Consider the following 56,525-nt stretch of genomic DNA (forward strand, 5'->3'; position numbering starts at 1 on the left):
CCAGGTCTCGCCCCTGGCCCGGCAGGCGTTCATGGCGTTCGGCACCGGCGCCCGCAAGTGCATCGGCGACCTCTACGCCCGTACGGAGGCGACCCTCGCGCTCGCCACCATCCTCAGCAAGTGGCGGGTCACCTGCGAGCCCGGCGTCGACGTGCGGCCCATCCCACTGGCCACCGTCTACCAGCCGCGCCGACTCCGCCTGCGCCTGACCGCCCGTACGCCCGGTCAGTAGGAGGAGGCTTCGGGGCGGCGGGCCCAGCGGCCACGCGGTGACGGATCGTTCCCTCATCCACGTACGAGTGATAAAGGGCGTATCCGGTGCGATGGCTGGGGAGTCACGGAGCGGCCCGGCATGAAAGGCCGGACCACTGGCAACTCCGCCGAAGCGAAGGAGACTTCACATGCGCCGTTACGCCGCCGTCGTCCTCGGGGCCGTCACTCTGCTGGGAATCCTCGCCGTGCCCGCCAACGCCGTCCCGGACCCGGCCGCGACCGTAGAGTGCCTGGCACAGGCGCCCGGTGACATCGCGGGGATCATCGATCCGACGTCCCCCGGGGTCCCCAGTGAGGTCCCGGGCGTGAACTGCCTCGCCCCGTGACCTGAACACCGCCGCGTCACTGCGGGCTTGCGCGGATACCGGGTTCCGCACAAGCCCGTGACGGCTACGGACGGCGCGCGGCCGCGCCGGTCAGTTCCACTGGTACCCGTCCCCGAAGTTCAGGGTGTGCTCCAGCACGTCCTCCATCGGGTCGTCGATCTGGCCGGTGCTGATCAGCGCGACCCTGGGGCCGTTGTGCGAGTTCTTGTTCGTCTCGTCGGCGTGTGCCGTACCGGAGCACAGAACGGCCGGCGCCGCCGTGACCGCCGCGACCACCGCCCAACGGGAGACTGTCCGCACCCAACGTGCCTGCACCCAACTGCCGTCCATCGCGACCTCCTTGGACCATGGGCGCGGGCCGCCATGCACGGCCCGCTCGCCGTGTGTAACCCCCGCCGAGCCCGAGAAGTCACCGACGATCATACGAACGGGTCGCCTGACGAACCGTCACCAGCGCATCACAGCTCCGTCCAGCACCGTCCAGCCGCGACAGAGAAGGCAGCCATATGCGTCACCGTCACGCCCTGACCGCCATGCTCCTTGGACTCCTCACCCTTTTCGTTGTCGCGGTGGAGGGCCCCGGCCCGCTGCCCGTGATCACCGAGTCGCTGATCACGGAAGGAGTCACGGTCGAGGGCCCGTTGGTCAACAGCGTCGCGATTCCCCACCTTCTGTGAGTTCCGGCGGGAACCCGGTCCAGCGCAGCTCCGCGGGCAGATGCCGCATGTCGTTGTAGAAGACCAGCGAGGCGGGGCGGCCGGGTGTGTAGCGGATGAGGGTCAGGGCCGCGTTGCAGTGGTTGAGACCGAGCCAGCGCCACGGAGGGGCGTCGAGGGCGTCCCGGACGAGCCAGCCGATCAGGAAGTTGTGCGTGACGACCAGCTCATGGCGCGGCTCGTCCCCGGGCACCGGTCCGGTGAACCGCGCCAGAGCCTCGCGGGCCAGCGCGGGCCCGCCCTCGCGCTCCTCCGCGGGGAACCGCGCCAGGCGCTGAAGCGTCGACTCGGCACTCTCCTCGGGCAGTTCCTCCCTTAGCGGCATGTACGGGAGGTAATCCCCCGCGGCGTCGGAGCCGTGCAGGGGCACGCCGTCGAGCTGCTCCCCGACCAGCCGGGCGGTCTGCGTGGCCCGGGGCAGCGGCCCGTGATGGACCGCGGAGAGCGGCACACCCCGAAGCCGCTCCCCGAGAAGAGCGGCCTGCCGGCGCCCCCCTTCCGTCAGCCCGCTCTCATCGTCCGTGGCCTCGCCGTGCCGGGCGAGATAGAGGTACCGCACGGCGCTGCCGGTCACGATTCGGCACCGTCCTCCAGATTGCCCTCGGTCTCCAGGTAGGCCTGCCGCAGCGCTTCGAGCAGCGCCGGGTCGGGCTTGGCCCACATGCCGCGGGACTCCGCTTCCAGGAGGCGTTCGGCGATGCCGTGCAGGGCCCAGGGGTTGGCCTCCTGGAGGAACTGCCGGTTGGTGGGGTCGAGGACGTACGTCTCCGTGAGCTTGTCGTACATCCAGTCGGCGACGACGCCCGTCGTGGCGTCGTACCCGAACAAGTAGTCCACGGTGGCGGCGAGTTCGAAGGCGCCCTTGTAGCCGTGGCGGCGCATCGCCTCGATCCACTTGGGGTTGACGACGCGCGCGCGGAACACGCGCGAGGTCTCCTCCACCAGCGTGCGCGTGCGGACCGTCTCGGGGCGCGTCGAGTCGCCGATGTACGCCTCAGGCGCCGTGCCCCGCAGCGCGCGCACGGTCGCGACCATGCCGCCGTGGTACTGGAAGTAGTCGTCGGAGTCGGCGATGTCGTGCTCGCGGGTGTCCGTGTTCTTCGCGGCGACCGCGATGCGCTTGTACGCCGTCTCCATCTCGGCGCGGGCCGGACGGCCTTCGAGGCCGCGGCCGTACGCGTAGCCGCCCCACACCGTGTAGACCTCGGCGAGATCCGCGTCGGTGCGCCAGTCGCGGGAGTCGATGAGCTGGAGCAGCCCGGCGCCGTACGTGCCGGGACGCGAGCCGAAGATACGGGTGGTGGCCCGGCGCTCGTCGCCGTGCTCGGCCAGGTCGGCCTGGGCGTGGGCGCGTACGTAGTTCTGGTCCGCGGGCTCGTCGAGCGAGGCGGCCAGGCGTACCGCGTCGTCGAGCAGGCCGATCGTGTGCGGGAACGCGTCGCGGAAGAAGCCCGAGATGCGCAGCGTCACGTCGATGCGCGGGCGGCCGAGATCCTCGTACGGGATCGCCTCCAGGCCCGTGACGCGGCGCGAGGCGTCGTCCCAGACGGGGCGGACGCCGAGCAGTGCGAGGGCCTCCGCGACGTCGTCGCCCGCCGTGCGCATCGCGCTCGTGCCCCACAGGGACAGGCCCACGGAAGTGGGGTAGTCGCCGTTGTCGTTCCTGTACCGCTCGATGAGCGAGTCGGCGAGGGCCTCGCCGGTCTCCCAGGCGAGGCGGGACGGGACGGCCTTGGGGTCGACCGAGTAGAAGTTGCGGCCGGTCGGCAGCACGTTGACCAGGCCGCGCAGCGGGGAGCCCGAGGGGCCCGCCGGGACGAAGCCGCCGTTCAGGGCGTGCACGGAGTGGTCGAGCTCGGCGGTGGTGGCCGCAAGGCGCGGGACGACCTCGCGGGCCGCGAACTCCAGTACGGCGGCGACCTGTTCACCCTGGTCGCGGGGGACGGCGGCGAGGTCCCAGCCCGCGTCGTCCATCGCCTGGACCAGCGCGCGGGCCTGCTCCTCCGCCGCGTCGGCGGTGGTGCGCGTCGCCGCGGACTCGTCGAGACCGAGGGCTTCGCGCAGGCCGGGCAGGGCGGTCGTGCCGCCCCAGATCTGGCGGGCCCGCAGGATCGCGAGGACGAGGTTGACGCGGTCGGCGCCCGCCGGGGCGGTACCGAGCACGTGCAGTCCGTCGCGGATCTGCATGTCCTTGATCTCGCAGAGCCAGCCGTCGACGTGCAGCAGGAAGTCGTCGAAGCCGTCGTCGTCCGGACGGTCCTCAAGGCCCAGGTCGTGGTCGAGCTTCGCGGCCTGGATGAGCGTCCAGATCTGCGCGCGGATCGCCGGCAGCTTCGCCGGGTCCATGGAGCTGATCTGCGCGTACTCGTCGAGGAGCTGCTCCAGGCGCGCGATGTCGCCGTAGGAGTCGGCGCGGGCCATCGGCGGCACGAGGTGGTCGATGAGGGTGGCGTGCACGCGGCGCTTGGCCTGCGTGCCCTCGCCCGGGTCGTTGACCAGGAACGGGTAGATCAGCGGGAGGTCGCCGAGCGCGGCGTCGGGGCCGCAGGCCGCCGAAAGGCCCGCGTTCTTGCCGGGCAGCCACTCCAGGTTGCCGTGCTTGCCGAGGTGGACCATCGCGTCGGCGCCGAACCCGCCGTCGTCGGCGGACGCGGCGATCCAGCGGTACGCCGCCAAGTAGTGGTGCGACGGCGGCAGATCGGGGTCGTGGTAGATCGCGATGGGGTTCTCGCCGAAGCCGCGCGGCGGCTGGATGAGGATGAGCAGGTTCCCGCGCCGCAGCGCCGCGAGCACGATGTCGCCCTCGGGGTCACCCCCCTGGCCCACGCGCGAGCGGTCCAGGAACATCTCGCCGGGCGGCGGCCCCCAGTGCCGCTCGACCGAGTCGCGCAGCTCCCGCGGCAGCGTCGCGTACCAGCGCTTGTAGGCGGCGGCCGGGATGCGGACGGGATTGGCGGCCAGCTGCTCCTCTGTGAGCCACTCCTGGTCGTGTCCGCCCGCGTCGATCAGCGCGCGGATGAGTTCGTCGCCGTCACCGGAGACGAGCCCCGGAATGTCTTCCGTGGGCCCGAAGTCGTAGCCCTCCCCGATGAGCCTGCGCAGCAGCGCGACGGCGGACGCGGGGGTGTCCAGGCCCACGGCGTTGCCGATCCGCGAGTGCTTGGTCGGGTACGCGGAGAGCACCAGCGCGAGGCGCTTGTCGGCGGCCGGGATGTGCCTCAGACGTGCGTGGCGTACGGCGATCCCGGCGACCCGGGCCGCGCGCTCGGCGTCCGCGACGTACGCGGGGAGCCCGTCCTCGTCGATCTCCTTGAACGAGAACGGCACGGTGATGAGCCGGCCGTCGAACTCCGGCACCGCGATCTGGCTCGCGGCGTCCAGCGGCGAGACGCCCTCGTCGTTCTCCTCCCAGGCCGAACGCGACCCGGTCAGGCAGAGCGCCTGGAGGATCGGCACGTCGAGGCCGGTCAGCGCGCCCGCGTCCCACGACTCGTCGTCGCCGCCCGCGGAGGCCTCGGCGGGCTTGGTGCCACCGGCGGCGAGGACGGTGGTGACGATGGCGTCGGCGGCGCGCAGCTCGTCGATCAGCTCCGGCTCGGGGGCGCGCAGCGAGGCCACGTACAGCGGCATCGGGCGGGCGCCCGCGTCCTCGATGGCGCCGCACAGGGCGTCCACGAAGGCGGTGTTGCCGCTCATGTGGTGGGCGCGGTAGTAGAGCACCGCGATGGTCGGGCCCTCGACCGCGCGAGCGGTGCGCTCCAGCGGACCCCAGGACGGGGCGGGCGCCGGCGGGTCGAAGCCGTGGCCGGTGAGGAGCACGGTGTCGGAGAGGAAGCGGGCGAGCTGCTCCAGGTTCGCGGGGCCGCCGTGCGCGAGATAGGCGTGCGCCTCGGCGGCGATGCCGATCGGCACGGTCGAGGAGGCCATGAGCTGGGCGTCGGGCGCCTGTTCACCGGTGAGTACGACCACCGGCAGGCCGCTGGCGGTGAGCTGGTCCAGGCCGTCCTGCCAGGCGCGGACGCCGCCGAGGAGGCGTACGACGACGAGGTCGGCGCCGTCGAGGAGTGAGGGCAGCTCGGTGAGGTCCAGGCGGGAGGGGTTGGCGAACCGGTAGTCGACCGGACCCCCCGCCGCGCGGGCGCTGAGCAGATCGGTGTCGGAGGTCGACAGCAGCAGAAGCATGCGGGCGCAGGCCTTCCTCGGGGTGTCCGCGCCCCGGGTGGTCGTATGGACGGCAGGAGTTCCTGGCTCACCCCACGTCGGTGGGGCTCACAGTGGCGGGACCGCGCCGGATTCGCACCGGCCTTCCTCCCCAGGGTCCTGGTGGACCCACGCCGTCGCTGGCGTCGGCGGACCTGGCGGCCCGCCGCCTGCATAGTAAGTCCTGCCCACCTCCGGTGGGGCGGCCGCCTGCCGGGATGGCCCGCCTCGGGAGGCGACCCGCCGGATCGGCGTGGGTATGCTCGCCGCCATGCCGCCCATCCGAGCAACTCCCACAAAACAGGGCGAACCCCCCATACGTGGCCGGATGCGCGACCGGGGTGACGCCTGCCCCGGAGCCCTCCGCCTGCACCGCGCCGACGACGGCGCGCTGGCCCGACTCCGCGTACCCGCAGGCGTTTTGACCCCCCGCCAGGCGGCGGCGCTGGCCGACGCGGCGGAGCGCTTCGCGGACGGGAATCTCAGCGTCACCTCACGCGGCAACGTCGAGCTGCGCGGCCTCGGCGACGACTGCGGCGGGGCGCTCGCCGCGCTGCTCCGGGACGCGGGCCTGCTGCCCTCCGCACGCCATGAACGCGTCCGGAACGTGGTGGCCTCCCCGCTGGCAGGACTCGACCGACTCGGCCACGCCGACGTGCAGTTGTGGGCCCGTGAGCTGGACCGGCTCCTGTGCGCCGAGGAGTGGACGACAGCACTTTCCGGCCGCTTCCTGTTCATCCTGGACGACGGGCGCGGGGACGTGGCCGGGCTCGGCGGCGATGTGACCTTGATCGCAGAATCGGGCGGCACGGTGCTGGTGCGCGTCGGGGACGGTGCCCAGCGGCTGCGGGGCCCCGACGCCCCGCGCGCCGCCCTCGCCGCGGCCGGCGCCTTCCTCACCGCGGCCCACGAGGCGGGCAACGGCGCCTGGCGGGTGAGGGAACTGCCCGAGGGGCGGAGCGTGGACTTGGCGGGAGCGCTCGCCAGGGCGGGCGTGCGGGCTGTGCCCGCGCCCCCGGACGCCGCGGAGGCCGTGCTCGCGGCGCCGGGTGCCGTTCAGGCCGCGCCGGATGCCGTGGCGGTCGCGGACGGCTCTCCGGGTGCCTCGCCGAGTGACCCCGCTTCGATCGACGGTTCGGCGGCCCCGCCCGCCTCCGTGTCGCTCGCGCGCAGCGCCCCGCCCGCCCCCGGCGTCGTCGGGCGCGCCGTCGTGGTGAGCGCCCCCCTCGGTCGGGTGAGCGCCGCGCAGTGGCGTGCGCTGCTCCCCGCGCCCGGCGGGGAGATCCGGGTGACCCCCTGGCGCGGCTTCGTCATCCCGGGCTTCGCCGACGAGGCGGCGGCGCGTGAACGTCTGCGCGCGCTGGCCGACGTCGGCTACCTCACCGACCCCGCATCGCCCTGGCTCGGCGTCGGCGCCTGCGCCGGGCGGCCCGGCTGCGGCAAGTCCCTCGCCGACGTCCGCGCCGACGCCGTCCCCGGCGCCGGGGGCCTGCCCGTCCACTGGTCCGGCTGCGAGCGGCGGTGCGGGCATCCGCGCGGCGACTGGGTGGACGTACTCGCCACCGGGGAGGGCCGGTACGAGGTGACGGTGCGCACGGGCGACACGGCGGCGCCCGTGCGCGGCACCACCTTGATCGAGACGGTGACTACAGCACGTACGACGACATCCGTAATCACGACAACAACGGCCACGAGATGAGCGAGAGCACAGTGTTCGACTACGAGAAGGACGGCGCGGCGATCTACCGCGAGTCCTTTGCCACCATCCGCGCGGAGGCGGACCTCGCCGGTCTGCCCGCCGACGTCAGCCAGGTCGCGGTGCGGATGATCCACGCCTGCGGGATGGTCGACCTCGTCCGCGACCTCGCCTTCAGCCCGCGCCTGGTGGCCGACGCCCGCAAGGCGCTGCGCGACGGCGCGCCGATCCTCTGCGACGCGAACATGGTCGCCAGCGGCGTCACGCGCAAGCGGCTCCCCGCCGGCAACGACGTGATCTGCACCCTCGCCGACCCGTCCGTCCCGGACCTCGCGGCGAAGCTCGGCACCACCCGCAGCGCCGCCGCCATGGAGCTGTGGCGCGACCGCCTGGAAGGCTCCGTCGTCGCCATCGGCAACGCCCCCACCGCGCTCTTCCGCCTCCTGGAGATGATCGAGGAGGGCGCCCCGCGCCCGGCCGCCGTCCTCGGCATCCCGGTCGGCTTCGTCGGCGCCGCCGAGTCCAAGGACGCGCTCGCCGCACACCACGCCGGCCTGGAGTACCTGGTCGTACGGGGACGCCGTGGCGGCAGCGCCATGGCCGCGGCCGCGATCAACGCGATCGCTAGCGAGGCGGAGTGAACACCGAGAGCAACGCGCGAGGACGGCTGTACGGAGTCGGGCTCGGGCCCGGCGACCCCTCCCTGATGACCGTGCGCGCCGTCGAGGTCATCGCCGCCGCCGACGTGGTCGCCTACCACTCGGCCCGGCACGGCCGCTCCATCGCCCGCTCGATCGCGGCGAAGCACCTGCGCGGCGACCACATCGAGGAGCCGCTGGTCTACCCCGTCACGACGGAGACCACCGACCACCCCGGCGGCTACCGAGGCGCCCTCGACGACTTCTACGAGGAGGCCGCCGCCCGCCTCGCCGCGCACCTCGACGCCGGCCGCACGGTCGCCGTCCTCGCCGAAGGGGACCCGCTCTTCTACGGCTCCTACCAGCACATGCACAAGCGGCTCGCCCACCGCTACCCGACCGAGGTGATCCCCGGCGTCACCTCGGTGAGCGCCGCCGCCGCCCGCCTCGGCGAACCCCTCGTGGAGGCCGAGGAGGTCCTCACCATCCTGCCGGGCACCCTCCCCGAGGAGGAGCTGGCCGCGCGCCTCGCGGCGACGGACTCGGCGGTCGTCATGAAGCTGGGCCGTACGTTCGGCAAGGTGCGCGGCGCCCTGGAGCGCGCCGGCCGCCTCGACGAGGCGCGGTACGTGGAGCGCGCCACCATGGAGGGCGAGCGCACCGGCCGACTCGCCGACGTCGACCCGGACTCGGTGCCCTACTTCTCGGTGGCGGTGCTGCCGAGCCGGGTGGCGCCGCTGACGGGCGGCCCCGCGCCGGAGCCCGCCCCGGACCGCCGGGGCGAGGTCGTCGTGGTCGGCACCGGCCCGGCCGGCCCGCTCTGGCTCACCCCCGAGACGCGCGGCGCGCTCGCCGCCGCCGACGACCTGGTCGGCTACACCACGTACGTCGACCGCGTACCGCACCGCCCCGGACAGCGGCGCCACGGCTCCGACAACCGTGTGGAGTCCGAACGCGCCGAGTTCGCCCTGGAACTGGCGCGGCGCGGGCGGCGCGTCGCGGTCGTCTCGGGCGGCGACCCCGGTGTCTTCGCGATGGCCACGGCCGTCCTGGAGGCCGCCTCGCAGGACGCGTACGAGGACATCCCGGTCCGGGTGCTCCCGGGCGTGACCGCCGCCAACGCCGCCGCCGCCCGCGCGGGCGCCCCCCTCGGCCACGACTACGCCACCATCTCCCTCTCTGACCGCCTCAAGCCGTGGGAGGTCATCGCCGAACGCCTGGCCGCGGCGGCCGCCGCGGACCTGGTGCTCGCGCTCTACAACCCGGGCTCGCGCAGCCGCACCTGGCAGGTGGGCAAGGCGCGCGAACTGCTGCTCGAACACCGGACGCCGGACACGCCGGTCGTCCTCGGCCGGGACGTCGGCGGACCCGAGGAGAGCGTGCGGGTCGTGCGGCTCGGCGATCTCGACCCGGCGGACGTCGACATGCGGACGCTGCTGATCGTCGGCTCCTCGCAGACGAGGGTGGTGCGGCGGCGCGGGGGCGCGGAGCAGATCGTGTGGACGCCCCGCCGTTATCCGGAGGGCGGGGCCGGCGCCGGGGACGGGGCGCTCAGCGGCTGAACCGGCGTAGCCAGGTGGCCGCTTCCTCGGGGGTGGCCGCCACCGGGATCCCCTCCGGCACGGGGGGCCGCTCCACGACGACCACCGGGAGCCCCGCTTCGCGCGCGGCCGTCAGCTTCGGTGCTGTCGCCGCGCCACCACTGTCCTTCGTCACCACGACGTCGACGCGGTGGCGGCGCAGCAGCTCCCGCTCGCCGTCGAGAGTGAACGGGCCCCGGTCGAGGAGGACCTCCATGCGGGCCGGGAACGGCGGCTCGGGCGCGTCCACGGAACGTACGAGGAACCAGAGAGCGTCGAGTTCCGGGTCCCCGGCGAACGCGGCGAGGCCCATCCGCCCGGTGGTGAGGAAGACCCGCTCGCCCAGCGCGGGCAGGACCCGCGCCGCCCGCGCGAGGGAGTCGACCGGATGCCAGTCGTCGCCCTCACCCGGCACCCAGCCGGGCCTGCGCAGGGCGAGCAGGGGAACATGGGCGGTGGCGGCGGCCGACGCCGCGTTGAACGAGATCGTCCCGGCGAAAGGATGGGTGGCGTCGATGAGCGCGTCCACGCGGTGCTCCCGCAGCCACGCCGCCATCCCCTCCGCCCCGCCGAACCCGCCGACGCGGACCTCGCCGGGCGGCAGCCGGGGCGCCGCGACCCGCCCCGCCAGCGAACTGGTCACGCGCGGCCCCGCCTCGCCCGCGAGCAGCTCCGCCAGGCGGCGGGCCTCGGTCGTTCCCCCCAGAATCAGTACGTGCACGGAGTTCGGTTTCCTTCATGAGTGAGCCAAGCAAGTCAAGCGAGCCAGGCAAGTCAAGCGGGTCGGGCGGGGCAGAGGGCGGGCGCAGCGCTCAACTCAAGCACACCGGTCTGCGGCCCGGATGGACGACCGGCGCCTGCGCGACGGCGGCCACCACGGCCGCGTACACGGCGCTGCTGACCGGCGACTTCCCCGACCCGGTGACCATCACGCTCCCCAAGGGCCAGACGCCCGCCTTCGCGCTCGCCGCCGAGGAGCGTACGGACGCGTACGCCATGGCGGGCATCGTCAAGGACGCGGGTGACGATCCGGACGTCACGCACGGCGCGCTGGTGCGCTCCACGGTGCGGAGGCTGCCGCCCGGCTCGGGAGTCGTCTTCAAGGCGGGCATGGGCGTGGGCACGGTCACCCGCCCCGGCCTGCCGCTCGACGTCGGCGAGCCCGCGATCAACCCCGTGCCGCGACAGATGATGCGGGACCACGTGACGCTGGTGGCCGAGCGCGCCGGAACCGCGCCGGACGTGGAGATCACCCTCTCCGTCGACCACGGCGAGGAGATCGCCCGCTCCACCTGGAACCCCCGCCTCGGCATCCTCGGCGGCCTGTCGATCCTCGGCACCACCGGCATCGTCGTGCCCTACTCCTGCTCGGCGTGGATCGACTCGATCCGGCGGGGCGTGGACGTGGCGCGGGCGGCCGGGCGCACGCACGTCGCGGGCTGCACCGGCTCGACGTCGGAGAAGACGGTCGTCGCGGAGTACGGCCTCCCGGAGGACGCCCTCCTCGACATGGGCGACTTCGCGGGCGCGGTCCTGAAGTACGTACGCCGCCACCCGGTCGACCGCCTCACCATCTGCGGCGGCTTCGCGAAGCTGTCGAAACTGGCGGCGGGCCACCTCGACCTCCACTCCGCACGCTCCCAGGTCGACAAGAACTTCCTCGCGGAACTGGCCCGCGCGGGCGGCGCGAGCGAGGCACTGGCGGCGCGGGTGGCCGCCGCCAACACGGGCCTTGAGGCCCTGCGACTGTGCGAGGCGGCGGGCGTACCGCTGGGCGACCTGGTGGCGACGACGGCGCGGGACGAGGCACTGGGCGTACTGCGGGGCGCCCCGGTCGCGGTGGACGTCATCTGCATCGACCGGGCGGGCGCGGTGGTGGGGCGAAGTGCCCTCAAGTCAGTTGCTTGACCGAGCAGGTCCACCCAAGGCCGCTGCGGGGAATCCTGGTCGTAGCGGCAGCCAGGGAGCGGCGACGAGGATCAGCATGCCGGCCTAGGCGGAAACCGTGACCACGGTGGCCGTACCCCAGGGCCTGCCGCCGGGGACCCGGCCACTTGTGTGGCATAGAGGGAAGGGGGGTAGCAGCCCCAGCCCGATGACCGCGCAGGCGGTAGCGAGGCCGCGGCCATGGGTAGCCACGCCCGCGGTCCGTCCGCGATCAGGGCGCCGAGAGCGATCGCGCACAGGTTTCCCACGGCTCCGTAACGCAGATAGAAGGCGGCGAGCACCACGGGAGGCAGGGCGAGCAGTGCTCGGGAGCCCGGCCTTGGGTCGCCACCGTATGGAGCACGGCCAGAGTGAACAGAGCGAGGATCAAGCCGACGGCACGAAGCGCTCCGACGCTGCCGTGCGCCCGCAAGGCCATGGCGCCGAGCATCCCCAGCCGGAGCGCCGGTCCCGCGAACCGTTCCAGCCACCTTCGCGACGTCCCAGGTGTTCGCCGCGTACCTCTTCCCAACCACAGCAGCGGCGTCGCCACCAACAGTTAGGGCCATGGCTGCCACCCCGGCAGCCAGTCCCCGGCTCCGGCGATCGCCGACGTGTCGAGGCATGCACGCTGTTCCGTTCTCTGCCAGGTGCCCGTGACGGTGGTTGACGAGCGTCCTAAAATGAACGGGAGTGGCTTCCCGAAGGTCGAGTTCGGGAAGCCACTCCCTGTTTATCTGAGAGCGTCTATATCAGACACTGCGGATCAGCACTTGCGCAGTCCGTCAAATCCTGCAAGCCGATTCGGGCGCTCGCTGTGCCACTGCTCACCCTTCCTGATGGTGAAGCAGTCACTGTCCCTACCGGCCGACCAGACAAACTTGATGGTGTAGGCCGAATTGCAACTGCTTTTTGCGTAGGCGTAGTTCGTGGTGGTCCACGACTTGACGCAGCTCGGCGGGGCAGCCTGGGCGCCGATCCCGCCGGTCGAGGTAGCGGAGGCGGTACCCATGGAGCCCATGGTGAGTGCCGTCACCGTGCCGAACAGTGCTAATCCGCGTTTCAACGAGGACAATTCTTTCTCCGTTCCTGTGAGTTGACTCCTTTACGTTAGGTGTAGAGCAGATGTGCGAGCAAGACGATGCAGGCATGCAGAAAGGGCTGGAGGGGCGTATGTGGAACCGTGGAATTCACTCGATGATGTGGAACTCCATAACTCACTTCGCATCTGGAATGGTCATCCAGAATCGCGCTCACCCAGAGTCAGGCCCTCCCTGGAGAAGCGGAACCGTAAACGCCGCACACCCGGATGACCGCGATGTGTCTCAGATCACATGCAGGTCGCGAACCGGTCGCCGCCCGTCGTCCGACGACCAGGCGTGGAAGTGAGCATGGGGGAGGAGCCCTCTGACGCCGAGCTGCTGGATGCGCTGCGGGAGCGTGACCGGGCGGCCTTCGAGATGTTGTACCGGCGCTATGCGCCCTGGCTGAGCGCACGGCTTCGGTACCGGTGCGCGGATGCCGCGCAGCTCGACGACATCGTCCAGGACACGTTCCTCGCCGTATGGCACCGGTGCGAAGAGGGGCGGCAGCCCGAAGTACGGGACTTCGCGGGGTGGCTGTGGCGGATCGCCGCACGCCGGGTCGTGGACGCCGCCCGTGTCCACGGTGCGCAGAGTCGGCTACGGCAGGCGCTCGCGGCTCTACGGCACAGCCCGCGGCCGTCCGCAGAGGAACAGGCTCTGGAAACAGGCGAGTTCGGGGCACTGCAAGCGGCACTCGGACGGCTTGCGCCGGATCTGAGGGACGTCGTGCAGGCGACCGTCCTCGACGGCCTCACGACACGTCAGGCCGCACGGCTGCTCAGCCTGCCCACCGGGACGGTCAAGACCCGCGCCATGAGGGCCCGCAAGCACCTCCGCGAGGAGCTTGCGCGCGAAGAGCGACAAGAGAGGGAGCAGCGATGACCGACCGGCCGACCACCCCCGTGCACTTGCCCGGCGAAGTGCTGCGCCGATACGCGCTCGGTACGCTCGCCCCCGACTCCCGTCACCGTGCCGAGCCTCATCTGGACGTCTGCCCGCACTGTCGCTCACGCCTCGTCCCCTTCACGGACGCCGGCGCGCTGGATCGGGTGTGGCAGCGGCTCGACCTGGCCGTCGATCTGCCCAGAGCCGGCTTCTGGGAACGGGTGTTGCTCGCCCTGCGCGTCCCCGACCACGTCGCGCGAGTCCTGACGGCCACCCCGGCGCTGCGCCTCTCCTGGTTGTGCGGCACCGTGGTGACACTCCTCTTCGCGGCGCTCACCGCGCGCCTGGTCCAGCCGGACGGAACCCCGCTTCCCTTCCTGGCCGTGGCACCGCTGCTGCCTGCCGCCGGGGTCGCGGGGTCCCTGGGCCGCCGCTGGGACCCCGCACACGAACTGGGGCAGGTGGCCGCGCCCAGCGCCTTCCGGCTGGTGATGCTGCGTACCGTGGCGGTCCTCGCGGTCACCACGGCGCTGACGACCGCCGCCTCGCTCGTGCTGCCGCATCTGGGCATCGCCGCGTTCGGCTGGCTGTTGCCGTCCTGCCTGGTGACGGCTCTGAGCCTCGTGCTGTCGCCCCGCCTCGGCACCGTGCCCGCCGCCGTCACCGCGGGGCTCGCCTGGCTGGCATCGGTGGCGCTGACCCGCGAATCCGCAGTGCTGTTCTCCGTCGCCGGGCAGACGGTGCTCGCTGCGCTGCTGCTCGCTTCCGCGACTGTTCTGGTGCTGCTGCGCGCCGACTTCGACGTCGACTTCGAGAAAGGGATCCGCGCATGATGTCATCACCTGACACCGCTTCCGTACGCGAACTGACGGTCCGGTACGGCAAGTCGCTTGCTCTCGACAGGGTTTCCCTAAGCCTGTCCAAGGGGGTCACCGGGCTGCTCGGACCCAACGGCGCGGGCAAGACGACGCTGCTGCGGGCCCTCGCCACCGCCTTGGTGCCGACCGGAGGCGAGATCCGGGTCTTCGGAATGGACCCGCTGCTCCCACGAGAGCGGCAGGAGATCCGACGCCGCACGGGGTACCTGCCTCAGTCACCGGGCTTCCACCGGCACTTCACCGCGTTCGAGTTCGTCGACTACGTCGCCATCCTCAAGGAGCACACGGTGCGCGCCGCCCGGCACGAGGAGGTCCGCCGAGTCCTGGACGCGGTGGGGCTGGGCGCCGAACGCGGGAAGAAGATGAAGGCGCTCTCCGGCGGAATGCGTCAGCGGGTGGCCTTGGCCTCCGCGTTGATCGGCGAGCCCGAGTTGTTGATCCTGGACGAGCCTACCGTGGGCCTCGACCCCGAACAGCGTCTTCGCTTCCGTGAGTTGATCGCCGACATCGGAGCGGGGCGTGCCGTGCTGCTGTCCACCCATCAGACGGAGGACGTGGCGGCGCTGTGCGGACGTGTCGTCGTACTCGCGGGCGGGCAGATACGCCACGACGCGACGCCCCAGGGGCTCTGCGACGTCGCACGGGGCCGCGTCTGGTTCAGCCAGGACCGCGACCCGCGAGCCGCCGCGGGCTGGCGCACCGGTAACGGCACGTACCGCAACATCGGCACCCCGCCCGAGGGGGCGCAGCTCGTCGAACCGACGCTGGAGGACGGCTACTTGCTTCTCAACTCCTCCGCCGTGCCGAGCGCCTCGCAGTCGTCGGAAGGAGCCGTGGCGTGAACCGCGGCACGAGCGCAGTCACCAGGCCGGTTGCCGAAACCACCGTCGAGTCACCTTCTCCGGCTGCTTCCGTGCGGGCCCTCGCCCGGTCCGAGGCGCTGCGCCTCCTGCGCCACCCCGCGCTCCTCGGCTCGTCAGCACTCTGTGTGTGCCTGTGGGTCTACGAGACCGTGGTCGCGGGATCCTCTGACTATCCGGTACTGCACGACGAAGACCGTTACCTCCAGGCCGAGTTGCTTCTCGTGGCCGCCGGAACCTTCCTCGCCACGCACCTGGCCGTCCTGCGGCCCGCCAGGGACGGCACGGACGCCTGGTTCCAGGCGTTGGTCCTCGAACGGTGGCAGCGGGTGGCGGCCCACCTCCTCGCGTTTCTCCCGGCGGTGATCCTGGCCGCGGTGCTCGCCGGGTTCCGCACGCTCTGGTTGGCGCTGCTGCCCGGTGCCGTCGGCACCGCGTCCGCAGCCGAGCTCGCGACCGGTCCCGTGCTCGTGCTGTTCGCCGGTGCCTTGGCGGTGCTGAGTGGCACGGTCTCCCGGTCGGTCGCGCTCGGCCCGATCGCCGTCGGCGTCCTCGGCGTCGCCACGGTCACGGGCTCACTGGCCGTCCACTCCGGTGTGCGCTGGTGGGGGCTCATCGCCATCGAGGACGACACCCACGCCTCCCTCCCTTCCGAACTCCTCGCACGCCCGGCGGCACTACATCTGCTCTACATCGCCCTCGTAAGCGTCGTGCTCGCCGCTGCCACGCTGCTGCGTTCCGGCCTGCGGGGCGGCCGACGCCCGGTCCAGGCCGTGCTGGCCGTAGCGCTCGTCGGGACGCTCGGGGCAGGCACGGCGCAACTGCGGTCCATGCCGGAGTCGGTCACCGCGGCCCGCGAGCGCGCGGCGACGGCACCGTCCGGGGACCAGCGGTGCGTGCGGCGGGAAGAGGTCACGTACTGCGCCTTCCCCGAGTTCCTCGACCGGAGCAAGGAGTGGTCCGAGGTCGCGGACGGCATTCTGCGCCGCGTGCCGGAGTCGGCCCGCGATAGGCACTACACGGTACGCCAACACATCACACCCTTCGTGACCTCGGGCGGCTTCGGCCAGGACGATGTACCGGTGGAGCAGTGGGCCGCGGACGACCGCCGCGCGGGCACTCCGGGCGCTGTCGTGGTCGGCACCGACTGGGGCAACGGAGACGACGCGGCGAACGACGCCACCAGCGGCCTGGCCACCGCCTTCGCCCAGCGTGTCGTGCAGGGACGGACCCCTTCCACCGGTTCGCCCACCCTCGACCAACCGCTGGTCTGCGGGGCGCAGGGCATTGTCACGCTCTGGCTGGCGGCTCAGGCCACCCCGGAGACGGCACCCGCGATCCGCGACCGCATGGACCGCAACTTCGGCGGGCTCGTGACCTTCGGTTTCGGGCCCCTGACCACGATGGACGCGGAACTCGCAGATGCCGATACGGCCCTGCGCCTGCTCGATCGCCCCGCCGACGACGTGGCGGCGGCACTTGCCCGGCACTGGCAGGTGCTGACCGACCCGGACACCACCTCCACCCGCGCCGCCGACCTCCTGGGCATCCGCGGCCCGGTGACCGATCCGGCGACCGAGAAGGACAGCGCATGCGCCAACAGATGACGACACCCACCCTCGATCCAATGACCTGGGACGGCGCCACATGCGTACGCACTTGACCGTGATGCCGCTGCTGCGGCCGGAGTTCCGCGCGGCCCGTACCCTGCCGCTCTGGTGCGGTGCCGCTCTGGGGGTGACCGTCTGCGCCGTACCCGGCGTCTTCTCGATCACAGTCGGGTCCGGTCCGGCAGCCGCGCTGCTGCACCTCGCCGCCGTCCTCGGCAGTCTGGGTCTGGCCTTCGTTCTGGACGATCCGGCGGCCACCACCACCTCCCAGTGCCCATCCCCGTGGTGGTTGCGCCGTTCGCTGCGCGTCGCGGGAGGCCTCCTCGTGGTGGTCACCGCTTGGGCCATCGACACGGTGCTCGTCAGCGCTGCTCTCGACGACGAACTGCGTCCTGCCTTCCCACACCTGGACGTGGCCGTCGAGACCCTGGCCCTCGCCCTGCTCGCGGTGGCCCTCACCCTCGTCGGCCTGCGCTACACACAGGGGCGGGCCGGTGGCCCTGTGGCGGCCTCCGGTCTGATCGTCATCGTCCTGACGCTGCTTCTCCTCCCCGACGACCTGGCCTTCTTCGTCGACCCGTCCCAGGTCGAGCACTGGGAGAGCGCGACGACGCGGTGGTACGGGGCGGCCCTTGCGGCACTGGCGGCCACTCTGGTCCTGCTGCCGAGGCGACCGGCTGAGCGCCGATAGCCGTCAGCAGACGTGCCGGTCCCGCTCCGCCGAGTACAGATGGCTGTCACGGAACTGCGAGGCGCCAAGCGTGCGGCCCACCATGATCACGGCGGTTCGCACGATCCCCGCCTCCTTCACCTGCCCCGCGATATCGCCGAGAGCACCCCGCAGAATCACCTCGTCAGGACGGCTGGCCATCGCGACCACGGCGACAGGGCAGTCCGCCCCGTAATGAGGCAGCAACTCCTCGACCACCCGGTCGACATACCCGGCGGCCAGATGCAGCACGAGCAGCGCCCCGCTGCGCCCCAGCGTGGCGAGGTCCTCGCCCTCCGGCATCGCCGTGGCCCGCTGCGCGACCCGGGTGAGAATGACGGTCTGCCCGACGGTCGGAACCGTCAGCTCCCGCTTCAGTGCGGCGGCGGCGGCCGCGAACGCCGGGACACCGGGGACCACTTCGTACGGGACGCCCGCCGCGTCGAGCCGCCGCATCTGCTCGGCGATCGCGCTGAACACGGACGGGTCGCCCGAGTGCAGCCGCGCCACATCGAGCCCCTGCTCGTGCGCGGCCACCAACTCGGCGACGATCTCGTCCAGGTTGAGCTGCGCGGTGTCCACCAGGCGTGCGCCGTCCGGGCATTCGGCGAGCAGCTCGCGCGGCACCAGGCTGCCCGCGTACAGACAGACCTGGCAGGCGGCGAGCGTCCGCGCGCCCCGCACCGTGATCAGGTCGGCCGCGCCGGGCCCCGCGCCGATGAAGTACACGGTCATCTGCTGTCAACTCCTGTGTTTCTATGGGGTCTTGGTGATGGGCTTGGGTACGGGCCTGGCGACGGACCATTGGGTGACCGGCATGGCCTGCCGCCAACCGGTGAAGCCGCCCACGGGCACGGCCTGCGCGACCGCGAGGCGCACCAGCTCGCCTCCGTGGCGCCGGTACCAGTCGGTGAGCAGCGCCTCCGACTCCAGCGTGACGGTGTTGGCGACGAGCCGCCCGCCCGGTGGAAGGGCCGCCCAGCAGGCGTCGAGGAGGCCCGGCGCGGTGAGGCCGCCTCCGATGAACACGGCGTCCGGCGTGGGGAGTTCGGCGAGGGCGGCGGGTGCGGCGCCGGTGACGACGTGCAGCCCGGGGACGCCGAGGCGATCGGCGTTCCGTGTGATGCGGCCGGCCCGCACCGCGTTCTTCTCGACGGTGACGGCGCGGCACGACGGGTGCGCCCGCATCCACTCCACCGCGATCGATCCCGAGCCGCCGCCCACGTCCCACAGCAGCTCGCCGGGCGCGGGCGCCAGCGCCGCGAGCGTGGCGGCCCGGACATACCGCTTGGTGAGCTGCCCGTCGCTCTCGTACGCCGCGTCGGGCAGCCCCGGCACGGCGCCGAGCCGCAGGGCGTCGGGGGAGCGGCGGCACTCCACGGCGACGACGTTCAGCGCGGCGCCGGGCGCGTGCGACCAGGCGTCGGCGACACCTTCGTACGACGACTCGCGATCGGACCCCAGCTGTTCGAGTACGCGCAGCCGGCTCGGGCCGAAGCCGCGCTCGCGCAGCAGGGCGGCGACCTCGCCGGGGGTGTGCGCGTCGGCGCTGAGCACGAGGACGCGGCGCCCGTCGTACAGCGCGGCGGCCAGACGTGCGGCCGGGCGTCCGACGAGCGTGACGACCTCGGTCTCCTCGACGGGCCAGCCGAGGCGCGCGCAGGCGAGGGAGACGGAGGACGGGTGCGGCAGTACGCGCAGCGCGGGTGCGTGCGGTGTGCCTGCGGCGCCCAGCTCCTCGCTCAGGGCGCGGCCGATCCCGTAGAACATGGGGTCGCCGCTCGCGAGGACGGCGATCCGGCGTCCCGCGTGGGCGGCGAGCAGGCCGGGCACGGCGGGCCGCAGCGGCGAGGGCCAGGCGACGCGCTCGCCGGGGCATGGCCCAGGGGGCAGCAGACCCAGTTGGCGGGGGCCGCCGATGAGCACCTCGGCGTCGGAGAGCGCCGCGCGGGAGGCGGCGGGGAGGCCGTCCCAGCCGTCGGCCCCGATCCCGACGACGGTGACGGCCGGTATGCCTGGCGGGGATGCGGGGGTCACTGCTGGTACCTGACCTCGGGGTTCGGGAAGGGCTGCGCAGCCCGACTCTACTGGTGACCAGGCGGCGTGCCCTTATTGCGAGCACCTTGCAATAAGCCGGGCGACCTGATCGTCCACCTTGGGGACGCCGTCTCGATCGACCCCTCCGCACCCTTGGAGTCCGCGGTGCTCCGCCCGTGCGTCCGTGTCGCAGTTGGGCTGAACGGGTGACTTGGCGTAAGAATTGCCCGGTGCAGACAACGACTACGAGCCAGGACGGGGTGGGTCAGTGAGTAGCAGTCAGCGCCACGACGTCACCGATGAACAGTGGGAAGGGCTCGCCCAGGTCGTACCGCTGCGCAGCCGCAACGAATGGCCTTCATGGCCCGGACACAGCGCGCTGCCCGACGCGGAGACCGAGACGCGCAGGCGTTTCGTGGTGATGCGGGTCAACGTGTTCTCGGACGCCCGCGACGTCGCCGAGACCGTCATGTCGCAGATCCCGGTCCTGCTGGACCTGACGGGCGCCGAGACGGAAGTGGCCAAGAGGGTTCTGGACTTCAGCAGCGGTGTGGTGCTGGGGCTGGGCTGCGGCATGCACCGGGTCGACAAGAACGTCTTCCTGCTGGCGCCGCCGGGCACGGAAGTGCAGGGTCTGGTGGACGCGGTCGCGCAGCCTTAGGGCAGCCCGGCGTCCGCCCGTATCCCCTCCCCGGCCGACGTGGGAGATCTTGTGGGTGAATCCCCCGATCGTAGGAAGGTCGGCTGGGCGTAACGGTTCGCCTGGCGCGGCGCCGCTTAGCTTCCCGGCATGACGGTGCACACTCCGATGCCGGCCGCGCGGCCGGCGGCAGGCCAGGACCGACCGCAGGTCACCGAGCTGCGGCTGTCCGCCTTCGCGGGGCACCGCGGCACGGTGCTCCCACTCGACGCGCTGACGCTGATCACGGGTTCCAGCGGCAGCGGCAAGTCCAGCGCGCTCCGTGCGTACGAGGCACTGGCGCGACTCGGCGCCGGTGCCGAACTGGTCGACGTCTTCGACGACCCCGTGGCGTGCGTGCCCGAACGCGCCCGCGCCGACGGTCAGCGGCGGCGCGGGTTCCGCATCGGCTGCACGGTCGACGGGCCCGCCGGAAATGTCCGGCTCGACCTCGCGGTCCAGGCCGAACCCGAACTGCGCATCGTCGGAGAGCGGCTGACGCGCGGCGGCCTCGTCCTCCTGGAGACGGCGCTGCGCGACCCAGGCCGCCGCATGGTGCAGGCGGCCTGGCACACCGCGGGCGCGGCGCCCGTGACCCGCGCCCCGATGCCGGACGACCGGCTCGGCACGGCGCTCGTGCCGCTGCGCGTGGCGGGCAAGACGGACGGGCAGCGCCTGGTGCTCGCGGCGGCCGAGCAGGTCGTGGTCGCGCTGCGTTCGGCCTTCCCCTGCGACCCGCGGCCCGGCCGCATGCGCGCGCCGGTCCCGGCGGGGCTGATCGGTCCGGGCCGGCTGCTGGGCGGCTGCGACAACCTCGCCGAGGTCCTGTGGCGTACCCGGGCCGAGTGCGCGGTCCGCCACGCGATGCTCGTCTCGGCGGTGCGCGACGGATGTGCGGGGCCGGTCGTCGACGTGTTCGCCGAGGAGGCGGAGGACGGTTCGGTGCACGCCTTCGTCGACCGGGGGGACGGGGTGCGCACGCCTCTCACTCGGCTTGGGGACGGGGAGTTGAGGTATCTGGCCCTGGCGCTCGTCCTGCTCACCGGGCCCGGCGTTCTCGCCGTCGATCCGGTGGCGGAGGTTCCGGAGGCCTATCAGAGCCTTACCGTCCTCGCCGACGGCTTCGACCGCCGCCTGGACGCGCGGCAGTCGCGCGCGCTCGGCGAACTGGCGGCGCGGACCTGCGCGCGTGGTCACATCCGCCTGGTCGGGGCGGTGCGGGACGCCAGGTGGGCGGCCGGCGTCGCCGGCGCCTCGGTGGTAGACCTGGAGCCGTGACGGAACGATGTGATGTAGCGGGACTGCAGCGCAGGCTGGCCGAGTTCGCGGCGGCCCGCGACTGGGGGCGGTACCACACCCCGAAGAACCTGGCCGCCGCGCTGAGCGTGGAGGCGTCCGAACTGGTCGAGATCTTCCAGTGGTTGACGCCCGAGGAGTCGGAGCGGGTGATGAAGGACCCGGACTCCGCGCACCGGGTGACGGACGAGGTCGCTGATGTCCTCGCGTACCTGCTGCAGTTCTGTGAAGTCCTGGGTATCGACGCGCTGGCCGCGCTCGCGGCGAAGATCGAGCGGAACGAGCGGCGTTTTCCGGCGCCTGACGGCCCGTAGGACCCGGGTAGGACCCCGGGTTAGTCCCCCTTCCCGGCATTTTCGTCACTCTCCGGAGTGGACGGCTTGTCGAATTTCGATTACTTGTCCACAGATTTCCGGCTTCCCCTGGCTTTTCGACCGGATGAGTATCACTCTGGGTAGTGGATGTGGGAGTTCGGGCGAGCGTGCGGCGTGTGCGCGCGGGATGGACGGGGGGTTGCGCATGAACGCGATGCGGCTGATCGAGGCGAACCGGCGCGCCCTGGCGCTGAGCGAGGACCCGGTCGGCATCGTCATGGAGGTGTGGCAGTCGCAGGCGCTGGCGCAGGCGATCGGCAGCCGCCTCGCGGTCGCGGGCCCGCCGGAGTTACGGGGCGAGGCGCTGGGCCTGAGCGAAGTCGGCGGCAGAGCCTGCGGGGTGCTGGACGCTCCCCACTTCGGTACGGAGGACATCCGGGCCGCACGCCTGACGGAGACCGGCGACGCGCACGACGTCCTGCTCGCGCTGGACCAACTGCTCGGCGAGGTCGGCATCGCACTCGTGGGGGTCGCCATGGGCGCCGCCGACGAGGGGGTGTACTGGCAGTGCATGGAGGCGATAGACGCCGCCGACGAGTCGAGGGACCGCGTCCTGGAAATGCTGCGCAGGCTCGCGGTGCGGGAGCGGGCCCTGCCGGAGCGTGACTCGGCGGCGGGGTCGTCGTGAGGTGGCGGTGCTCTGACCGTGGCGGGCGTCTATGTGGCGCGGGGCGGGCTGGCGCGGGCGGGGGTGCCGGGAGGCGGCGGTGTTCCGGCCCCGACGGGGGCCTATGTGGCGCGGGCTCGGCTGGTGCGGGTGGGGCTGTCGGGAGGCGGCGGTGTTCCGGTTCTGCCGGGCGTCAATATGGTGTGGGTCCCGCCCGGGCGTCGGTGTGGGTGGTGGGTGGTTCGGTTCCGTCCGTGCGGATGGTCTTCCGGCGGGGCGAGCCGCCGGCGCGGGCCCGCGCCGGCCGTCCCGTGGACGGACTTTCACCCGACCGGGGCGGCCGAGGATCGGCGGGACCGGCGGGGTTGGTGGGCCTTCGAGCGTGCAGGATGGAGCCATGGATCTTCGAATCTTCACCGAGCCCCAGCAAGGGGCGACCTACGACACTCTGCTCACCGTCGCCAAGGCCACGGAGGATCTCGGCTTCGACGCGTTCTTCCGCTCGGACCACTATCTGCGCATGGGCTCCGTCGACGGGCTCCCCGGACCCACGGACGCGTGGATCACGCTGGCCGGGCTGGCGCGCGAGACCAAGCGGATCAGGCTGGGCACGCTCATGACCGCGGGCACCTTCCGGTTGCCCGGCGTGCTCGCGATCCAGGTGGCGCAGGTCGACCAGATGTCGGGCGGCCGCGTCGAACTGGGCCTCGGCGCGGGCTGGTTCGAAGAGGAGCACAGGGCGTACGGCATCCCCTTCCCGAAGGAGAAGTTCGCCCGCCTGGAGGAGCAGCTGGAGATCGTCACCGGCCTGTGGGCGACGGAGACCGGCCAGACCTTCGACTTCGACGGCAAGCACTACCAGCTGACGGACTCCCCGGCCCTGCCCAAGCCCGCGCAGCCCAAGGTGCCGATTCTCATCGGCGGCCACGGCGCGACGCGCACCCCGCGCCTGGCCGCGCAGTTCGCCGACGAGTTCAACATCCCCTTCGCCTCGATCGAGGACAGCGAGCGCCAGTTCGGCCGGGTCCGCGCCGCCGCCGAGCAGGCCGGGCGCAAGGGGAGCGACCTGGTGTACTCCAGTGCGCTGGTGGCCTGCGTCGGCAAGGACGACGCGGAGGTCGCCCGGCGCGCGGCGGTCATCGGCCGGGAGGTGGACGAACTCAAGGCCAACGGTCTGGCGGGTTCGCCGGCCGAGGTCGTCGACAAGATCGGGCGGTACGAGGCGATCGGCGCCGGCCGCGTCTACCTCCAGTTCCTCGACCTGGCCGACCTGGATCACCTGGAGCTCATCTCCTCACAGGTGCAGTCCCAACTGTCCTAGCAACCACAAGCGGCCCCCCACAAGCGGCCCCCCACAAGCGGCCCCCCACAACTGGCCCCCTCCGAGGTGGCCCCCAGACGTGGCCGCCGGGCGCACCCCTCCGGTGTCCGGCGGCCACTCCTCCTCCCCTTCCTCCCTGATGTCGATTCTGTGACGCGTCACAAGGGGCGCTCACTGACTCTGGAGTACGTTCCACCTCCGTTTCCGCGGCAGGACCGCAGGATGTGAGGCGCGGTACTTCGGACGGTCGAGGATGACGGAGGTCGGTATGAGGCTGCGTGGACGTTTCGGGGCGGGGTGTGCGGCGGTGGCCGCCGGGGCGGCGCTCGCCGCGGTGACCACACCGGCACAGGCCACCGAAGGGGTGCCCCGAGAGCCCCTGGAGTACGTGGCGATGGGGGACTCCGCGGCGGCGGGTCCGCTGATCCCGCAGCAGGACATCAACCTGCTGTGCCTGCGTTCGAACCGCAACTACCCCGCCGTGGCGGCGAAGGCGCTCGGCGCGCGGCTGACCGACGTGAGTTGTTCCGGCGCCACGACGAAGGACTTCGCGGGCCGCAGGCTCGGGCTGCTGCCGCCGCAGTTCGACGCGCTGAAGAAGAGCACCGATTTGGTATCGGTCACGGTCGGCGCCAATGACAGCGGCCTGTTCCAGCAGGCGCTCGGCTGTCTCAACTTCCTCCCCGAGCCGGTCGGCCTCTCCTGCGCGGACCGGCTCACGGCGGGCGGCAAGGACCGGCTGGGCGAGGCCGTCGAGAAGTGGGCGCCGACGTTCGGCGCCGCGCTGGGGGAGATCAAGCGGCGCGCCCCGCACGCGAGGATCGTCGTCACGGGGTACGGCACGTACATACGCGAGGGCGGCTGCCATCCGAAGCAGCCGGTCTGGGCCCGTGACGGGGACTATCTGCAGGGCGTCATGAACAAGATCAGCGCGGCGGTCCGGGACCAGGCGGAGGCGCGCGGCGCGCGGTTCGTCGACGTCGCCGCGCTCACGGTGGGGCACGACATCTGCGCCGCGCCGAAGGACCGCTACCTGGAGGGCCTGATCCCCGCGCACCCGGCAGCTCCGCTGCACCCGAACGAGCAGGGCATGGCCGTCTATGGCGACGCCGTCGCCGCCGCGGCCCGTTGAGGGGGAGCGCGGGTATGCGACCCGGAAGCGCGAGCATGCGATCCGGAAGCGCGGGCATGCGATCCGGCGCACGGAACGCCAGGCGGTCCGGCGACACAGCGAGGCGTTCCGTGCGCCGCACGGCGGCCCTCTTCGTCTCGGCGACCGCCCTGGTCGGAGCGGCCTTGTGTGCGACAGTCCGTGAGTTCCCCTGAGTCCCGCTGAGTCCCTGCCCCCGCGGCCAGGGGGTTGTTCCTCCTTCGTGTGCTCTGTGGTCTCGTGACGTAACTTCGGGATTTTTGAAGCGTTCTCATCCTGTCCGACCGATCCGCAGTCGGGCCGAAGGTGAGGGGGCCCGGGTTGGCGGCGCTGGCGGTCGTACGGGATTTGCGTGAGCACTGGGCGCCCGCGTCGGCGGAGGAGCTGGAGCGGTTCGAGACCGACGTGCTGTCCGGGTTCGTTCTCGCGCGGGCCTCGGCAGGGCTGGCGGACGGCACGATCCGCGGGGACGTCGGTCACCTGGATCAGATCAGGTCCTGGTTCGGCCGGCCGCTGTGGGACATGGAGCCCGCCGACGCGGACATGTACTTCGGGAAGGTGCTGCGGCACTCGCCCAGCGGCACTCGGCTGGGCCGGTCACAGGCGCTGAGCACGTACTTCATGTTCCTGGAGTTGCGGCACAAGGTCGAGCTGCACCGGATGACCGGCCGGGTGGTCGAGTGCCCGATCGACGAGATGAACCGGCCGCGCGGGGCCAAGGACGCTCAGCTGCGGATCCCGCCGAGTGAGCCGGAGATCGGGACGCTGTTCACGGGTTGGGGCGGCGGGCTGGCGACCTGCCGGAAGTTCGCCCCGACGGCCCGCAACTACACCGCCTCGAAGCTGATGTCCCAGGTCGGCCTGCGGGTGAGCGAGGCATGCGGGCTCGACCTGGACGACATCAAGTGGGACCTGGGCCGTTTCGGCAAGCTCCACGTCCGCCATGGCAAGGGGGCCCGCGGCTCGGGGCCGCGCGAGCGGATGGTGCCGCTGATCAACGGTGCCGACCGGACGCTGCGGTGGTTCATCGAGGACGTGTGGGGCCAGTTCGACGACGACCACACCCGGCCCGGCGCCCCGCTGTTCCCGAGCGAGCGGAAGAACACCGACGGTTCCGCCCGCCGGGTCGGTGACGACGCCCTGCGCAACGGTCTCGACAACGCGGTCGAGGCTCATCTGCCGGGCTGGACGGACAAGTTGACACCGCACGTCCTGCGACACTTCTGCGCGTCCCAACTCTATGGGAATGGGCTGGACTTGCTTGCAATCCAGGAGGTTTTGGGACATTCCTGGATCGCCACCACGATGCGGTATATCCACGTGCAGCAGACCCGGGTCGAGGACGCCTGGGTCGCCGGGATGGAACGGGCCGCGAAGCGGCTGGAAGGACTGGCCCGATGAGGTGGAACCTGCGGCTGACCGCCGCGAACAAGGGTATCTGGAAGGCGTCCGAGCTCCAGCGGAGCCTGGCCGAGCACGGCCTGGTTATCTCGGCCGGGAAGATGTCCGGGCTGTGGTCCGGCCAGCCGGTCTCCCTCAAGCTGGAGGACCTGGACGTCATCTGCGTCGCGCTCGGCTGCGAGATCGGCGACCTGCTGATCCCGGAACCGCAGAAGGTCACCCGCCCCGGCGAGGAGAGCGTCACCCAAACCGCTGTCGGCGCCGCCGGACCGGTTCCGGCGGTGGTGCCCAAGCGCCGCGACGGCCGGTCACTGCCGCCTACATGAGCCGATATCCGAAGGGCTACCGCAAGCCCACCGACTCCTGCGACAGCTGCCTGGCCTGGGGCGACTTCAGCGGACGGCTCTGCCCTGCCTGCTACATGTTCGGCCGCAGCCACGCGACGGCCGTCTGCGTCGGCTGCCGCCGCACCCAGCCACTGAAGTGGGATTACTGCCGTCTGTGCTGGTGCCAGGCCCGGCTTCACGCCAAGGCCATGGTCGGTCGGCCGCCGGCCGAAGCCGAGGTGACAGCCCGACTCAACGCCGTCCGGCACCACCAACTGTTCTTCATGGGCTTGCACTACCGCAGAGGATCTGCGGCTGTCGTCGCGCGACGCGGAGGAGGGCGGGGAGCCGTCCGGAAGCCGCCACCCGCGCCAGCCTGGCGGCCGATTGCCGACTGGAGACAGCTACCGCTGTTCGGACAGGTCCCGCGTGACTACGGCCGTCTCGACCCGACCGACTTCGACCTGGCCAGTCCCTGGCTGGCCTGGGCGAAGTACCTCGCCTACCAACTCGCCGAGGCCCGTGGCTGGGGACGCGGCATCCGCTTCGCCGTCAACCGCGGCCTCGCCCTTGTCCTCACTGGCTACGTCGAGGGCGACGTCATCCGGCACACGGAGACCTTCGCCCCGCTGCGGGCCCTGGACCTGCGGTTCGGCCACGTGGTCACGGTCCTGGAGGAGATGGGCATCTTCGAGGACGACAGCGAACCCTCCTTCGAGGGCTGGCTCACCGAGAGGCTGGAGGGACTCGCACCCGGCATCCGTTCGGGAGCCGAGCGCTGGACCCGCGTCCTGCACGACGGCGGCCCCCGCAGCCTCCCGCGACGGGAAGGCACGGTCTGGCTCTCCCTCAACCGAGTCCGTCCGGCCCTGCTGGAGTGGTCGAACCGCTACGACCACCTGCGGGAAGTGACCCGCGACGACGTCCTCACCTACGTCAAGACACTGCACGGCCGCCAGCGGCATAACGAACTCGTGGCCCTGCGTTCGCTGTTCACCTGGGCCAAACGGAACGGGCTGATCTTCCGCAACCCGACCAGCCGGATCAAGGTCGGCCAGTACGAGTACGCCGTGCTGCAACCGCTCGTCCCCGCCCAGGTCGACCGCTCCGTCGCGGTGGCCACCACCCCGGCGACGCGGCTCATCCTCGCCCTCGCCGCGGTCCACGCCGCCCGGGTCGCCCAGATCGCCACCCTCATGCTCGACGACGTCGACCTCGGCAACCGCCGACTGACCATCGCCGGACGCGTCCGCCCGCTCGATGACCTCACCCTGAAACTGCTGCTGGACTGGCTGGAGCACCGGCGAAGCCGGTGGCCGAACACCGCGAACCTCCACCTGCTGATCAACAACCAGACCGCCACCAAGACCAGCCGCGCCAGCAACCACTGGATCAGTGCCCCTCTGCGGGGACAGGACGCGACACTGGAGCGGCTCCGCGTCGACCGGCAACTCGAAGAGGCCCTGACCCACGGGCCCGACGCGCTCCATCTCGCCGAGGTCTTCGGACTCGACGAAAAGACCGCGATGCGCTACGCGGACTCTGCACGAGCCCTGCTGGAACAGGCCGCTGAACAGTACCTTCGATGAAATCTGCTCGACCCGGACGCACCGTGAAGGGAATCATGGACGAGTGACGTCGACCGAAGCAGCAGTAATCGCTCTACAGGACCATGCCGCCCTCTGGAGCATGGGGGAAATCCGCGCGAGCGATGTCGTCAATGCCGCCTGTGGTGCGCTCGTCGCCGGACTCGACACCCCCGGTCTTCGAATCCTCGCCGCCTGCACTCGCGGCGAGGCGGACTACGACGTCCACGACCTGCTTCCCGCGGCACTCGACGAACTCGGCCTCGCCTTCTATCCGGTCGGCAGCGAGGCCGGCCAGGAAGCCGCCGCCCGAGCCCTCGCAGGCCGCATGCTCGCCGGAGAGCTCACGCCTCGGGAGTTCACCTTCCGGATTCATCAGCGCTACGGACATGAGCTGCCCCTGACCGAGCGCCTTGCCGAACTCGACGACGAGTACGACATCCTCGAATACGGCGACAGAACCGTGGACCAGGTCGATGCCGAGGTCACGGCCGAAGCCCGCCGCCTCACAGCCCACCCCGCGGTTCCCGCCGAACCCACGGATTCGCCCAGCTGATGCACACGGACCGCCCCGCGAGTTCCCGCTGAACAGACTTCGGTTTCCCTGAACCCACGGGCCTCACCGGCCTCGGGGAACATCGGTACAGCCGTTGACGCTGAGAATGATCATGGGGTGTGAGTGCCTCTTGGACGGCGTGTCAGGACATTCGAGTCGGTCCTGCTCGGCACCGTGTCGAGCATGGACACCCCCTCGCTCCCTGACGGACCTGTCCTCGCCTACCTCCGCGCGGTGGTGACCGCGCTCGGCCCTCATGCCGGATCCAACCTGTGGGTTCAACTGGCCGGAGCGGTACCTGACGGCGGCTCGTTCCGACTTGGCCTCCGGCGTCAGGGCCCGAGGGCCTCGCGGGGCTGCGTACGGAGCCTCTTCGCCGAGCGGGCTGGGGGCACGGATCCGGCCGTGGCGGAACTGGTGCCCTTGCCAGGCGTCGCCGCCGAGTCGGACAGTGATCGGGATTCGGTCTGCTGATCTTCCCCAAGGAGGCGTCATGGCTTACGACCCGGGCCTGCGCAATGGCCGCTACTACGTCAGGATCCACACGGCGGACGTCGCCGACGCGGGCACCGACGCCGCGGTGTACGCCACGATCATCGGAGAGGAGGGCCAGACTCCCGAGACTGAACTCGATAACATCGGCAACGACTTCGAGCGGGGATCCACCAGTGGCTACAGCATCCCCAGCCCGCACATCGGACGCCCCCTCAAAATCCGCCTGCGCCACAACAATGGCGGCTTACGCCCCGGCTGGCGGGTCGGCAGCATCAGTGTCAGCCGCACTGTGTACGCCGCTGACGACGAGGCGTCCCTCGCCATTGAGCGCGACGAGTCCTCAGACAAGGACAAGCCGGCCTTCTCCTCGCTCTACGTGGGCTATCAGTCAGGCACCGTCGACACCTGGCTCGCCACCGACTCCGGCGGCATCGACAAGACCTTCGACCTGACACGCGTCGTCACTGAACCCAGCCCCGACGACTTCGCTATCCCCATCGGCAATCCCGCACGGAAGCACTGACCTCGGCCGCACCAGGGGGCAGGGGTAGGACACCGGGGCCGACCCCGACGGCTACGCATGGCGTCGCCTGCACAACCGATGGCACACCGTCCTGGACAGCGGACTGCAGCCCGAGTCCATCGGCGACATCGTCACCCGCGCCGGCGAACGCGCCGGGATCGAGATCCGCTTCACCGGCCACAGCCCCCGCCGCGGCCTCGCCACGTCCTCCCGCCTCAAGGGCCACGACCAGATCGTCGTTGCCAAGCAGGGCGGCTGGGCGCCGCACTCCAAAGTCCTCGCCGATCGCTCGGCATCTTGGCAAGGAGTTCGGCCAGCAACGCGTCGAGATCGGGCGGCAGGCCAGGACGATGGCTGGAGGGCGGTGCGGGCGGGGTGTTTACATGGGCGTACATCAGAGCTAGGGACTCGAGGCCGCCGAACGGGGTGCGGCCGGTCAGCAGCTCGTACAGCACGCAGCCCAGCGAGTACAGGTCCCCGCGGGCGTCGCCGACCTCGCCCCGGAGCCGCTCGGGCGGCATGTAGGCGACCGTGCCGACGACGCGGCTGGCAACGGTCAGGGTGGAGATGTAGCGGGCGATTCCGAAGTCGAGGATCTTCACGCTGCCCGCCGGGGTGAGCATCAGGTTCGCCGGTTTCAGGTCACGGTGCAGGATCCGGACGCTGTGCGCGGCGTGCAGCGCGGCGGCGGTCTGCGCGGTCCACGCCAGGACGTTCGCGACGGCGGCAGGCCGTCTTGCAGCACGATGCCCAGGTTCCGCCCGGGAACGTTCTCCATCACCAGGTAGAGAGTGCCGTCGCCGTCCCGTCCGAGATCGTGGACGGTGACGATGCCCGGATGACTCAGCGCCCCTGCCGTGCGGGCCTCCCGGAAGAACAGCTCCTCGCCCTCGGCCGTCCCGAGATGCGGCTGGAGCAACTTGACCGCCACGGAACGCTGCATCACGCCGTCGTGGGCCGCCCACCCCTCCCCCATCCCGCCCCGGCCCAGCAACTGCTGCAGCTCATACCTGCCCGCGATCACCCCCTGTGCCACGGCTCCCCCACTTCCTGCACGGTGCTCACCGTCGTCACTCGCACCGCCCTGAACCTCGCACGCGTCCGGGAGCAGACGTCGTATTGATCCAAGCGACGCCGCCCGGCAACTGGTCAGTTCCAAGACGCCTTGCGGCCACCGCTCACATGTCCGGAGTCCATGCACCCGAAGTCGGAGCGGTCACCACACGTCGTGCATGGTCGCTTCCCCCGGGGGCGCCGTGACGCGTGTCTCGAAGTCCATTTCTGTGCCGCAGTCCGAACATCTACGGACATCGGTCTCTCCGTCGTCCTCGAAGCGGACATGGATCATCTCCGTGGATGTGCGGCAGTCATCGCAGTGCTCTTTCCGTACACCACGCAACGGCTTTCCGTATTCAGTCGCCATACGAAACAGGGTCTCAGCCCTGCGTCTACAGACGGGCCAGAACGTCCGAGCCGAGGGTGGATGCGGCCCAGAGCGGCTAGTTGCTCACAGTTATGCCGGCTTTTGTGACGCGCACGGCTAGGTCAGGGCCGCCATCGCGGCTTCGGTGCGCTCGCTTCCCTGACATCTTCAGGGAGTGGGGCTTGTCGTACTTGGAGTGGACCCAGTGACGGGCGATGAGGTGGACATCGGCGGAGGAGCCGGACTTTCCTGGGCTGTTTGCCCGATGTGCCAGGAGCGACACCGAAAAGGAAGGCCAGCGCCACGAGCGTCACTGAGCCAGCAGTGAAGGCGAGACCCAGGTCTCCGGTCGGAGGCGTGGTGGCGCTGACCCTGAGCGTGTGCCGGTACACGGCGTAGCCAACGGCGCCGGATACAAGGAAGATCAGCCCTGCGGCTGCGTCGATCGGTATGGTCATTCCTGGCCTTTGTGCCTCGCGGGCCTGCCCGCCGCGACTCGACATCCCGCGGCAGGCCCTCATCCAAGGCCCGCCGCGGATGCGAGGGCCCTTCCCTCCTTCTCCGGAGAACAGGGCCTCTCGACAGCACAAAGGCCCAACTCGCCTTAAGGAGTTGGGCCAGGACTTGCAGAGCAAGCTGAAAAACGTTCCACCCCCACTGAATAGCTTGTCAAGCTGTGCAGGTCAGAGCGGTATATGCAGGTCAGAGCGCCACCATCCAGGTGCATCCAGGTGGAATTTCGCCGCTACTGCCTCTACTGCCCCACCAGGTCGCCCAAATCACCAACTGGATCATGACCGAGGGCCCGGCAAGGTGGTGTACCGCCTCGGGGAACATCGGTACAGCGATTGGCGCTGAGAACGGTCATGGTCGGGGCGTGAGTGTGCTGACCCGGTTCTCGTACTCTCGGCGGGCCTTGCGCTGGGCCGGGGCGACGGCGGTACGGATCGCACCGCGGCTGACGCCGTGGTCACGGGCGAGAGCGGCGATGGACCGGCCTTCCAGGTACGCGGTGCGTACGTCGGCGGTCTTCGCGGCTGTCACTGCGGGGCGGCGCCCGCCTTTGCTGCCCTTGGCCTCGGCGGCGCGCAGTCCGTCGTAGGTCAGTTCGCGCTGGAGGTCGCGCTGGAGTTCGCCGGCGGCGGCGAGGGCCTGCACCATGAACTTCACGGTGGACAGCAGCTCGCCGGTGCGCGGGTGGCGGGCGGTGAGGTCCATGGCGGAGAACGCGCCATCGTGGATGCGCAGGGCGACCTGGTCACGGTGGAGGACATCGAGCACGTCGAGGATGTGGCCGGTGCCGCGCACGAGGCGGAACATCTCAGAGATGTGCACCGTGTCGCCCGGCCGCGCGTAGTTCAGCAGCTCGCGGAACTTCGGCCGCTGGAGCGGGTGGAGGCGGCTGGAGGTGCCCGGGTTCTCCTCGAAGACGACTGGGTCCTCGATCCCGGCCTCCTCCAGGACGAGGTTCTGCCGGGCGGTGGACTGCTGGTCGGTCGAGACACGCTTATACACCAGGTTCGCCACTGAAGGCCCCTTCCGTATGGAGGAATGGACCTTGCCTGTCGTCAAACCCTGTCAGCAATCACCATCGGATCTGATTGGATTCGTGCTGCCTCGAATCCCCGGCGCCATTCCATCTGGTGTGCTTCTGAGCTTCCTGACTCACAGCAGCTCATGCCGCGCGATTGAAGGCGAGCGCGAGCGTCTCCATGCTCTGGGTGCTGCCCCAAGTCACGTGCTGAGGGCCGCCGATGCCGTAGCCGTTGCCGCCGAGGTGAAGGGGGAGGCGGGCGCGGTAGCTACTGCGCTCCAATACCACTTTCCGCACTTCTCTGGCCAGGTCTGTCACTGTGAGCATAGGGAAGGGGCAGGCTGCTACCCCTTCGCTGAGAGTCCGGGAAAGCACGCCAGTGAACGATCCTTCTCCATCCACTGCCTGGCCGTGGGCCCCTGTCGCAGCCACGACACACCAGTGCTCCAGTTCCGGCGGAGCGTTCGGGATAACGGCGCCGGCGTAAGAGGTGTCGACGATGAGGACCACCGCGCGTTCCCGCGACTGCTGACTTGCTTGAGCAAGCAGGCCCTCAAGGTCGAGAGACGTTTGCAGCAGGTTGTCTTCCTGGGAGTCACTCAGCGGCAGAGATAGGCGCGCCGACTCGTTCAAGAAGCCATGCCCAACCACATGTAGTACCACCAGTTCTGACGGCGCCATGAAGGTGCGGCGAACCGCTTGGTGAGCTTGTTGATTCGTGGGATTGAACAATGTCGTCAAGGACATCCATGGAGCGGCGCTCTGCAACGCCTCTGTCATGCGCTGACAATCCCGTGGTACGCCAGCCAGGGGAGGGAGGCCAGCGACATCACTACACCCGATCAGCAGGTAGGAACATCGCTGCCGTTCAGGAATCCAGAAGTTCTTACCGTGGCCGGGTTGGAGCCGCTGCTGGTTGGTTAGGGGCGGCCCGGTGACGTCGCCTGCTCCAACCGGTGCTGTGACCTCAAGTGTCAGCGATGCTGTCTTGTGGGCTTCCTGCCAGGAGTACATCTCTCTGGCCCTGGCGGGAACGGGGATCTTGCATTCCTCCGCATAGTGTCGGCAGGCTAGGACGAACGCGATCACCGCTGGCAACTTTGGAAGCCGTCGACCGCGCACGACATCCGATGCAGTCGAAGCTGGCAGGTGGCTCCCGGCCTTCCGCGCGTGGACCTCCAGGGATCGGAAGGATGGCTGGCCCACGTCCTGGCGCAACTGGCGGAGGTCGGCCACGAAGGCTTCGACCAGATCATCGCTCTCCCCCACAGAACTGCTCCTCTCCCCTCGTCTTCCGAGGCGCTGACCGTCCGAGAGTGGCCGAGCCCAGCCGACAGCAGCCGCACGCAGCCGGGTCTGTCCGAGGCTACAGACATGCTGACCTGGGTCGTTGTCGAATCCGAGTATCGGAATCGACAACGAGGGGAGAAGCCCAATGCGGCGGGAAAAGGGCAAGAGGGGTAAGGCCGGCACCGCTCGGAGGCTGGCCCGCGCGGCGATGTTCAGCGCAGTACGAGGGCTCGCATCGGCGGGGGGAGCCGCGCTTTTGGCATGGATCACCTGGTGGCTCCAGAACCGCTGAATGGGGTGGCCCGGGCTAGATCATTCGCGCCCGGGCCACCCGTAGCACGCCGTCTTCGGCCGCTCGGTGTACCGCTTCACCACCGACGAGTCCTCGATGCCAAGCTGCGCGGCCAGGTGCTCGACCACCGGCCACGGCGCGTCGAGCGGGTCGTCCGGGAGGAACCGGCCGATGTAGCGCACGGTGCACATCTATAGCGCGAAGCCGAGGCTGGTGGTGCGTGGAGCGGCGCCGCGCGATCAGATCGCCGTCGACGTCGTCCAGGAAGAAGAACCGCTCCGGCTCGGGGCGGGTCGGCTCCTCGGCGAACTTTCCGTACGCCTCAGCCTGCTCATCAGTCAGACACTCCACCGGCACAAGGCGGACCGTAGCCAGCCCCGGCCCCCACCCGGCGATCTTTCCGCGAACCCCAGCAGACGCCCCAACCGGTGTGCTAGCCGACCATGATCAAGCTCAGTGCCAACCGCTGTACCGATGTTCCCCGAGGCCGTTGACCGGCGCCCCGTCGGCCACAGCCACAGCCCCACCCGCCACCTCACCCGCACCCGCCGACAGGGACAACAAGCTCCCCGTCGTCTACCACTCCGTCCCAGGAGTGGCCGCCTCGCTTGCACGGCCGGGCGTCGCCCCGCCCGGTGCCGACGACTGGTCCTGTCGCGGCGCGAAGCACCCGCGCCCCGTGGTCCTGCTGCACGGCACCCACGTCAACATGGCCATCAACTGGAACGCCCTGTCCCCGCTGCTCAAGAACGACGGCTACTGCGTCTTCGCGCTCAACTACGGAGGCCTGAAGCTCGGGCAGTCGGCGGCACCGGCGACATTCCCGCCTCCGCCGGTGAACTGGCCGGTTTCGTCGACCGCGTCCTGCGCGAGACCGGCGCCGCCGAGGTCGATCTGGTCGGCCACTCGCAGGGCGGCACCCTCGCCCAGTACTACGTGAAGTTCCTCGGCGGTGCCCCGAAGGTGCACGACCTCGTCGGGCTCGCGCCGACCAGCCACGGTTCGACCGCGCTCGGCCGCGACAAGGGCATCAGGGCGCTGTTCAGGGTCTTCCCCGGCCGGACACGGTCCCCGGGGCGCGCTACACCACCCTCGCGACCAAGTACGACCCGGTGGTCGCCCCGCACAGGTCGCAATTCCTCGACGGGCCCGCTGCGCGAGGTGCTCAACGCGCTCGATCCGGGCACCGCGCGCGGGCCGGACTGCTCAACCCCCGTCCTGCCGGTCCTCGGCGGCTGAGCCGCGCCGGGCGGAGCGGGCCGCGAGCGCCGCGTGGAGCAGGGGGACGTCGGGGGTGCGCGCCGGGTCGATGCCGGTGAGTTCGGCGATCTTGCGGAGGCGGTAGTCCACCGTGTTCGGGTGGACGTGGAGCTGGGCGGCCGCGGGCCGTCGGCTCCCGCACCGCAGATAGGCCTCCAGCGTCCGCAGCAAATCCTCGTCCGCCTCGACGGGGTGGAGCAGGGCCGCGAGACGGTCCAGGGCCTCGCCGGGGCGGGAGAGCTGGTATTCGAGCAGGACGTCGCCCAGGCGGTACAGGCCGTGGGGGCGCCCGAACCGCACGGCGACGTCGAGGATCTCGCGGGCGGTGGCGGCGGCCCGTACCACCGCGGAGGGTTCCGCCACGGTGGCGCCCGCCGTGACGTCCGCTCCGGCGGCCCGGCCGACGTCGGCGACGATCCGGGTCAGGCGGGCCCAGTCGCCCGCCGTCAGCTCGGCGGCCGCCACCTCGCTCGGCAGCAGCGCGATGCCGCCCTGCGAGGTGAGGGAGGACAGGACGGGACCACGGATCTGACGCTCCAACTCCGCGCGCAGTCGGCGCAGTTTGCGGCGTCCGGCGACCGCTGGATCGACGCCCGCCGCCGTCTCGTCGGCGTGCGGCCCCACCGCGAGCGCGAGAACCAGATAGCCGGGCGGCAGCCGCAGCCCCGCCCGGGACGCCGCGGCCTCGGCCGGGGTGCCTTCGAGGAGCGCGGAGAGCAGCGTGTACCGCGCGGAGCGCTCGTCGTCGAACAGCGTCTGGCGCTCGTCGAGATAGCCCGCCCCCACGGCGGGCGCGACCAGCTCCAGATAGCGCAGGACCAGGGTGTTCGCCGCCATCACGTCGACGACCTCGGACGGCCGGACCTCGGGCGTCAGGGACTCCCACATCACCTGCGTCCCCACGTGGTACGCCGTGAGCACCACGTCGATCGGAATGCCCTCCTCGGCGCGGCGCGCGGCGGACTCGCGCAGGAAGTCCAGCTCCTCCCGCGCGGGCAGTTCCTTCGTACGCAGTACGTCGATGAAGGACCGCAGGGTCTGTTCGATCACGCGTCTGATGTCGCCGCCCAGTTCCTCGGCCGGCAGCAGGCCGTACGCGGGGATGCGGGCGGTGACCTCGGCGAGGACGAGGTCGGCGTAGGCGGGCAGGCCGGCGGCCAGGCGCTCGTGCAGCGCCCGGCCGCCCACCACGAAGACTCCGTTGCTGTCAGCCACCGTCGGAGGTTAGCCGAGTGACGTCGACCGAGTCCGCCCCCGTTCTCGGCTCGGGGACGGCCGCCCAGAGGGCCACGAGCGCGAGGACCGTGGCGAGGACGGCGGCGGCTCCGGTGCGGCCGCGCGCCCAGCGGGCCCGGAACCGTACCGGATCCTCCACCAGGACCTTGGAGAGCCCGGCCGCCGCCACGGAGACGGCGATGACGACGGCCGTGCGGGGCCACCCCGACAGGCCGAGCCGCTCCTCGTCGAGGAGGACGAAGACGGGCCAGTGCCAGAGATAGAGGCTGTACGAGAGCAGCCCCGCCCAGCGCAGGGGAGCGCCGGCGAGAACTCGGCCGGCCGGGCTGCCGGGTGCCCGCGCCAGGCAGGCGATGAGCAGGGCGGCGGCCAGCGCGTGGAGGAACAGGCCGCCCTGGAAGAGGGACGGGGAGTTCTGCCCGTCCGACACGATCCAGTAGGCCCCGAGCGCGCAGAGCAGGAACAGGCAGACCCGGCCCGTCGTCCGCTCGCCCACGCGGGCCAGGAGACGGGAGGCCGGCGCCGTGGCCATGAGCGCGCCGAGCAGCAGCGAGAAGGCGCGGGTGTCGGTGCCTTCGTACACGCGTGTGGTGTCGGGGGAGACCGCGGCCGGAGCGGAGAGCACGAGCATGAGTGCGAGTGAGACGGCCGCGCCGACCGCCGCGACGACCGCGACGCGCGCCTCGGCCCGCCGGCCGCGCGCCGCCACACACAGGACGAGCGGCCAGACCAGATAGAACTGCTCCTCGACCGCGATGCTCCACAGATGGCTGAGGACCCGGGTGTCGGCGGCGTTCCAGTAGCCGGCCCGGTCGGCGATGAAGTGCCAGTTGGCGAGGTTGGCCAGCACCCACGGGGTGTCGTCGAGCGCGAGGCGCAGCAGCTGCGGCGGACCGAACGCCCATACGAGGAGCAGCGTTCCGGTGACCATGACGGCCAGGGCGGGCAGCAGGCGGCGGGCCCGCCGGCCCCAGAAGGCGACGAGGTCGACGCGGCCGTTCCCCGATGCGGCCTCCTTGAGGAGCAGGCCGGTGATCAGGAAGCCGGACAGCACGAAGAACAGGTCGACGCCGAGGAAGCCGCCGCCGAAGTGGCCCGCGTGGAAGAGGAGTACGCCGAGGACGGCGACGCCGCGCAGGCCGTCCAGTGGAGCAAGGTGCTTGCGGCGGGCGGGCGGCGTGGGGGTCGCCGGTGCCGGCACGGCACGCATGACAGTCATCGGGCTACTTGCAGCCGAGGCCGCCGTAGACCTTGGCCCCCGTCCATGAACCCGTGGCCCACTGGTCGGCCGGGGCGGGCGTGAAGGAGTACCGCTTGCCCAGTTCCTTGGTCAGCCACTGGGCGAACGCGGCCGAACCCTGCTGGCAGGAGTGGATGCCGTCCTTGCTGCGCTGCGCCTTGGGTGCGGCGTTGTCGGTGCCCCACAGGGCCGACGCGTCCAGGAAGTGGACCTTGCCCGGGTGCTTGTCCGCGACCTCCTTGGCTGCCTTGGGGGCGGTCTTGATCTGCGCCTCGTGCGGCTTGTAGAAGTCGTCGATCTTGAAGGGGGGCGCGGAGACGATGACGAGTTCGGCGCCGGCGTCGTTCACGGCCTTGGCCAGCCGCTCGTAGTCCGCGCGCTGCTCGGCCGGTGTGCCCCAGTCGTACGTGGTGATCTGGTACGCGACGACGTCCGGCTCGGCCGACTTCAGCTTCTTCGGCAGCTCGTCCCAGGTGGGTCCGGCGATCTCCCCGACGACGCCACCGCCGCCCGTGGCCGCCATCGATGTGAACGCCGTCCCGTCGGCCTTCAGCGCGGCGCCGACGGCCGGTGCCTCGGCCTCGCCGATGGAGTCGCCCATCCACAGCAGGCTCGGCAGCTTCGCGGAGGAGGAGGTGGCGGCCGCGGCCTTGCGGGAGCCGGTGCCCTTGTCGTCGTCGCCCGCCCCGCCGCAAGCGGTGAGGGCGAAGAGGCCCGCCGTGGCGAGCAGCGCGATGCCGGTGGTGAGGCGGACTGTGTGGCGCGGGCGGGAGTGGCTGCGGGGGTGGGTGAGAGTGCGGAGGTGGGTGGAGGAGGTGCTGTCATCGCTGTTCATGTCGTCCAGCGAAACCGATGAAAGCGCTGGTCGGGAGGGCTGTCATCGTTTGCTCACAGAGCGGTGGAGGTCCCGTCACGCGCCGCGTGCGTGACGGTCACCTCCGGGCGTGGAACCCCTTACTGCCCTGCGGACTACTGCCCTGCGGACTACTGCCCTGCCGAGCGGCCGAAGAACTCCAGCTCGGCGATGGCCACCTGGCGGTCCTCGGCGACGCCGTACGCGGAGCGCAGGATCAGCCGGGCGCTCACCGCGTCCCGTACCCGTACGTCGATCTTCTGTACGCCGCCGTCGTTGATCCGGCGGTGCAAGGTGTGCTCCTTGCCCGCCGAGTCGCTGACCACCAGGTCGAACTCCATGGGCCTGGCCTGAGCGGCGGCCTGCGCGGTGCGCGCCGAGCTGCCCGGCGTGATCAGGAGGTTGAGCAGGTCGGTGGGCTGGCCGAAGTCGGCCTGCAGCCACTGGCCCGCCGAGTCGCCCGCGTAGCCCGTGCCCCACCAGGTGTTGGAGTAGCTGTCGAAGGCGAGCTTCGCGGCCTGCTTGGGGGCGGAGTGCGAGGCGCTGAAGCCGGTGGGGTGGACGGGGACCCGCTTGGCGAAGTGGTCCTGCACGGCCCGCGCGGCCGGGGGCCCGCCGAAGATGCCGCCCACCACCAGACCGGCGATCACCGCGATCCCCACGGCGCGGGCGATCCACCGGGTACGGTCCCGGTGCAGGCGCGGCCGCTGACCCGCGTAGGGGCCCTCGGCGGTCGGGGCGGCGGAGTCCTTCAAGGGGTTGGCGCAGCTGCGGCAGAAGTGCCGGCGCAGCGCGTTGGGCGTCCCGCAGCTGCGGCACGCCGCACCGGTCTCGGGCTCGGCCGGCACGGCGGCCTGCCGCACCCTCGGGCGCGCCGCGTCGGGCCTGCCCGGCAGTACGCCGCCCGGAGTCTCCGGTGGCGCGACGGCCTCGGCGGCCTCCGGTACGGGGACGAGCAGCGAGCGTATGGCGGTGTCGGAAGAGGAGGTGCCGGAAGAGGAGGTGCTGGACGAGGAGGTGCTGGTGGGCTCCGCGGGCCCGGTGGTCGTCGCCGGGAGCGGGACGGTGGTGTCGGTGCCGCCGGATGCGGGGGCAGGCGCAGGGGCCGGAGCCGGAGCCGGAGCCGGTGCGGGGTCCGGGGCGGTGGCGGTCCGGGGCCGGTCGGGTGCGTCGGCCTCCCCCGTGGGCGCGTGGGCGACGCCCGCCGGGGTGTCCCAGCGCAGGAAGGCGCCGCAGGAGTCGCAGAAGGACTGGCCGCGCTGCCGGGCGGGGGTGCCGCACTCGGGGCACGGGGGCGTGGTGGAAGGAGAGTTGGGCATCTCGTCGGTCTCGTCCGTCTCGTGCGTCTTGTCCGTCTCGGACTGCTCGGGCTGCTCGGGCATCTCAGGTTCCTTCAGGGGAAGGCGTGGCGGTCACCTCGGCCGTGAAGGGGAGGTGCGCGGGGCGGGCGGCGGCGACGACGGACCGCAGGCGGTACGGGTCGACCACCGCAGGGTCGGGCACGTGCAGGGTGACGTGCAGGGCGGGGCGCGGGGTGCCGGGGAACGCGCCCAGTGGGCGCGCGGACCAGGTCGCGCCGCCGCTTTCGCTGATGTGCGGCCGTACGCCGAAGGCGAGTTCGACGGCGGCGGAGAGGCCGCGGCGGGTGCCGCGGACGCGGTGCAGGGCGACGGCGGAGGCCACCGCGTGACGGCGCACCGGCAGCGGCTCGCTGCCGTCCAGCTCCGTGCCGACCCAGTCCGTCAGCCACCCGAGGAAGTCCTCGGGTGCCAGGGCGGGCATGAAGTACGCGTCCAGGCAGTCAAGAACGGTGAAGACGGGCGCGAGCACGACATCGAGCCCGGAGACGAACCGCAGCGCGAAGTCGTCGTCGGCGAAGACGGCGGGCAGCTGCTCGGCGAGCGGATGCGCGGAAACCATCCCCGGCAGCGATCCACGACACGACCCACTCCCGGGGCCCGGCCCAGGACCGGCCCCCGAGCCGCCGCGCCCGGAGCCGGACCCGCCACCCGCCCCTGACCCCGAGCCGAAGCCCTTACTCGGACCGAGTCCCGATCCCGCCCCAAAACCCGAGCCAAACCCCGCCCCGGCACCCGACGGCGAAGCCGACCCCGCCCCGGCACCCGACGCCGCCCCGGCGCCCGACGGCGAAGCCGCGCCCGACGCCGACGCCGCCCCGGCACCCGACGCCGACGCCGCCCCGGCACCCGACGCCGACGCCGCCCCGGCACCCGACGCCGACGCCGCCCCGGCACCCGACGCCGCACCCGCCCGCGGCCCCCGGCCCGGACCGGTCACCTCCGCCTTCCGTAGGGACCCCGCCCCAGGCTCCCGCCCCGTCATCGCGCCTCGATCACACGGACGCGGTGGTCGAACGGGAAGAGCAGCGCGGACGGTGTCAGTTCGATGCGGTCGGTGGCGTCGCCGCGACGCGTGGTCAGGGGGTCGGCGGGGTGGAGGAGGACCTCGTCGACCAGTTCCACGCCCGGTACGCGCTGGAGTGCGGCGAAGATCTCGCCGGAGCGCAGCGGGCGGCCGAACGGCCAGCCCGTGCCGTGCGCCCCGCCGGTCAGTGGGTCCAGGTAGGCGTAGAGCGCGTCGAGGGCGTCGGCGCGTACCCGCTCCGCCTGCGCGGCGCGGAAGGAGTGCAGCGTGGCGACGACCGTGACGCCTTGGTAGAAGGGCGGGCCGACGGCGAGCCGGGTGCCGAGCGGGCGGCGGTCGTCGAGGAAGTGCGTGACGCGGGAGAGGAGTTCGTCGCCGGGGACGAGCTGTTCGAAGCGGAGGCGGCCGCCGCGGTCCGGCACGGCCTGCGGGACGACGAGGACCCGGACCGCGTTCTCGCCCGCCTCGGAGGACTCCGCGGCCAGACAGTGGATGCGGGCCGTCTCGGGCGCCGCGCGCCGCGCCAGCTCCTCGTAGTCGCGCGCGGTCACCGCCCGCTCCTGCGCGCGCAGCGCGATCGGCGCGCGGACCTTCGCCTCCCGCACGGTCTCGCCGTCCACACCGCCGCGCGCCGCCTCGCGGTTCTCCACCCGGGCGACGTACGGGATGGAGCTGCGCAGCACCTGGATCGCGCCGCGCGCCACATTGCCGGCGCGCCCGCCGCCGGTGCGGTAGCGCGTGGCGCGGAGCGCGGCGCCCTTGGCGGGCACCGCACCGAACTGCCGGAGGGTGCCATCCGGTTCACGTACCGCGGGGCCGAAGGCGATCTCGCCCGTCGCGGCGTCCAGGGTGACGTGGCGGTCGTACGGTCCCGACGCGGCGAAGTGGTCGACGACGTGCCACGCGTCCCAGCCCGACTCCTCACCGTCGGAGACCTCCAGGAGCAGCGGCGGCCGGTCGGCGACGACCGGCGCGTGCGCGAGCCGGACACGCTGCCCCGGCACGCCCGTGGAGTCACCGAGGGGTTCATCGCGTACGACATCGGCGTGCGCGACGGCGGTCGTGCCGCCGATGGTGAACGCGGACGCGGCCCGCACGGTCGGCGACGCGCTGTAGAACGGCTGGCCGTGCGCGGCCTCGACCACCCGGCAGCGCAGCCAGCCCGCGTCCTGCCGCCCCACCCGGGAGACGATGTGCCCGACCGGGATGTGCAGGACCACGTCGCCGGGCCGGTTGAGGCCACCGGTGGAGTCCTCCTCCACCTCGCACCGCGTCCACCCGTCGGCGGTCCACGCCTCCCACACCAGCGGCGGCTGGCGCGGGTCGACGCCGACGCCGTCCACCCGGCTGTCCAGCTGGAGCACGGCCACGCAGGCGGGCACCGCGGCGCTGAGTCCGAAGAGCAGCGTGTCGCCGGGCCGCGGCGCCTCGGCGAAGACGCCGACGTCACGCCCGCCGAACACGTCCTGCCCGCAGTCCTGCGGCGTGCCGCCCGCCTCCTGGCGCAGCACCGCCTCCAGTTCGCAGGGCACCACCGTCAGGTCCGCCTCGGTCGCGAAGGCCACCGCCTCCTCGGTCTCGGTGCGGCTGGTGGCCACCTCGGTCCCGGCGGGCAGCACCACCGGCTCGGGCTGCGGCGCGGAGAGCCAGAAGGTGACGTCGGCGCGGGCCGCGGAGGGCGGGAAGAGGGTGACGCCGAGCAGGTCGAGGAAGGCCAGGTGGTTCTTCTCCGGCACGCGGTTGAGGCGGTAGACGACCTGGTCGGCCATGTGCGCGACCGCCTCGACGAGGGTGACGCCCGGATCGGAGACGTTGTGGTCGGTCCACTCCGGACAGCGCTGCTGGATGTAGCGCTTGGCGTCGTCGACGAACTGCTGGAAGCGCCGGTCGTCGAGGTGGGGTGCGGGCAGGGCCATCGGACTTCAGACTCCGCTCTCTGATTCCGTGGACGGGATCACATAGAAGGGAAAGACGAGGCTGCGCGGGTTGTTGGTGCCGCGCACGGTGTAGCTCACGTCGATGAACAGGACGGACGGTTCGTCGGGCGCCGGGCTGACCTCGACGTCCAGGACCTCGATGCGCGGCTCCCACCGGTCGAGGGAGGTCCGCACCTCGTACCGGATGCGGCCCGCCGTCGCCTCGTTGACCGGGGCGAACACCAAGTCGTGTACGGCACAGCCGAATTCGGGCCGCATCGGCCGCTCGCCGGGCGCGGTGGCCAGCACGAGCCGGATCGACTCCTCGATCTCGCGCTCGCGGCGGGCCAGCGCGATGCCGCCGCCCGCGTCCGTGCGCAGCGGGAACGTCCAGCCCGCGCCGACGAACTGCTCACTCACGACCCTCAACTCCCCTGGACACGGACTTCGACTCCAAACTCCGACTGAAACTCCCCTGGACGCGAGACCAGGGAACCTCAACCCGCCTAGAACGGCAGGGCGTTGCGCAGCACGGCTGGCGCCATGAGCGAGACGGTGGCGACCGAGGTGAGCGTGACCGGGCCGACGGCCTTGACGCCCACCAGGCCGGTCGCGTTGATGTCCGCCGCGCCGCCCGCCGTGACGCCGAACTTCCCGCCCGCCTTGATGTCCACGGCCCCCGCGGCGCTCAGCGTCAGCGACCCCCCGGCGGTCAGCGACAGATTGCCGCCCGCCCTGATGTCCACGCTCCGCGTCCCCGAGATGGACACGGACCCGTCGCTGCGGATGGTCACGCTGGTGCGCGTCTCGTCCATGTGGACGGTCAGCCGCCCGTTCCCCGTCTGCAGCCGGATTCCGCTCTTCATACGGGACTTGGCGTCGACCAGCTCGACGGTGTGACCGCTGCGCGAGGCGAGGGAACGCCAGTTGACCCGGCCGCTCGTCGGGTCGACGGCCGGCAGGCCGTCCGGGTCGGGTGTCGGCTTGTCGACGCCGTTGTACAGCCCGGCGAGCACATACGGATGCTCCAGCGAGCCCCGGTCGAAGGCGGCGAGCACCTCGTCACCGACCTCGGGCAGCATCAGCCCGCCGCCCCGCACTCCACCCAGCTGCGCGACGCGGCACCAGTCGCTCTCGTACGTGTCCGAGAGCCACGGAAAGCGCAGCTTGACGCGGCCCAGCTTGAGCGGGTCCTTGGCGTTGCTGACCAGGGCCATCGCGACGCCCGGCATCGGCGGGGAGGCGTCGGCGCCGCCGGAGGCGAGGCCGTACAGCGAGCGGAACTGCCGCCCCGAGACGGTCAGCCACGTCGTGAACTGCCGCCCCGACTCGAAGAGATGGCGCACACCCGTCGCCGTGTACTTGCCCTCGAAGGGGAACCCGGCCCCCTTCAGCGCCACCGGCCGCCCCGGCCGCAGCTCGGGATTGCCGGTGACGGCCACCTCCACCTCCGCGAAGGACCCCGCCACGTCGTCCGCCAACGCCCGCGCCGCGTGCGTCACTTGGGCCTGCGTAGTGTATGGGGTCTGCGTCCCGGTCAGTTCGGAGGTGCCGAAGGGGCGTGAGAGCTGGGCGGGTGTGATGTCGGTGACGATGTCCTTGCTCATGGCCGCCGGTGACCGGGCGGACAGGGCCCGCTTGGCCCGCATGTCCCAGCCGCGCGCCCCCGCCGTGGCGACCTGCCCGGCGGCGGTCACCGCGACGCGGCTGTGCAGCGCGTTGTGCCCGAACTCCAGGACGTACGGGCTCTGCGCGGCGGGAGTCGTGTCGGCGGGCGCGCCCGCGGCGGGCGCGAGCGCCGCGAAGCACAGCTTGCCGTCCTCGTCGAACGACAGATGGGTGTCGTTCTCCTGGGCGAGGCGGGAGAGGAAGTCCCAGTCGGTGATGTTGGGCTGGGTGGCCAGCTCGTACACGGTCGGGGTCGCGTCGACCTTGCCGAGCTTCAGCCCGCTGAGGGCGGCGACGCGCCGCACGATGTCGGAGGCCGTCATGTTCGGGAAGCCCTGCACGCGGCGGTTGCGCAGCAGCCGATGACCGGGGTCGTAGCCGCGTACGACGAGGGACTTGCCGCCCGCGTCGGCGTCGACCTCCAGGGCGGTCACCTCACCGGTGAGCATCGGCTTGCCGCGCACGCCGTCGGTGAACGGACACAGGACGGCCTTGGCGCCCACCTTGATCTGCGGGAACTTCTCCAGGATGTCGCCGCCCGTGTCGGCGAAGGTGAGCTGGAAGGCGGACGGCACGTTGACGCTGGCGTCCACCCAGCCCTCGACGAGCAGCGCGGCCAGCTTGTCGGGCAGCACGGAGCCACCGATCTCGGCGTGCAGGACGCTTGTGTACGTCTTCTCACTCATCGCGTGTACGTCTTCTTCTCACTCATGCGGTCTCCACGTTCGCGGGGGCGGGTCGGGCCTCTTCGGCGGCGGGCAGCAGCAGCTCCGTGCCGGGTGCCAGCCGCATCGGGTCGTCGATGTCGTTGGCCTCGGCGATCAGCCGCCAGCGCGTGGCGTCCCCGTACTCCCGCCAGGCCAGCGACGCCAGCGAGTCACCGGCGACGGTGCGGTGCACCCGGCGCGCCGAGAGCGCGCCGGACGTCGGGTTCTGCCCCTTGGTGGGCATCGCCACCTCGGTGAGCGACAGCGCGCAGGTGGCACGGATCGGCTCGCCGGTCGGATTGAACAGGGTGTACGTCGCGCTGACACTGGTCACATACGCCACGAACTGCACGGTGTTGAACGACCCCCAGGAGAACCGCACCCACGGCGGCGACGGCCGCTTGGAGGTGACGCTCTGCGGCGTCACCTCGCAGCAGGAGAGCAGCAGGTCCACCTGCTTCTGCACCTTGCCGGAGGCCGGCGCCCCCGAGGAGTCGAGGAAGACCTCCAGCTGGAGCGTGGCGGGCACGGACCCGGTGAACTTCGGCGGGGCGCCCCGCATATAGGCGACCGCGGGCTGCGTGCGCCACTGCGCCGACCGGCCCATCTGCAACTGCGTCGGGTTGAACTGGAACTCGACCTCACCGATCTTCCCGCCCAGCGACCCGCCCAGATCGGTGGGCGGCTGGTGGATGGCCAGCGCGGCCCGCACCAGACTCGCCCCCGCCTTGCCGCCGGTCGGCGCGGCCATCTCAGGCACCTCCCGCGTCGGTGAACCCGTGGTGCGCGATCTCCAGCGTCTCCGTCGCCACGCTCGGGCTGTCCGGGCTGAGACTCGGCCCCTGCCAGCGCACGGGCAGCACCTCGACGAGCCCCCACTGCGCGACGACGGACCCGTCCGCGCGCAGGGCGGCGATCTGGGCCGTGGGCCGGGAGATCCCGGTGGCGATGGAGGAGATCCACGCGGCCACGCGGGAGGTGTCGGCGGTGAGGGGCCGGGTGAGACGGATGGTGGAGAAGGTCACGCGGGTGGGCAACTGCCAGACGAACCCGTTGTTGCCGCCTTCCTGCCGCTGCTCCACCTCCACCTCGGAGGACAGCCCGTCACAGCCGTTGAACAGGCCGAGGTCCTGGCCGTCGATGGTCAGCTTGAAGAAGACGGTGGAGCCGGGGTCCAGGGTCGAGGGCATGGGTTCTTTCCTGTGGCGGAGGAGGTGGGCTGAAGGGGGCGGTCGGGAGGGGCGGGTGATCACCGGCCGTGGTCGCGCAGCCGCCCGATCCGCTCACGGTCGCCGCGTAGCTCTGCGCGCAGGAGGCGGGAGAGCGGGGCGAGGAGGCGCCGGGCGAGGTCGTCGAGGTCGGCGGGGCCGGTTTCGGGTGCGGGGTGGGCCGACGGCTCCGGCCCGGTGCGGCCGTCGCTGGTTCCGGTTCTGGTGCTTCCGCCGTCGTTGTTCGCGGGGGTGGCGGTGCGAGCGGCGGGGGTGGGAGGGGGCGGCGGCGCGGCGGCGGGGACGGGGACTGACCTGGGGGCGGGCTCGGCCGAGCGCCGCTGGACGGTCGACGGGCGGGCGGCTGCGGGGCGGCCGACTGCCGGGGGCTGAGCGGTGGGGCGTACGGGGGCGACGGGCGGCACGGGTGCTCGTCGCGGTGCGCGGTGGCCGGATGCGCCCAGAGGCACGACGACCGGAGCGGCGGCCCCCACGGAGGAGCCGCCTCCGCCGTGCGGACCGGCTCCCTGGGACCGCTGGAGCGGCACGGGGGCGGGGGCCGGCTGCGAGGCAGGCCGCGTGGCCGAAGCGCCGCGGTCCGCTGCCGCGGGCTGGACGGTAAGGCTCCGGGAGGAGGTGAGGGGGAGAGCGCCGGCGCGGGCCGCCGCGGGCCGATAACTGCCGGGGGCGATACGGCGGTTGAGTGGCGCGATGGGCAGTGGTTTGGGGGTGCTTGGCGGGGTGGCTGGTGCGGGCCCGGGGGTGTTGCTTTGGGCGGCGGATGGGGGGCGCGTCGGTGTTGGGGTGGTGCGTGTGGCTTGCTGTGCGGGGGGGATTGGCGCGCCGATGGGGGCGCGGCGTGTACCGCCCTGCGGGGCTGCTGGTGCGGGGCGGGGGGTGTTGCTTTGGGCGGCGGAGGGCGGCTGTGTCGGTGTTGCGGTGGTGGGTGTGGATTGCTGTGCGGGGGTGATTGGCGCGCCGATGGGGGCGTGGCGTGTACCGCTCTGCGGGGCTGCCGGGGTGGGGGCGGTGCTGGTGTCGGCGGATGGGGGGCGCGTCGGTGCCGGGGTGGTGGGTGTGGATTGCTGTGCGGGGGTGAGCGGCGCGCGGCCGATGTTGCCCTGCGGCGCCGGGTCGGGGCTCTGCCGGCTCAGCGGCCGGCCGAGTCCGGTGCGGGGGTGTCCGCCGTCTGGGGCGGTGCGCCGGACCCGGCGTACGAGAGGCCGTCGCTGTACGGGCTGGACGGGGGAATCCGCCCGCACAGCGACGGGTTCCGCTGCCGTGACGCTCCCTGGACGGGAAGCGGCGGCGGCAGAGATCCCCGGGCCGGCGGGGGGCACCGGCCCGGGGACATCGTGGCCCCGGACGGAGGCGTCCGGGTTGTTCGTGGGTGCGGCCCCGACGGCGAACAGCTGCCGTTGCGGCACGGTGCTCGGTGCGGCGGACACCAAGGGGGAACGCCCTGCGGGCGTGGGCCGCACGAGGGGCACGGAGTACATACCTGACGCGGCGGAGCCGGAGGCCACGGAGCGCTGAACGGCCGGGACGGTCGGGGCATCGGGCGTATCGGCGTGCCGCTGCCGTGGGTTGTGGCTGGGCCGGCCTTGGCCCGTGCTGGGGGCGGTGGGGGTTCGGGTGCCGGTGAGTGGTGCGGTGGGCGTCGTGGCCTGGGCGGGCGTGGGCTTGTGGCCGGGGCTGACTGTCCTGCGTCGCACGGGCTGGGATGTGCCGGGGGCCGGGGTGGTGGCGTTCGGCGTGCGGCTGGCAGCGGCCTTGGGCGTTCCGTCAAGCGGCTGCGGGGGTGGCGCGTTGTGGGCGTGGTCGGGCCGGCTTCGGCCTGTGCCAGGCGCCGGGGTGATGGCGTTGGGCGTTCCGCTGTTTGGCTGCGGGTGAGGTGTGGTCCGGGCGTGATGGGGCTGGTCTCCGCCGGTGCCGGGGGCCGGGGTGGCGGCCTTGGGCTTTCCGCCGTTTGGCTGCGGGAGTGGTGCGTTGTGGCCGTGGTTGGGCTGGTCCGTGCCCGTGGTCGGGGTGGTGGCGTTGGGCGTCCCGCCACGAGGCCGCGGCTGCGGGGGCAGTGCGTTGTGGCTGGGCCGGGCCCGGCCCGTGCCGGGCGCCGGGGCGGTGGGGTGTGGGTGAGGTGCGTTGGGGTCACGGTCGGACTGGGCTTGGCCTGGGCGCGCTGCTGGGGGCGTTCGGGTGCCGGTCAGTGGTGCGGTGGTGTTGGTCGTCGTCTGGGCAGGGGCCGGCTTGTGGCTTGGGGTGGTTGCCTTGCGTTGTACCGGGTGGGGCGTGGTGTTGGGCGTTTCGCCATGTGGTCGTGGTTGTGGTGCGTTGGGGGTGCGCGTGAGCGGGGTCGGGGGGTTGGCAGTGCTGGAGGGGTCGTTCAGGACGCGCCTGGGTCCGTTCTGGGGCGCGCCGGCGAGTGGGGGCGTGTTGCTTTCGGGGGCGCCCGGGGTGGGGCTTCCGGCGCGGGGGGCGGTTCGTTGGACAGACGTACCGTCAGAGGCAGTTGACCCAGAGGACGGTGCCCTGTGGTCGCCGAGACCCGCGCCCCGCCCCTTGCGCGCACCGCCACCCGAAGCGGGAGCCTCGCGCCCTCCAGCAGCTGAAGCCGAAGCAGAAGCCGAAGCAGAAGCCGAAGCAGAAGCCGCAGGCAGAACCGCCGGCCGCTGAACCGAACCCGCACGCCCCTCCTCACCCTCACCCTCACCCTCACCCTCACCCTCACCCTCCGCCGGCCCACGCACAGGCAGCCTCAGCACCGGCAGGTCAAGCCTCGTCGGCCGCCCGGCCACGGGCCTGAGGACGTCGTGGAGGAGGCCGCCCGGCGCCGAGGCCGTCACCGCATGGCCCAACTCCCCGCCGAGGGAAGGGTCCTGGTGCGTGGCGAGGGTCGCCCCGAAGCCGCGCTCGGCGACCGTACGCGGCGCCGCCAGAACACGCTGGACCGGCGGCACGACGGCCCAGCCGCCACCACCACCCCGCGCGCCCGCCGCCACCGCATCGGCCCCGAGGCCGGAACCGAGGCCGGAACCGAGGCCGGAACCGAGGCCGGAACCGATGCCGGAACCGGCGTCGACGCCACCGCGCGGCGCCGACTCCACGACCCCGCGCCCGGACGTCCTACGCCCGGACACCGCACGCCCGCGCGCCCCACGTCGCCACCCGAACAAGCCCATCACTTACCTCGACTCACCAACGCCCCAAGGCCCAACAGTCCCGCGTCCGACGGCACCCGCATCACACCGCCGCCCGCCCGTCACTCACTCCCTCGCCGCGGCCCGCTCCACCAACGTGGCCGTCCGCGACACGTACGCGCGCCGGTCCCCGTGTTCGAGGTCGAGGATGTCGTCCATGCCCCAGTGGAAGTGATAGGCGAGGTACGCGACTTCCTCCTCGATGCGGTCGGCCGCGTACGTCACGATTCCCCCAGGCGGCTCCCGGCCAGCTCCACCTCGAAGGACTCCTCGCAGTGCGGGCACGCCACGGCCGCGCGCGTGTGCCCCTCCGCGTTGATCTGCCGGTAGAAGTCCTGGAGGAAGGCGAGGTCGGAGGCGAACATGTTCTCCACCGTGCCGTCGTGGACGGAGCCGAGCGTGCCGAGCCGGGTGATGACCCGGCCGAGCAGGACCACCGACAGATACGCGGGGTTCTCGCGCACACGCACGTCCCGCAGCGGGACCAGCTCGTCGCGCGCCGTCGCCAGCCGCATCGCGCCGTCGCGGTGCACGGTCCCGGACTCGTCCACGAAGCCGCGCGGCAACTCGAACTCGAACTCCGTGCGCAGCGGTTCACGGCTCCCCGCCGCCCCGCCCGCGGCGGCAGCCGCACCCGATGCCGCTCCCGATGCCGCCCCCGCCGGGCCTTCGCGCCGCATTACTCGATGACCAGCTCTTCGAAGACGATGGTGACCTGCTCGGTCAGCGCGGCGGCGTCGCCCGCCTTGACCCCGCTGGTCTCCACCTTGCTGCACCAGGCGTTGCGCAGGTTGTACCGCTTCACCGGAGTGTTCTGGTAGTCCATCATCATGATCGTGGCGTTCTTGCGCGCCGAACCCATGTCGCCCGCGATGGACTTGTTGATCCACTCGCTGAAGACGGGGCTCTGCGTCATGCCGCGCGTGACCGTGCACTCGCCGGCCTTCTTCACGCCGGGCATCTTCTTGACGACGGGCTTCCCGTCCGCCGACACCTGCTGGTACTCGATGACGTCCTGCTCCATGGAGAGGCCGCTGACCTCCTGCAGGTACTCGACCATGACGCCGTCGATCTGCAGGCCGAAGTTGTGTGTGGTGAGGGCGTCACCGGGCTGAAGGGACAAGGGGTTTCACTCCTGTTGTGATGGTTCTGGGGTACCTGGGTCGAGTACGCGGTCTACTCCTCCAGCTCGCCGCCCCCGCCGGAGAACTGCGCCAGCCGGAACACCACGAACTCCGCGGGCTTGACCGGGGCGATGCCGATCTCGCAGACGACCCGGCCGACGTCGACCGACTCGACGGGGTTGGTCTCCGCGTCACACTTGACGTAGAAGGCGTCCTCGGGGCGCGAGCCGAACAGCGCGCCCGACCGCCACTCGTTGACCAGGAACGCCGAGACGTTGCGCCGGATGCGCGCCCACAGGGCCTGGTCGTTCGGCTCGAAGACCACCCACTGGGTGCCGATGAGGATCGACTCTTCGAGGTAGTTGAAGTAGCGGCGCACGTTCAGGTAGCGCCAGGCCGGGTCGGAGGCCATCGTCCGCGCGCCCCACACCCGGATGCCGCGTCCCGGGAAGGCGCGGATGCAGTTGACGCCGATCGGGTTGAGCAGGTCCTGCTCGCCCCGGGTGATCTGGAGCTCCAGGTCCACCGCGCCGCGCACGATCTCGTTGGCGGGCGCCTTGTGCACGCCGCGCTCGGAGTCGTTGCGCGCCCATACGCCCGCCATGTGGCCGGACGGCGGCACGATCACGGACTGGCCGCTGGCCGGGTCGAAGGACTTGATCCACGGGTAGTAGAGCGCCGCGTAACGCGAGTCGTAGCCCGCCAGTTCCTGGCGCCACTGACGCACCTGGCGGGCGTTGAGTGCCGGCGGCGGGTCGATGATGGCCATCCGGTCGCCCATCAGCTCGCAGTGCGAGATCAGTCCGAGCTGGACGGCCTTGACCTGCTCCTCGTCGATCAGGCCCTGCTGGTAGGCGGCCATCAGGTCCGGCACCGCCACCATGTTGATCTCGTCCAGGGCCTCCAGGCCGCCGAACCCGGTGCGGTCGGCGGAGTCGCCGATGAACTGGGCGGTCTCGACGCGGGCCACGCCGCTGTCCGCCGAGGGCGCCGCGGACGCCGTCACGGCGGCGGCGGGCGCGGGCGGCGCGAGGGTCACGGTCTGCGCCTCGGGCCTGGCCAACTGGCCGCCCGCCGCCGGCGACGCCTCTTCCAGGACGATGGCCTTGGAACGCTGCTTGACCTGCGTGACGACGTAGTTGCGCGCGGTCTTCTTCGCGCTCACGTCGAAGCTCTCTACGACCTTCTCGCCGTCCTTGACGACCAGCTTGAAGCGGTCCGCCGCGTTCTCGCCCTCGCCGTCCTGCACCTCGACGGTGAGGCCACCGCCCGTGGAGCCCGCCGCGATCGCGGACACCGCGAAGGCGCCGAGCGCCACGGGCTCGCCCGCGGTCAGCTCCTTGGGCGCCTGCGCGGGGGCCGGCGCCTGCTCCCGGGGGCCGGTGGTGTCGGTGCCGCCGACTCGTACGACGTACGCGGCGGCGCCGCCGTTGTTGAAGAACCCGTACACGGAGTGCGCCAGGTAGTACCCGTCCGTGAACTCGCCGAACGCGGCCACGTACTGGGACCAGTTGGTCACCAGCGTCGGCTCGTTGAGCGGCCCGCGCGGCGCCAGACCGACGAAGGCCGCCACGGATGTGCCGACGCCCTCGATGGGACGCGAACCGCTGGCCACTTCTTCGATGTAGACGCCGGGGGACAGGTACGTGGGCATGTGGGCCTGGTCTCTCTTCCTGGAAGGGCGGAAAACTGGAGGGGAAGAAACGAGAAGGGGGAGGTACGGGAGGGAAGAAGGAAAACGATGTCCCACGCGCGTGCCGGTGCGTAGAGACAAACGGACGTCAACGAGGGCAGATGCCGCTGCCCGTTCGGCCGCCCGGCCGCCCGGCCGGTCACCGCGACAAGAGGGAGCGGGCCCCGGTGTGTCGGGAGGATGTCGGCGGGGGCAGCGGGCGTTGCCCGTCCGGACACCCGCGCCGACGCGGGGGAGTGGCGGAAAGCGGTTCGCGTTCCGTCCGCCGCCGCATCAGGCCGAATGTGAATGTTCCTTGGCGCATATGCCCCGCACCATGCTTCAGCGGCGTCAATACCTGGTCAACAAGGTGGCGCAAGTGCCCCGGGGCCTTCGGGAGGCCGGTGCGACTGTCGTAACGTTTGGTGCTGATGGACATCCGTGGCCGGTACGAACGGGCAGGCGCGTGGTGTGTCACGGGGCAAGGGGTGGGGGTGCGGGGCCGACGATGCGGGGCGACGCGGACGGCGAACCGGGCCGGAACGGCGTGAGGGGAGCTGACCGGGACGAACCCGGCGGGGCCTTCCGGTTCCAGGTCCTCCGACCGGTGCGGGCCTGGCGCGAAGGGCAGCCGCTGACGCTCGGCTCACCGCAGCAGCGCGCCACCCTCGCCGTGCTGCTGCTGCGCGACGGGCGGCCCGTCTCCGCCGCCGAACTGGTGGACGCCCTGTGGGGCGAGGAGCCGCCGACGCGTGCGGTGGGCACGCTGCGTACGTACGTGTCCCGGCTGCGCGCCCTGCTCGAACCCGGCCGGCGCTCCCGCGCGCCCGCCCGGGTCCTGGTGTCGGCGGGCGACGGCTACGCCCTGCGGGTGCCGCGCGGCGCCCTCGACGCCCGCGAGCTGGAGGACCGGGTGGCCGCGGCGCGGCGGCTGCGCGACAGCGGCCGGCACGCCGACGCGTACGGGGAGCTGACCGCGGGGCTCGCCCTGTCGGACGGCGCCCCGCTGGCCGGTCTGCCCGGACCCTACGCCGAGCGTCAGCGCGACCGGCTCACCGAACTGTCCGTCACCGCTCAGGAAGAGCTGTTCGCCTGCGCCCTCGAACTGGGCTGCCACGGTGAGACGACCGGCGCCCTGCGGGTCTTCGCCGCCGAACACCCGCTGCGCGAACGCGCCCAGGCCCTGCTGATGCTGGCCCTGCACCGCGCCGGCCGGCAGGCGGACGCCCTCGCGGTGTACGAGGCCACGCGCCGCACGCTGGCCACGGAGCTGGGTGTCGACCCGGGCGAGGAACTCGCCGCGCTGCACGCGGGCCTCCTGACGGGCCACCCGCTCCCACCGGCCGCCGCCGCCCCGCGGCCACCGCTCCGTACGACGCCGCCCCTCGCGGACACCGGACGGCACCGCACACCCAGCCGACCGGACCCCGCACACCCCGGCCCCTCGGGTACCGGGGTGAGGGACGCGCGTCCCGTCCCCCTCACCCCCCTCGTCCCAGCGCAACTCCTCCCCGACCCCCCTGACTTCGTCGGCCGCGAGGCCGAAGTCCGTCAGCTCACCGAGACGTTGCGCTGTGCCGCGTCCGGCGACGCCATGGCCGTGGCCACGCTCACCGGGCTCGGTGGCGTCGGCAAGACCGCGCTCGCCGTGCATGTCGCGCACGCCCTGCGCGAGGAGTTCCCCGACGGGCAGTTGTACGTGGATCTGCGCGGCGCCGACCCGGCGCCCGGCGTGGAGAGCGGCAGCGCGATCACCGGGTTCCTCCGCGCCCTCGGCGTGTCCGAGAGCGCCGTGCCCGACGGCCTGGACCAGCAGACCGCCCTGTACCGCTCGCTCCTCGCCGGGCGCCGCGTCCTCGTACTGCTCGACAACGCCCGCGACACCGCGCAGGTACGGCCGCTGCTCCCCGGCACCCCGGGCTGCGCCGTCCTGGTCACCAGCCGCTCGCGGAGCATCACGCTGCCCGGCGCGCGCCTCGTCGACGTCGAGACGATGGACGAGAGGGAGGCGCTCGGCCTGCTCGCCGCCATGATCGGCCGCGACCGCGTGGCCGGCGAACGCACCGCCGCCCGCGAACTGGTCGCCACCTGCGGCGGACTGCCCCTCGCCGTCCGTATCGCCGCGGCCCGGCTGGCCGCGAGACCCGGCCGCTCCGTCGCCGACCTCGCCACCCGGCTGCGCGACGAACACCGCAGGCTGGACGAGCTGCGGGTGGACGACCTGGGCGTCGAGGCCACCTTCCGGCTCGGCTACGAGGCCCTCGACCCCGGCCTCGCCCGCGCCTTCCGCATGGCGTCGCTCTGCTACATGCCGTCCTTCTGCCGCGGCGCGGCGGGCGCCCTGCTCGACGTGGGCGACGAAGAGGCGGAGACGGCGGTGGAACGCCTGGTCGACGCGGGCCTCATGGAGCTGCACGGCGAGGACCGCTACCGCTTCCACGACCTCGTCAGGCTCTTCGCCCGGCAGCAGTGCGAGCGCCAGGAGAGCGCGCGGGAGCGCGCCGACGCCCGGCTCCGCTTCCTCGACTACGTCCTGGCCACCGTCGTCACCGCGATCCGCCGCACCAAGCCGCACAGCGTGCTGCCCGCCCTGCTGCACCAACCGGCCTCCCCGGGCAAGCCCCTCCCCGACGAGGCCGCGGCCCACGACTGGCTGGTCGTCGCCCACTCCCGCCTGTACGCGGCAGCCGAAAACGCCCTGCGCCACGTCCCGGACCACCCCGGCACACACGGCAACGGCGGCGCGCCCCCCGGGCTGCGGCCCACCGTGGATCTGCTCACCGCCTGGTCCCATCTCCTGGCCGGTACCGCTCGCCACCGTGACCTGGAGCCCCTCGCCGAGCTGGCACTGGAGACCGCTCGGCGGCACGGTGACGATCTGTGTGCGGCCCGTGCCCTGCGGCTCCTCGGGGCGCCGCACTACGGCACCGAGACCTACGGTCGTGCCGAGCGGATGCTGCGGGAGAGTCTGCGTCTGGCCGCGGTGGCGGGTGACCCGCTGGTCGGTGCCGAGGGCAGCCACGAGCTGGGCATCGTCCTCATGGGAACCGGCCGCCCCCACGCCGCCCTGGAGCAACTGCGCCTCTCCTGCGCCAGGTTCGGCGCGCTCGGCGGGCACAGCGACCGGATCCGCGTGCTGTCCCACATGGCCCGCGTGTACGTCACCCTCGGGCGGCGCGCGGAAGCCGACACCGCGCTCCGTGAAGCGGTGTGCCAGGCACGGCAGTCGGGCAGTACGTCCACACTCGCGCACGTCCTCTACCAGTCGGGCTGCGCCCTGCTGAGGGACGGCCGCGCCGCCGAGGCCGCGGACCGGCTGCGCGAGGCGGGGCGCCTGCACGCCCGGTCGCGCGACCCGCGCTGGGAGGCGCTGTGCTGGGCCCGCCTCGCCGCCTGCGAACTGGACCTGGGCAGCCCCGGCAGGGCCATGGACCGCGCGGACGCGGCGCTGGCAGTCGAGGGCGAGCTGGGCGACGCGTTCTGCCACGCCCTGGCGATGGCCGCGCGGGGCCGGGCGCTGCTCGCCCTCGGGGATCTCGACCGGGCCAGGGCCGCCCTGCTGATCGCCTACCGCGACATGGACCGGCGCGGCGCCATGGAGGCCGCCGAGATCGCCGAGCTGCTCGCCCAGTGGAAGCCGCGCACCGGCACGCCCCGGCCCGTGCTCTCGGCCCACGGCTGAGCCGCCGCCCCGGGCCGCGAGGAGGCGGTCGGCGGCGCGTACGTACGGACCCTGCACCGCCGGCCGTACGGGAGGGCAGTACGGGCTGCCCCTGACGTGGCCCTT

General features: G+C 72.1%; 50 protein-coding genes, 2 pseudogenes and 1 riboswitch (1 of these 53 only partly in view). Of the genes and pseudogenes, 26 read left to right on the forward strand and 26 right to left on the reverse strand.

The genetic code is table 11. The features are described 5' to 3' along the window. Together ptlI and ACWDZ7_RS23755 are read left to right on the forward strand one after the other, a co-directional pair. Positions 1–232 carry the end of a pentalenene oxygenase gene (gene ptlI, locus ACWDZ7_RS23750; protein WP_451799565.1) on the forward strand. It extends 1,118 nt beyond the left edge of the window, so only the last 232 of its 1,350 coding nucleotides appear in the window; its start codon lies beyond the left edge, outside the window; its stop codon occupies positions 230–232. Between the two features lie 169 nt (positions 233–401). Next, positions 402–599: a hypothetical protein gene (locus tag ACWDZ7_RS23755; protein ID WP_451799567.1), complete on the forward strand. Its 198-nt coding sequence runs from the start codon at positions 402–404 to the stop codon at positions 597–599. A gap of 90 nt (positions 600–689) precedes the next feature. Here ACWDZ7_RS23755 and ACWDZ7_RS23760 read toward each other — a convergent pair whose 3' ends face one another. Then, positions 690–929, reverse strand: a complete 240-nt coding sequence (locus ACWDZ7_RS23760) for a hypothetical protein (RefSeq protein WP_451799698.1) — start codon at positions 927–929, stop codon at positions 690–692. A gap of 176 nt (positions 930–1,105) precedes the next feature. Between ACWDZ7_RS23760 and ACWDZ7_RS23765 the strand changes: the two genes are divergently transcribed. Further along, positions 1,106–1,276 carry a hypothetical protein gene (locus ACWDZ7_RS23765; protein WP_451799569.1) on the forward strand — a complete coding sequence of 57 codons (171 nt, stop codon included), beginning with the start codon at positions 1,106–1,108 and terminating at the stop codon, positions 1,274–1,276. Here ACWDZ7_RS23765 and ACWDZ7_RS23770 read toward each other — a convergent pair. Together ACWDZ7_RS23770 and cobN are read right to left on the reverse strand one after the other, a co-directional pair. Next, complete coding sequence (locus ACWDZ7_RS23770; protein WP_451799571.1) at positions 1,245–1,889, reverse strand: histidine phosphatase family protein; 645 nt, start codon at positions 1,887–1,889, stop codon at positions 1,245–1,247. The genes ACWDZ7_RS23765 and ACWDZ7_RS23770 overlap by 32 nt on opposite strands. Further along, positions 1,886–5,497, reverse strand: coding sequence for a cobaltochelatase subunit CobN (gene cobN, locus ACWDZ7_RS23775; RefSeq protein ID WP_451799573.1), 3,612 nt, complete (start codon positions 5,495–5,497; stop codon positions 1,886–1,888). The genes ACWDZ7_RS23770 and cobN overlap by 4 nt, the downstream gene beginning before the upstream one ends. Positions 5,498–5,537: 40 nt before the next feature. Next, positions 5,538–5,663: riboswitch (cobalamin riboswitch) on the reverse strand. A gap of 111 nt (positions 5,664–5,774) precedes the next feature. Here cobN and ACWDZ7_RS23780 point away from each other — a divergent pair. The 3 genes from ACWDZ7_RS23780 (at position 5,775) to cobJ (ending at position 9,411) form a co-directional block, all read left to right on the forward strand. Further along, on the forward strand, positions 5,775–7,214 hold the full coding sequence (locus tag ACWDZ7_RS23780; protein ID WP_451799699.1) for a cobalamin biosynthesis protein CobG: 1,440 nt from the start codon (positions 5,775–5,777) through the stop codon (positions 7,212–7,214). Between the two features lie 11 nt (positions 7,215–7,225). Then, positions 7,226–7,852 (forward strand): precorrin-8X methylmutase, encoded by a 627-nt coding sequence (locus tag ACWDZ7_RS23785; RefSeq protein WP_451799701.1) that lies wholly within the window; start codon positions 7,226–7,228, stop codon positions 7,850–7,852. A gap of 65 nt (positions 7,853–7,917) precedes the next feature. Beyond that, the gene (gene cobJ / locus ACWDZ7_RS23790) at positions 7,918–9,411 is read left to right on the forward strand and encodes a precorrin-3B C(17)-methyltransferase (RefSeq protein ID WP_451799702.1); all 1,494 of its coding nucleotides are present in this window, start codon (positions 7,918–7,920) and stop codon (positions 9,409–9,411) included. Here cobJ and ACWDZ7_RS23795 read toward each other — a convergent pair. Continuing rightward, entirely contained in the window at positions 9,401–10,150 is a 750-nt protein-coding gene (locus ACWDZ7_RS23795) for a cobalt-precorrin-6A reductase (protein ID WP_451799574.1), read from the reverse strand. The genes cobJ and ACWDZ7_RS23795 overlap by 11 nt on opposite strands. A 17-nt stretch (positions 10,151–10,167) precedes the next feature. On the opposite strand from ACWDZ7_RS23795, the gene ACWDZ7_RS23800 reads away from it, so the two are divergent. Further along, entirely contained in the window at positions 10,168–11,337 is a 1,170-nt protein-coding gene (locus ACWDZ7_RS23800) for a cobalt-precorrin-5B (C(1))-methyltransferase (protein WP_451799576.1), read from the forward strand. A gap of 784 nt (positions 11,338–12,121) precedes the next feature. Here ACWDZ7_RS23800 and ACWDZ7_RS23805 read toward each other — a convergent pair. Next, positions 12,122–12,367 carry a hypothetical protein gene (locus ACWDZ7_RS23805; protein ID WP_451513494.1) on the reverse strand — a complete coding sequence of 82 codons (246 nt, stop codon included), beginning with the start codon at positions 12,365–12,367 and terminating at the stop codon, positions 12,122–12,124. A gap of 379 nt (positions 12,368–12,746) precedes the next feature. Between ACWDZ7_RS23805 and ACWDZ7_RS23810 the strand changes: the two genes are divergently transcribed. The 5 genes from ACWDZ7_RS23810 to ACWDZ7_RS23830 are packed head-to-tail and all read left to right on the forward strand — an operon-like array spanning position 12,747 to position 17,364. Beyond that, positions 12,747–13,322 carry an RNA polymerase sigma factor gene (locus ACWDZ7_RS23810; protein WP_451799578.1) on the forward strand — a complete coding sequence of 192 codons (576 nt, stop codon included), beginning with the start codon at positions 12,747–12,749 and terminating at the stop codon, positions 13,320–13,322. Then, positions 13,319–14,158 carry a hypothetical protein gene (locus ACWDZ7_RS23815; RefSeq protein ID WP_451799580.1) on the forward strand — a complete coding sequence of 280 codons (840 nt, stop codon included), beginning with the start codon at positions 13,319–13,321 and terminating at the stop codon, positions 14,156–14,158. The genes ACWDZ7_RS23810 and ACWDZ7_RS23815 overlap by 4 nt, the downstream gene beginning before the upstream one ends. Beyond that, positions 14,155–15,045, forward strand: coding sequence for an ATP-binding cassette domain-containing protein (locus tag ACWDZ7_RS23820; RefSeq protein ID WP_451799581.1), 891 nt, complete (start codon positions 14,155–14,157; stop codon positions 15,043–15,045). The genes ACWDZ7_RS23815 and ACWDZ7_RS23820 overlap by 4 nt, the downstream gene beginning before the upstream one ends. Next, entirely contained in the window at positions 15,042–16,670 is a 1,629-nt protein-coding gene (locus ACWDZ7_RS23825; RefSeq protein WP_451799583.1) for an ABC transporter permease, read from the forward strand. The genes ACWDZ7_RS23820 and ACWDZ7_RS23825 overlap by 4 nt, the downstream gene beginning before the upstream one ends. 40 nt (positions 16,671–16,710) lie before the next feature. Beyond that, entirely contained in the window at positions 16,711–17,364 is a 654-nt protein-coding gene (locus ACWDZ7_RS23830; RefSeq protein ID WP_451799584.1) for a hypothetical protein, read from the forward strand. Between the two features lie 3 nt (positions 17,365–17,367). On the opposite strand, the gene cobM is transcribed toward ACWDZ7_RS23830, so the two are convergent. Both cobM and cbiE read right to left on the reverse strand, forming a co-directional pair. Then, positions 17,368–18,117: a precorrin-4 C(11)-methyltransferase gene (gene cobM / locus ACWDZ7_RS23835; RefSeq protein ID WP_451799586.1), complete on the reverse strand. Its 750-nt coding sequence runs from the start codon at positions 18,115–18,117 to the stop codon at positions 17,368–17,370. A 21-nt stretch (positions 18,118–18,138) separates the two neighbouring features. After that, a complete protein-coding gene (gene cbiE, locus ACWDZ7_RS23840) occupies positions 18,139–19,419 on the reverse strand; it encodes a precorrin-6y C5,15-methyltransferase (decarboxylating) subunit CbiE (protein ID WP_451799588.1) in 1,281 nt (426 codons plus the stop codon). A 268-nt stretch (positions 19,420–19,687) separates the two neighbouring features. Here cbiE and ACWDZ7_RS23845 point away from each other — a divergent pair, with 268 nt between their 5' ends. The 11 genes from ACWDZ7_RS23845 to ACWDZ7_RS23895 all read left to right on the forward strand — a co-directional run bounded on the left by ACWDZ7_RS23845 (position 19,688) and on the right by ACWDZ7_RS23895 (position 29,733). Further along, complete coding sequence (locus tag ACWDZ7_RS23845) at positions 19,688–20,080, forward strand: cell division protein SepF (RefSeq protein WP_451513486.1); 393 nt, start codon at positions 19,688–19,690, stop codon at positions 20,078–20,080. A 129-nt stretch (positions 20,081–20,209) separates the two neighbouring features. Next, positions 20,210–21,376 (forward strand): ATP-binding protein, encoded by a 1,167-nt coding sequence (locus tag ACWDZ7_RS23850; RefSeq protein ID WP_451799589.1) that lies wholly within the window; start codon positions 20,210–20,212, stop codon positions 21,374–21,376. Beyond that, positions 21,373–21,708: a nucleotide pyrophosphohydrolase gene (locus ACWDZ7_RS23855; RefSeq protein WP_451799591.1), complete on the forward strand. Its 336-nt coding sequence runs from the start codon at positions 21,373–21,375 to the stop codon at positions 21,706–21,708. Before ACWDZ7_RS23850 ends, ACWDZ7_RS23855 begins: the two co-directional genes overlap by 4 nt. Before the next feature lie 205 nt (positions 21,709–21,913). Further along, on the forward strand, positions 21,914–22,396 hold the full coding sequence (locus tag ACWDZ7_RS23860; RefSeq protein ID WP_451799592.1) for a DUF6099 family protein: 483 nt from the start codon (positions 21,914–21,916) through the stop codon (positions 22,394–22,396). Between the two features lie 376 nt (positions 22,397–22,772). Beyond that, the gene (locus ACWDZ7_RS23865) at positions 22,773–23,696 is read left to right on the forward strand and encodes an LLM class F420-dependent oxidoreductase (protein WP_451799593.1); all 924 of its coding nucleotides are present in this window, start codon (positions 22,773–22,775) and stop codon (positions 23,694–23,696) included. 268 nt (positions 23,697–23,964) lie between these two features. Beyond that, positions 23,965–24,828 carry an SGNH/GDSL hydrolase family protein gene (locus tag ACWDZ7_RS23870; RefSeq protein ID WP_451799594.1) on the forward strand — a complete coding sequence of 288 codons (864 nt, stop codon included), beginning with the start codon at positions 23,965–23,967 and terminating at the stop codon, positions 24,826–24,828. A gap of 339 nt (positions 24,829–25,167) precedes the next feature. Next, positions 25,168–26,247: a tyrosine-type recombinase/integrase gene (locus ACWDZ7_RS23875; RefSeq protein WP_451799595.1), complete on the forward strand. Its 1,080-nt coding sequence runs from the start codon at positions 25,168–25,170 to the stop codon at positions 26,245–26,247. Next, entirely contained in the window at positions 26,244–26,573 is a 330-nt protein-coding gene (locus ACWDZ7_RS23880; RefSeq protein ID WP_451799596.1) for a helix-turn-helix domain-containing protein, read from the forward strand. Before ACWDZ7_RS23875 ends, ACWDZ7_RS23880 begins: the two co-directional genes overlap by 4 nt. Beyond that, positions 26,570–28,162 (forward strand): hypothetical protein, encoded by a 1,593-nt coding sequence (locus ACWDZ7_RS23885; protein WP_451799598.1) that lies wholly within the window; start codon positions 26,570–26,572, stop codon positions 28,160–28,162. The genes ACWDZ7_RS23880 and ACWDZ7_RS23885 overlap by 4 nt, the downstream gene beginning before the upstream one ends. Positions 28,163–28,262: 100 nt before the next feature. Beyond that, entirely contained in the window at positions 28,263–28,715 is a 453-nt protein-coding gene (locus ACWDZ7_RS23890) for a hypothetical protein (protein ID WP_451799599.1), read from the forward strand. Positions 28,716–29,208: 493 nt separating this feature from the next. After that, entirely contained in the window at positions 29,209–29,733 is a 525-nt protein-coding gene (locus ACWDZ7_RS23895) for a PLAT/LH2 domain-containing protein (protein ID WP_451799601.1), read from the forward strand. A gap of 215 nt (positions 29,734–29,948) precedes the next feature. Here ACWDZ7_RS23895 and ACWDZ7_RS23900 read toward each other — a convergent pair. The 4 genes and pseudogenes from ACWDZ7_RS23900 to ACWDZ7_RS23915 form a co-directional block, all read right to left on the reverse strand. Beyond that, positions 29,949–30,698 (reverse strand): annotated as a pseudogene (locus ACWDZ7_RS23900) (serine/threonine-protein kinase); the annotation flags it as partial. Between the two features lie 1,322 nt (positions 30,699–32,020). Beyond that, positions 32,021–32,683 (reverse strand): recombinase family protein, encoded by a 663-nt coding sequence (locus ACWDZ7_RS23905; protein ID WP_451799602.1) that lies wholly within the window; start codon positions 32,681–32,683, stop codon positions 32,021–32,023. 148 nt (positions 32,684–32,831) lie between these two features. After that, positions 32,832–33,959 carry a caspase family protein gene (locus ACWDZ7_RS23910; RefSeq protein WP_451799604.1) on the reverse strand — a complete coding sequence of 376 codons (1,128 nt, stop codon included), beginning with the start codon at positions 33,957–33,959 and terminating at the stop codon, positions 32,832–32,834. Positions 33,960–34,295: 336 nt separating this feature from the next. Further along, a pseudogene (locus ACWDZ7_RS23915) lies at positions 34,296–34,629 on the reverse strand (DUF4158 domain-containing protein); the annotation flags it as partial. A gap of 238 nt (positions 34,630–34,867) precedes the next feature. Here ACWDZ7_RS23915 and ACWDZ7_RS23920 point away from each other — a divergent pair. Further along, positions 34,868–35,212 carry an esterase/lipase family protein gene (locus ACWDZ7_RS23920; RefSeq protein ID WP_451799711.1) on the forward strand — a complete coding sequence of 115 codons (345 nt, stop codon included), beginning with the start codon at positions 34,868–34,870 and terminating at the stop codon, positions 35,210–35,212. Next, positions 35,137–35,511 carry an esterase/lipase family protein gene (locus tag ACWDZ7_RS23925; RefSeq protein WP_451799704.1) on the forward strand — a complete coding sequence of 125 codons (375 nt, stop codon included), beginning with the start codon at positions 35,137–35,139 and terminating at the stop codon, positions 35,509–35,511. Before ACWDZ7_RS23920 ends, ACWDZ7_RS23925 begins: the two co-directional genes overlap by 76 nt. On the opposite strand, the gene ACWDZ7_RS23930 is transcribed toward ACWDZ7_RS23925, so the two are convergent. The 15 genes from ACWDZ7_RS23930 to ACWDZ7_RS24000 all read right to left on the reverse strand — a co-directional run bounded on the left by ACWDZ7_RS23930 (position 35,479) and on the right by ACWDZ7_RS24000 (position 52,720). Further along, entirely contained in the window at positions 35,479–36,747 is a 1,269-nt protein-coding gene (locus ACWDZ7_RS23930) for a PucR family transcriptional regulator (protein ID WP_451799605.1), read from the reverse strand. The genes ACWDZ7_RS23925 and ACWDZ7_RS23930 overlap by 33 nt on opposite strands. After that, positions 36,740–37,987, reverse strand: a complete 1,248-nt coding sequence (locus ACWDZ7_RS23935) for an acyltransferase family protein (protein ID WP_451799606.1) — start codon at positions 37,985–37,987, stop codon at positions 36,740–36,742. Before ACWDZ7_RS23935 ends, ACWDZ7_RS23930 begins: the two co-directional genes overlap by 8 nt. A 4-nt stretch (positions 37,988–37,991) precedes the next feature. Continuing rightward, positions 37,992–38,843: an SGNH/GDSL hydrolase family protein gene (locus tag ACWDZ7_RS23940; RefSeq protein WP_451799608.1), complete on the reverse strand. Its 852-nt coding sequence runs from the start codon at positions 38,841–38,843 to the stop codon at positions 37,992–37,994. Between the two features lie 149 nt (positions 38,844–38,992). Beyond that, positions 38,993–40,243 carry an NADase-type glycan-binding domain-containing protein gene (locus ACWDZ7_RS23945; protein WP_451799609.1) on the reverse strand — a complete coding sequence of 417 codons (1,251 nt, stop codon included), beginning with the start codon at positions 40,241–40,243 and terminating at the stop codon, positions 38,993–38,995. A gap of 1 nt (position 40,244) precedes the next feature. Continuing rightward, complete coding sequence (locus ACWDZ7_RS23950; protein ID WP_451799610.1) at positions 40,245–40,781, reverse strand: phage tail protein; 537 nt, start codon at positions 40,779–40,781, stop codon at positions 40,245–40,247. Positions 40,782–41,200: 419 nt separating this feature from the next. After that, positions 41,201–43,162: a putative baseplate assembly protein gene (locus ACWDZ7_RS23955; protein WP_451799612.1), complete on the reverse strand. Its 1,962-nt coding sequence runs from the start codon at positions 43,160–43,162 to the stop codon at positions 41,201–41,203. A gap of 6 nt (positions 43,163–43,168) precedes the next feature. Further along, positions 43,169–43,582, reverse strand: coding sequence for a GPW/gp25 family protein (locus ACWDZ7_RS23960; protein WP_451799614.1), 414 nt, complete (start codon positions 43,580–43,582; stop codon positions 43,169–43,171). Between the two features lie 86 nt (positions 43,583–43,668). Then, positions 43,669–45,516 (reverse strand): VgrG-related protein, encoded by a 1,848-nt coding sequence (locus tag ACWDZ7_RS23965; protein WP_451799615.1) that lies wholly within the window; start codon positions 45,514–45,516, stop codon positions 43,669–43,671. A 22-nt stretch (positions 45,517–45,538) separates the two neighbouring features. Continuing rightward, positions 45,539–46,288 (reverse strand): CIS tube protein, encoded by a 750-nt coding sequence (locus ACWDZ7_RS23970; protein ID WP_451799616.1) that lies wholly within the window; start codon positions 46,286–46,288, stop codon positions 45,539–45,541. A gap of 1 nt (position 46,289) precedes the next feature. Further along, positions 46,290–46,727 carry a phage tail protein gene (locus ACWDZ7_RS23975; RefSeq protein ID WP_362991594.1) on the reverse strand — a complete coding sequence of 146 codons (438 nt, stop codon included), beginning with the start codon at positions 46,725–46,727 and terminating at the stop codon, positions 46,290–46,292. 59 nt (positions 46,728–46,786) lie between these two features. Then, the gene (locus tag ACWDZ7_RS23980; protein WP_451799617.1) at positions 46,787–47,170 is read right to left on the reverse strand and encodes a hypothetical protein; all 384 of its coding nucleotides are present in this window, start codon (positions 47,168–47,170) and stop codon (positions 46,787–46,789) included. Between the two features lie 2,838 nt (positions 47,171–50,008). Then, positions 50,009–50,167 (reverse strand): DUF6760 family protein, encoded by a 159-nt coding sequence (locus ACWDZ7_RS23985; RefSeq protein WP_451513469.1) that lies wholly within the window; start codon positions 50,165–50,167, stop codon positions 50,009–50,011. Continuing rightward, positions 50,164–50,622 carry a hypothetical protein gene (locus ACWDZ7_RS23990; RefSeq protein WP_451799619.1) on the reverse strand — a complete coding sequence of 153 codons (459 nt, stop codon included), beginning with the start codon at positions 50,620–50,622 and terminating at the stop codon, positions 50,164–50,166. Before ACWDZ7_RS23990 ends, ACWDZ7_RS23985 begins: the two co-directional genes overlap by 4 nt. Further along, positions 50,622–51,065 (reverse strand): phage tail protein, encoded by a 444-nt coding sequence (locus ACWDZ7_RS23995; RefSeq protein ID WP_451513467.1) that lies wholly within the window; start codon positions 51,063–51,065, stop codon positions 50,622–50,624. Before ACWDZ7_RS23995 ends, ACWDZ7_RS23990 begins: the two co-directional genes overlap by 1 nt. A 53-nt stretch (positions 51,066–51,118) precedes the next feature. Further along, the gene (locus ACWDZ7_RS24000; RefSeq protein WP_451799621.1) at positions 51,119–52,720 is read right to left on the reverse strand and encodes a phage tail sheath family protein; all 1,602 of its coding nucleotides are present in this window, start codon (positions 52,718–52,720) and stop codon (positions 51,119–51,121) included. Between the two features lie 526 nt (positions 52,721–53,246). Here ACWDZ7_RS24000 and ACWDZ7_RS24005 point away from each other — a divergent pair. Further along, complete coding sequence (locus tag ACWDZ7_RS24005; RefSeq protein ID WP_451799622.1) at positions 53,247–56,420, forward strand: AfsR/SARP family transcriptional regulator; 3,174 nt, start codon at positions 53,247–53,249, stop codon at positions 56,418–56,420. Positions 56,421–56,525: the final 105 nt, after the last annotated feature.

The sequence above is a fragment of the Streptomyces sp. NPDC003032 genome, from assembly GCF_053591415.1.

What these genes read in the sequence shown, in the direction of transcription:
- cobN (WP_451799573.1), bottom strand. Translation starts at nt 5,497, where the DNA reads ATGCTTCTGCTGCTGTCGACCTCCGACACCGATCTGCTCAGCGCCCGC.
- ACWDZ7_RS24005 (WP_451799622.1), top strand. Translation starts at nt 53,247, where the DNA reads ATGCGGGGCGACGCGGACGGCGAACCGGGCCGGAACGGCGTGAGGGGA.
- ACWDZ7_RS23760 (WP_451799698.1), bottom strand. Translation starts at nt 929, where the DNA reads ATGGACGGCAGTTGGGTGCAGGCACGTTGGGTGCGGACAGTCTCCCGT.
- ACWDZ7_RS23870 (WP_451799594.1), top strand. Translation starts at nt 23,965, where the DNA reads ATGAGGCTGCGTGGACGTTTCGGGGCGGGGTGTGCGGCGGTGGCCGCC.
- ACWDZ7_RS23860 (WP_451799592.1), top strand. Translation starts at nt 21,914, where the DNA reads ATGAACGCGATGCGGCTGATCGAGGCGAACCGGCGCGCCCTGGCGCTG.
- ACWDZ7_RS23805 (WP_451513494.1), bottom strand. Translation starts at nt 12,367, where the DNA reads ATGGGTACCGCCTCCGCTACCTCGACCGGCGGGATCGGCGCCCAGGCT.
- cobJ (WP_451799702.1), top strand. Translation starts at nt 7,918, where the DNA reads ATGACCGTGCGCGCCGTCGAGGTCATCGCCGCCGCCGACGTGGTCGCC.
- ACWDZ7_RS23975 (WP_362991594.1), bottom strand. Translation starts at nt 46,727, where the DNA reads ATGCCCTCGACCCTGGACCCCGGCTCCACCGTCTTCTTCAAGCTGACC.
- ACWDZ7_RS23895 (WP_451799601.1), top strand. Translation starts at nt 29,209, where the DNA reads ATGGCTTACGACCCGGGCCTGCGCAATGGCCGCTACTACGTCAGGATC.
- ACWDZ7_RS23990 (WP_451799619.1), bottom strand. Translation starts at nt 50,622, where the DNA reads ATGCGGCGCGAAGGCCCGGCGGGGGCGGCATCGGGAGCGGCATCGGGT.
- ACWDZ7_RS23955 (WP_451799612.1), bottom strand. Translation starts at nt 43,162, where the DNA reads ATGGCCCTGCCCGCACCCCACCTCGACGACCGGCGCTTCCAGCAGTTC.
- ACWDZ7_RS23765 (WP_451799569.1), top strand. Translation starts at nt 1,106, where the DNA reads ATGCGTCACCGTCACGCCCTGACCGCCATGCTCCTTGGACTCCTCACC.
- ACWDZ7_RS23945 (WP_451799609.1), bottom strand. Translation starts at nt 40,243, where the DNA reads ATGCCCGAGCAGCCCGAGCAGTCCGAGACGGACAAGACGCACGAGACG.
- ACWDZ7_RS23885 (WP_451799598.1), top strand. Translation starts at nt 26,570, where the DNA reads ATGAGCCGATATCCGAAGGGCTACCGCAAGCCCACCGACTCCTGCGAC.
- ACWDZ7_RS23950 (WP_451799610.1), bottom strand. Translation starts at nt 40,781, where the DNA reads ATGGTTTCCGCGCATCCGCTCGCCGAGCAGCTGCCCGCCGTCTTCGCC.
- ACWDZ7_RS23940 (WP_451799608.1), bottom strand. Translation starts at nt 38,843, where the DNA reads ATGAACAGCGATGACAGCACCTCCTCCACCCACCTCCGCACTCTCACC.
- cobM (WP_451799586.1), bottom strand. Translation starts at nt 18,117, where the DNA reads ATGACCGTGTACTTCATCGGCGCGGGGCCCGGCGCGGCCGACCTGATC.
- ACWDZ7_RS23800 (WP_451799576.1), top strand. Translation starts at nt 10,168, where the DNA reads ATGAGTGAGCCAAGCAAGTCAAGCGAGCCAGGCAAGTCAAGCGGGTCG.
- ACWDZ7_RS23880 (WP_451799596.1), top strand. Translation starts at nt 26,244, where the DNA reads ATGAGGTGGAACCTGCGGCTGACCGCCGCGAACAAGGGTATCTGGAAG.
- ACWDZ7_RS23815 (WP_451799580.1), top strand. Translation starts at nt 13,319, where the DNA reads ATGACCGACCGGCCGACCACCCCCGTGCACTTGCCCGGCGAAGTGCTG.
- ACWDZ7_RS23810 (WP_451799578.1), top strand. Translation starts at nt 12,747, where the DNA reads ATGGGGGAGGAGCCCTCTGACGCCGAGCTGCTGGATGCGCTGCGGGAG.
- ACWDZ7_RS23865 (WP_451799593.1), top strand. Translation starts at nt 22,773, where the DNA reads ATGGATCTTCGAATCTTCACCGAGCCCCAGCAAGGGGCGACCTACGAC.
- ACWDZ7_RS23935 (WP_451799606.1), bottom strand. Translation starts at nt 37,987, where the DNA reads ATGACTGTCATGCGTGCCGTGCCGGCACCGGCGACCCCCACGCCGCCC.
- ACWDZ7_RS23755 (WP_451799567.1), top strand. Translation starts at nt 402, where the DNA reads ATGCGCCGTTACGCCGCCGTCGTCCTCGGGGCCGTCACTCTGCTGGGA.
- ACWDZ7_RS23965 (WP_451799615.1), bottom strand. Translation starts at nt 45,516, where the DNA reads ATGAGTGAGAAGACGTACACAAGCGTCCTGCACGCCGAGATCGGTGGC.
- ACWDZ7_RS23830 (WP_451799584.1), top strand. Translation starts at nt 16,711, where the DNA reads ATGCGTACGCACTTGACCGTGATGCCGCTGCTGCGGCCGGAGTTCCGC.
- ACWDZ7_RS24000 (WP_451799621.1), bottom strand. Translation starts at nt 52,720, where the DNA reads ATGCCCACGTACCTGTCCCCCGGCGTCTACATCGAAGAAGTGGCCAGC.
- ACWDZ7_RS23890 (WP_451799599.1), top strand. Translation starts at nt 28,263, where the DNA reads ATGGGGGAAATCCGCGCGAGCGATGTCGTCAATGCCGCCTGTGGTGCG.
- ACWDZ7_RS23820 (WP_451799581.1), top strand. Translation starts at nt 14,155, where the DNA reads ATGATGTCATCACCTGACACCGCTTCCGTACGCGAACTGACGGTCCGG.
- ACWDZ7_RS23970 (WP_451799616.1), bottom strand. Translation starts at nt 46,288, where the DNA reads ATGGCCGCGCCGACCGGCGGCAAGGCGGGGGCGAGTCTGGTGCGGGCC.
- ACWDZ7_RS23850 (WP_451799589.1), top strand. Translation starts at nt 20,210, where the DNA reads ATGACGGTGCACACTCCGATGCCGGCCGCGCGGCCGGCGGCAGGCCAG.
- ACWDZ7_RS23780 (WP_451799699.1), top strand. Translation starts at nt 5,775, where the DNA reads ATGCTCGCCGCCATGCCGCCCATCCGAGCAACTCCCACAAAACAGGGC.